This is a genomic window from Micromonospora sp. NPDC047707, from assembly GCF_040704235.1.
In the GTDB taxonomy this organism is placed as follows: Bacteria; Actinomycetota; Actinomycetes; order Mycobacteriales; family Micromonosporaceae; genus Micromonospora.
Genome location: NZ_JBEYSU010000007.1, coordinates 57,246 through 114,916 on the forward strand (window position 1 = coordinate 57,246; position 57,671 = coordinate 114,916).

General features: G+C 72.6%; 48 protein-coding genes and 1 pseudogene (2 of these 49 cut by a window edge). 20 read left to right on the forward strand and 29 right to left on the reverse strand.

From position 1 onward, the window contains the following. The 6 genes from trxA to murJ form a co-directional block, all read right to left on the reverse strand. Positions 1-207, reverse strand: partial view of a thioredoxin gene (gene trxA, locus AB0873_RS10225; RefSeq protein WP_155329613.1) — the 5' portion only. The gene continues 117 nt to the left of window position 1, outside the view; the window shows 207 of its 324 coding nt (coding positions 1-207); the start codon lies at positions 205-207; its stop codon lies off the left edge, out of view. 30 nt (positions 208-237) lie between these two features. Continuing rightward, positions 238-1,191 carry a thioredoxin-disulfide reductase gene (gene trxB, locus AB0873_RS10230; RefSeq protein WP_366599355.1) on the reverse strand — a complete coding sequence of 318 codons (954 nt, stop codon included), beginning with the start codon at positions 1,189-1,191 and terminating at the stop codon, positions 238-240. Between the two features lie 178 nt (positions 1,192-1,369). Then, on the reverse strand, positions 1,370-2,305 hold the full coding sequence (locus AB0873_RS10235; RefSeq protein WP_366599356.1) for a hypothetical protein: 936 nt from the start codon (positions 2,303-2,305) through the stop codon (positions 1,370-1,372). Further along, complete coding sequence (gene sigM / locus AB0873_RS10240) at positions 2,302-3,060, reverse strand: RNA polymerase sigma factor SigM (protein WP_366599357.1); 759 nt, start codon at positions 3,058-3,060, stop codon at positions 2,302-2,304. The genes AB0873_RS10235 and sigM overlap by 4 nt, the downstream gene beginning before the upstream one ends. Before the next feature lie 43 nt (positions 3,061-3,103). Then, positions 3,104-4,708, reverse strand: coding sequence for a protein kinase family protein (locus AB0873_RS10245; protein WP_366599359.1), 1,605 nt, complete (start codon positions 4,706-4,708; stop codon positions 3,104-3,106). A 465-nt stretch (positions 4,709-5,173) separates the two neighbouring features. Then, on the reverse strand, positions 5,174-6,913 hold the full coding sequence (murJ, locus tag AB0873_RS10250) for a murein biosynthesis integral membrane protein MurJ (protein WP_366599360.1): 1,740 nt from the start codon (positions 6,911-6,913) through the stop codon (positions 5,174-5,176). 123 nt (positions 6,914-7,036) lie between these two features. Between murJ and AB0873_RS10255 the strand changes: the two genes are divergently transcribed. Beyond that, positions 7,037-8,497, forward strand: coding sequence for a CCA tRNA nucleotidyltransferase (locus tag AB0873_RS10255; RefSeq protein WP_366599361.1), 1,461 nt, complete (start codon positions 7,037-7,039; stop codon positions 8,495-8,497). Positions 8,498-8,539: 42 nt separating this feature from the next. Here AB0873_RS10255 and AB0873_RS10260 read toward each other — a convergent pair whose 3' ends face one another. The 4 genes from AB0873_RS10260 to AB0873_RS10275 form a co-directional block, all read right to left on the reverse strand. Next, positions 8,540-10,051, reverse strand: coding sequence for an SPFH domain-containing protein (locus AB0873_RS10260; RefSeq protein ID WP_366599362.1), 1,512 nt, complete (start codon positions 10,049-10,051; stop codon positions 8,540-8,542). 74 nt (positions 10,052-10,125) lie between these two features. Further along, positions 10,126-10,647 (reverse strand): hypothetical protein, encoded by a 522-nt coding sequence (locus AB0873_RS10265; protein ID WP_366599531.1) that lies wholly within the window; start codon positions 10,645-10,647, stop codon positions 10,126-10,128. Between the two features lie 81 nt (positions 10,648-10,728). Next, on the reverse strand, positions 10,729-11,859 hold the full coding sequence (locus AB0873_RS10270) for a hypothetical protein (protein WP_366599363.1): 1,131 nt from the start codon (positions 11,857-11,859) through the stop codon (positions 10,729-10,731). Further along, positions 11,856-12,371, reverse strand: coding sequence for a SigE family RNA polymerase sigma factor (locus AB0873_RS10275; protein ID WP_366599364.1), 516 nt, complete (start codon positions 12,369-12,371; stop codon positions 11,856-11,858). The genes AB0873_RS10270 and AB0873_RS10275 overlap by 4 nt, the downstream gene beginning before the upstream one ends. A 120-nt stretch (positions 12,372-12,491) precedes the next feature. On the opposite strand from AB0873_RS10275, the gene AB0873_RS10280 reads away from it, so the two are divergent. Both AB0873_RS10280 and AB0873_RS10285 read left to right on the forward strand, forming a co-directional pair. Then, complete coding sequence (locus AB0873_RS10280) at positions 12,492-12,896, forward strand: hypothetical protein (protein WP_366599365.1); 405 nt, start codon at positions 12,492-12,494, stop codon at positions 12,894-12,896. 34 nt (positions 12,897-12,930) lie between these two features. Beyond that, a complete protein-coding gene (locus AB0873_RS10285) occupies positions 12,931-13,413 on the forward strand; it encodes a methylated-DNA--[protein]-cysteine S-methyltransferase (protein WP_155329624.1) in 483 nt (160 codons plus the stop codon). A gap of 112 nt (positions 13,414-13,525) precedes the next feature. Here AB0873_RS10285 and AB0873_RS10290 read toward each other — a convergent pair whose 3' ends face one another. Together AB0873_RS10290 and AB0873_RS10295 are read right to left on the reverse strand one after the other, a co-directional pair. Beyond that, positions 13,526-14,605, reverse strand: coding sequence for an inositol-3-phosphate synthase (locus tag AB0873_RS10290; protein WP_366599366.1), 1,080 nt, complete (start codon positions 14,603-14,605; stop codon positions 13,526-13,528). Positions 14,606-14,628: 23 nt separating this feature from the next. Next, positions 14,629-15,267, reverse strand: a complete 639-nt coding sequence (locus AB0873_RS10295) for a PadR family transcriptional regulator (protein ID WP_155329626.1) — start codon at positions 15,265-15,267, stop codon at positions 14,629-14,631. A 174-nt stretch (positions 15,268-15,441) separates the two neighbouring features. On the opposite strand from AB0873_RS10295, the gene AB0873_RS10300 reads away from it, so the two are divergent. From AB0873_RS10300 to AB0873_RS10310, 3 genes are all read left to right on the forward strand, one after another. Next, positions 15,442-15,888: a DUF5318 domain-containing protein gene (locus AB0873_RS10300; protein ID WP_155329627.1), complete on the forward strand. Its 447-nt coding sequence runs from the start codon at positions 15,442-15,444 to the stop codon at positions 15,886-15,888. A gap of 197 nt (positions 15,889-16,085) precedes the next feature. Next, the gene (locus AB0873_RS10305; protein WP_366599367.1) at positions 16,086-19,010 is read left to right on the forward strand and encodes a transglycosylase domain-containing protein; all 2,925 of its coding nucleotides are present in this window, start codon (positions 16,086-16,088) and stop codon (positions 19,008-19,010) included. A 132-nt stretch (positions 19,011-19,142) separates the two neighbouring features. Continuing rightward, complete coding sequence (locus AB0873_RS10310) at positions 19,143-20,642, forward strand: glycosyltransferase 87 family protein (protein WP_366599368.1); 1,500 nt, start codon at positions 19,143-19,145, stop codon at positions 20,640-20,642. A 19-nt stretch (positions 20,643-20,661) separates the two neighbouring features. On the opposite strand, the gene AB0873_RS10315 is transcribed toward AB0873_RS10310, so the two are convergent. After that, positions 20,662-22,911, reverse strand: coding sequence for a hypothetical protein (locus tag AB0873_RS10315; protein WP_366599369.1), 2,250 nt, complete (start codon positions 22,909-22,911; stop codon positions 20,662-20,664). Next, positions 22,908-23,699, reverse strand: a complete 792-nt coding sequence (locus AB0873_RS10320) for a deoxyribonuclease IV (protein WP_366599370.1) — start codon at positions 23,697-23,699, stop codon at positions 22,908-22,910. Before AB0873_RS10320 ends, AB0873_RS10315 begins: the two co-directional genes overlap by 4 nt. A 616-nt stretch (positions 23,700-24,315) precedes the next feature. On the opposite strand from AB0873_RS10320, the gene rpsF reads away from it, so the two are divergent. The 4 genes from rpsF (at position 24,316) to rplI (ending at position 25,956) form a co-directional block, all read left to right on the forward strand. Next, positions 24,316-24,606 carry a 30S ribosomal protein S6 gene (gene rpsF, locus AB0873_RS10325; protein ID WP_076468436.1) on the forward strand — a complete coding sequence of 97 codons (291 nt, stop codon included), beginning with the start codon at positions 24,316-24,318 and terminating at the stop codon, positions 24,604-24,606. An 80-nt stretch (positions 24,607-24,686) separates the two neighbouring features. After that, a complete protein-coding gene (locus tag AB0873_RS10330; RefSeq protein ID WP_196255805.1) occupies positions 24,687-25,214 on the forward strand; it encodes a single-stranded DNA-binding protein in 528 nt (175 codons plus the stop codon). A gap of 41 nt (positions 25,215-25,255) precedes the next feature. Beyond that, positions 25,256-25,495, forward strand: coding sequence for a 30S ribosomal protein S18 (gene rpsR, locus AB0873_RS10335; protein ID WP_007073789.1), 240 nt, complete (start codon positions 25,256-25,258; stop codon positions 25,493-25,495). A 14-nt stretch (positions 25,496-25,509) separates the two neighbouring features. Beyond that, positions 25,510-25,956 carry a 50S ribosomal protein L9 gene (gene rplI / locus AB0873_RS10340; protein ID WP_155329633.1) on the forward strand — a complete coding sequence of 149 codons (447 nt, stop codon included), beginning with the start codon at positions 25,510-25,512 and terminating at the stop codon, positions 25,954-25,956. A 121-nt stretch (positions 25,957-26,077) separates the two neighbouring features. On the opposite strand, the gene AB0873_RS10345 is transcribed toward rplI, so the two are convergent. Next, positions 26,078-27,625, reverse strand: a complete 1,548-nt coding sequence (locus tag AB0873_RS10345; RefSeq protein ID WP_366599371.1) for a hypothetical protein — start codon at positions 27,623-27,625, stop codon at positions 26,078-26,080. 397 nt (positions 27,626-28,022) lie between these two features. On the opposite strand from AB0873_RS10345, the gene dnaB reads away from it, so the two are divergent. Both dnaB and AB0873_RS10355 read left to right on the forward strand, forming a co-directional pair. Continuing rightward, a complete protein-coding gene (dnaB, locus tag AB0873_RS10350) occupies positions 28,023-30,599 on the forward strand; it encodes a replicative DNA helicase (protein WP_366599372.1) in 2,577 nt (858 codons plus the stop codon). A 140-nt stretch (positions 30,600-30,739) separates the two neighbouring features. Then, a pseudogene (locus AB0873_RS10355) lies at positions 30,740-30,868 on the forward strand (helix-turn-helix domain-containing protein); the annotation flags it as partial. 370 nt (positions 30,869-31,238) lie between these two features. Here the strand turns inward: AB0873_RS10355 and AB0873_RS10360 are convergent. From AB0873_RS10360 to AB0873_RS10375, 4 genes are read right to left on the reverse strand one after another with little or no spacing between them, the layout of a single operon-like run. Further along, positions 31,239-31,634 (reverse strand): zf-TFIIB domain-containing protein, encoded by a 396-nt coding sequence (locus tag AB0873_RS10360; RefSeq protein WP_366599373.1) that lies wholly within the window; start codon positions 31,632-31,634, stop codon positions 31,239-31,241. A gap of 19 nt (positions 31,635-31,653) precedes the next feature. Beyond that, the gene (locus AB0873_RS10365; protein ID WP_155329637.1) at positions 31,654-32,286 is read right to left on the reverse strand and encodes a phosphoribosyltransferase; all 633 of its coding nucleotides are present in this window, start codon (positions 32,284-32,286) and stop codon (positions 31,654-31,656) included. Positions 32,287-32,289: 3 nt separating this feature from the next. Beyond that, complete coding sequence (locus AB0873_RS10370) at positions 32,290-33,615, reverse strand: glycosyltransferase family 87 protein (protein WP_366599374.1); 1,326 nt, start codon at positions 33,613-33,615, stop codon at positions 32,290-32,292. 34 nt (positions 33,616-33,649) lie between these two features. Next, positions 33,650-36,163: a bifunctional diguanylate cyclase/phosphodiesterase gene (locus AB0873_RS10375; RefSeq protein WP_366599375.1), complete on the reverse strand. Its 2,514-nt coding sequence runs from the start codon at positions 36,161-36,163 to the stop codon at positions 33,650-33,652. A gap of 445 nt (positions 36,164-36,608) precedes the next feature. On the opposite strand from AB0873_RS10375, the gene AB0873_RS10380 reads away from it, so the two are divergent. The 5 genes from AB0873_RS10380 (at position 36,609) to AB0873_RS10400 (ending at position 42,703) form a co-directional block, all read left to right on the forward strand. Then, positions 36,609-39,689 carry a BTAD domain-containing putative transcriptional regulator gene (locus AB0873_RS10380; protein WP_366599376.1) on the forward strand — a complete coding sequence of 1,027 codons (3,081 nt, stop codon included), beginning with the start codon at positions 36,609-36,611 and terminating at the stop codon, positions 39,687-39,689. Positions 39,690-39,943: 254 nt separating this feature from the next. Further along, on the forward strand, positions 39,944-40,435 hold the full coding sequence (moaC, locus tag AB0873_RS10385; protein WP_155329640.1) for a cyclic pyranopterin monophosphate synthase MoaC: 492 nt from the start codon (positions 39,944-39,946) through the stop codon (positions 40,433-40,435). Further along, positions 40,432-40,902: a MogA/MoaB family molybdenum cofactor biosynthesis protein gene (locus AB0873_RS10390; protein ID WP_155329641.1), complete on the forward strand. Its 471-nt coding sequence runs from the start codon at positions 40,432-40,434 to the stop codon at positions 40,900-40,902. The genes moaC and AB0873_RS10390 overlap by 4 nt, the downstream gene beginning before the upstream one ends. 116 nt (positions 40,903-41,018) lie before the next feature. After that, complete coding sequence (locus AB0873_RS10395) at positions 41,019-42,278, forward strand: molybdopterin molybdotransferase MoeA (RefSeq protein ID WP_366599377.1); 1,260 nt, start codon at positions 41,019-41,021, stop codon at positions 42,276-42,278. Further along, on the forward strand, positions 42,275-42,703 hold the full coding sequence (locus AB0873_RS10400) for a molybdenum cofactor biosynthesis protein MoaE (RefSeq protein ID WP_366599378.1): 429 nt from the start codon (positions 42,275-42,277) through the stop codon (positions 42,701-42,703). The genes AB0873_RS10395 and AB0873_RS10400 overlap by 4 nt, the downstream gene beginning before the upstream one ends. Positions 42,704-42,790: 87 nt before the next feature. Here AB0873_RS10400 and AB0873_RS10405 read toward each other — a convergent pair whose 3' ends face one another. Together AB0873_RS10405 and AB0873_RS10410 are read right to left on the reverse strand one after the other, a co-directional pair. Then, entirely contained in the window at positions 42,791-44,224 is a 1,434-nt protein-coding gene (locus AB0873_RS10405; RefSeq protein ID WP_155329644.1) for a glycosyltransferase 87 family protein, read from the reverse strand. Between the two features lie 216 nt (positions 44,225-44,440). After that, a complete protein-coding gene (locus AB0873_RS10410; protein ID WP_366599379.1) occupies positions 44,441-44,986 on the reverse strand; it encodes a DoxX family protein in 546 nt (181 codons plus the stop codon). A 135-nt stretch (positions 44,987-45,121) separates the two neighbouring features. Here AB0873_RS10410 and AB0873_RS10415 point away from each other — a divergent pair, with 135 nt between their 5' ends. Further along, entirely contained in the window at positions 45,122-45,667 is a 546-nt protein-coding gene (locus tag AB0873_RS10415) for an N-acetyltransferase (protein ID WP_366599380.1), read from the forward strand. 55 nt (positions 45,668-45,722) lie between these two features. Here the strand turns inward: AB0873_RS10415 and AB0873_RS10420 are convergent, their stop codons facing one another. From AB0873_RS10420 to AB0873_RS10430, 3 genes are all read right to left on the reverse strand, one after another. Continuing rightward, positions 45,723-46,964: an ATP-binding protein gene (locus AB0873_RS10420; RefSeq protein WP_155329647.1), complete on the reverse strand. Its 1,242-nt coding sequence runs from the start codon at positions 46,962-46,964 to the stop codon at positions 45,723-45,725. Between the two features lie 149 nt (positions 46,965-47,113). Further along, positions 47,114-47,518 carry a hypothetical protein gene (locus AB0873_RS10425; protein WP_366599533.1) on the reverse strand — a complete coding sequence of 135 codons (405 nt, stop codon included), beginning with the start codon at positions 47,516-47,518 and terminating at the stop codon, positions 47,114-47,116. 560 nt (positions 47,519-48,078) lie between these two features. After that, positions 48,079-48,588 carry a hypothetical protein gene (locus tag AB0873_RS10430; protein ID WP_155333983.1) on the reverse strand — a complete coding sequence of 170 codons (510 nt, stop codon included), beginning with the start codon at positions 48,586-48,588 and terminating at the stop codon, positions 48,079-48,081. A 343-nt stretch (positions 48,589-48,931) separates the two neighbouring features. On the opposite strand from AB0873_RS10430, the gene AB0873_RS10435 reads away from it, so the two are divergent. Further along, on the forward strand, positions 48,932-49,906 hold the full coding sequence (locus AB0873_RS10435; RefSeq protein ID WP_366599381.1) for an EamA family transporter: 975 nt from the start codon (positions 48,932-48,934) through the stop codon (positions 49,904-49,906). Positions 49,907-49,967: 61 nt separating this feature from the next. Here the strand turns inward: AB0873_RS10435 and AB0873_RS10440 are convergent, their stop codons facing one another. The 5 genes from AB0873_RS10440 to AB0873_RS10460 all read right to left on the reverse strand — a co-directional run bounded on the left by AB0873_RS10440 (position 49,968) and on the right by AB0873_RS10460 (position 56,692). After that, positions 49,968-53,153, reverse strand: a complete 3,186-nt coding sequence (locus tag AB0873_RS10440; RefSeq protein ID WP_366599383.1) for a UvrD-helicase domain-containing protein — start codon at positions 53,151-53,153, stop codon at positions 49,968-49,970. A 61-nt stretch (positions 53,154-53,214) separates the two neighbouring features. Then, positions 53,215-54,459 carry a metallophosphoesterase gene (locus AB0873_RS10445; protein WP_366599384.1) on the reverse strand — a complete coding sequence of 415 codons (1,245 nt, stop codon included), beginning with the start codon at positions 54,457-54,459 and terminating at the stop codon, positions 53,215-53,217. Between the two features lie 13 nt (positions 54,460-54,472). After that, entirely contained in the window at positions 54,473-54,766 is a 294-nt protein-coding gene (locus tag AB0873_RS10450; RefSeq protein ID WP_155329650.1) for a MoaD/ThiS family protein, read from the reverse strand. A gap of 1 nt (position 54,767) precedes the next feature. Continuing rightward, the gene (gene moaA, locus AB0873_RS10455) at positions 54,768-55,781 is read right to left on the reverse strand and encodes a GTP 3',8-cyclase MoaA (RefSeq protein ID WP_155329651.1); all 1,014 of its coding nucleotides are present in this window, start codon (positions 55,779-55,781) and stop codon (positions 54,768-54,770) included. Beyond that, positions 55,778-56,692: a fructosamine kinase family protein gene (locus AB0873_RS10460; RefSeq protein ID WP_155329652.1), complete on the reverse strand. Its 915-nt coding sequence runs from the start codon at positions 56,690-56,692 to the stop codon at positions 55,778-55,780. The genes moaA and AB0873_RS10460 overlap by 4 nt, the downstream gene beginning before the upstream one ends. A 174-nt stretch (positions 56,693-56,866) precedes the next feature. On the opposite strand from AB0873_RS10460, the gene AB0873_RS10465 reads away from it, so the two are divergent. Further along, positions 56,867-57,671: the 5' portion of a DUF4192 domain-containing protein gene (locus tag AB0873_RS10465; protein WP_366599385.1), read on the forward strand. 281 nt of this gene lie beyond the right edge of the window; only the first 805 of its 1,086 coding nucleotides appear in the window; its start codon is at positions 56,867-56,869; its stop codon lies off the right edge, out of view.

Here is a 57,671-nt window from a genome sequence, read left to right on the forward strand (position 1 = left end):
GGTGCGGGCGGTCTCCGGGTTCTCGTCGATGTTGAGCTTGACGATGGTGACCTGGTCACCCATCTCGCCGGCGATCTCTTCGAGCAGCGGCGACACCTTCCGGCACGGGCCGCACCACTCGGCCCAGAAGTCCACCAGAACCGGCTTGTCGGACTTCAGCACGTCGGTGGCGAAACTGGCGTCGGTGACCGACTTGGTTGCTCCCACTACGACCCTCCTCGCGATTGTTTCGGTTGTTCAGCCCTGGATCGTGGCGATGAAGCGCTCGGCGTCCAGGGCGGCGGCGCAGCCCGTGCCGGCGGCGGTGATCGCCTGCCGGTAGGTGTGGTCGACCAGGTCACCGGCGGCGAACACGCCCGGGATGTTGGTCCGGGTGCTGGGTGCCTCGACCTTCACGTACCCCTCGCCGTCCAGGTCCACCTGCCCGCGGAAGAGTTCGCTGCGGGGGTCGTGGCCGATGGCCACGAAGACGCCGGTCACGTCGAGCACCTTGGTCTCACCGGTGTGCACGTTGCGGAGGCGGACACCGGAGACCTTGCCGTCGGCGCCCAGGATCTCCTCGACGACCGAGTTCCACTCGACCTTGATCTTGTCGTTGCCCAGCGCGCGCTGCGCCATGATCTTGCTGGCGCGGAACGTGTCGCGGCGGTGGATGATCGTCACCGACTCGGCGAACCGGGTCAGGAAGCTGGCCTCCTCCATCGCCGAGTCACCGCCGCCCACCACCACGATGTGCTGGTTGCGGAAGAAGAAGCCGTCACAGGTGGCGCAGGAGGAGACGCCGTGGCCGAGGTACTCCTGCTCGCCGGGCACGCCCAGCGGGCGCCAGGCGGAGCCGGTGGCGAGGATGATGGCTCGGGCCCGGTAGGCGGTCTCGCCCACCCACACGGTGCTGACCGCGTCCGAGCCGACCTCGCCGGTGTCCTTGAGCTCCACGCGGGTGACGTCGTCGGTCAGGAACTCCGCGCCGAACCGCTCGGCCTGCTTGCGCATGCTGTCCATCAGCTCGGGGCCCAGGATGCCGTCGGCGAAGCCGGGAAAGTTCTCCACCTCGGTGGTCGTCATCAGCGCACCACCGGACTGAACGCCCTCGATGACCAGCGGGTTGAGGTTGGCACGCGCGGCGTAGACCGCCGCCGTGTAGCCGGCCGGCCCGGAGCCGATGATGATCAGGTTGCGGACCTCGTCCACTGCCGTCTCCCGATTGTGTGTGTTCGCCCCGGCGCGCACCGATGCCGATCCGGTGCCGGCGACCTCAGCCGGTACCGGCAGCTGATGTGCAGAACGTCATCGTACGAACCGGGGATTCCCGAGCCGGTCATCCGGTGGGTCACGTCACGTCGCCGGACGAAACCCTACGACCGTGGTTTCACCCTACCCGCGCACGGTAGCGGGCGTCCGAGGCGGACCCGGGCACGCCACATTCCGGCCCGCTCACCCAGGCCCAGCGGGCTCCGGCCGCGTCGGTGAACCGGACCACCAGCGCGGGACGGCCCTGGAAACGCGCGTAGTCGACGAGGTCGACCACGAGCGGCCCGTTCCGGTGCTCGGTGCCGATCTCGATGAGGCAGGCGGTGAGCGCCGCAGGGTCCTCGAGTCGGTCGAGCCCGATGGGCCCGGCCACCCGGCCACCCTCCGAGTTCGTGGCCGGCTCCGACGCCGAACCCGGGCTCGAGAACTGTTGCGCCCGCACCGAGGCGGGCAGCGCGCCCAGCCCCTCCGGGGTGTAGTCCGCGCCGGTCCGCAGGGGCGGGCCCGCCGTACGGAACGGCTGGGCGGCGGCCGGTGCCGCCTCGTCGCGGGCCGTGCCGGTGACCGCGCTGTCGTCGCCGTTCCGGCTCCCGAGCTGGTCGAGGCCGAGCAGCCCGGCGGCGGTCACCGCCACCGCGGCGAGCGCGACCGGGGCGCCGACCCGCGCCCAGCGCCGGCGCCGCCGGCCCGGCCCGGTCGTGGCGGGCACCCCCGATCGGGGTACGCCGCCGGGGCGCCGCGAACCGCCGTGCGGCTGGCTCGGCACGACCGGAGCGGCGTGTCCGGCACCGGACGGCGCGGCCTCGGTCGCCAGCGCAGCGGCGATCCGGTCGGTGACGTCGGCGGGCATCGCCTCGGCCGCACCCCCCCAGGCCAGCAGGTCGGCACGCACCTCCGCGACCGCCGGGGCGAGCCGGGCGTACGCCTCGGCCCAGGCCGGATCTCCCTCGACCAGCCACGCCACGGTCACCTCGTCCGGGGTGCCGTCCAACGCCCCGCCGAGGTAGTCGGCGAGCAGGTCGTGGTCGACCTCCCGGAACCCCCCGGTCGTCACGTGTCCTCCTGGTTGGTGTCGCGCCGGGATCGCCCCGACCCAGATCGGACGCCCCCGGTCGCCTCCGGGTTCCCCCGGGTGACGGCCGGCACGTTCCCGCCGGACGGAACCGGGTCGCCGGCCGGCGCGGAACCGCTGCCCGGCGCGGGGCGGAGATGGCCGAGGATCGTCGCCAGGCGGGCCCGCCCACGGGCGCACCGGCTCTTCACCGTCCCCTCGGCCACCCCGAGGATGCGGGCGACCTCGGCGACCGGGTAGCCCTGAACGTCGACGAGGATCAGCGCCGCGCGCTGCTCGACCGGCAGGGTCGCCAGCGCCTGCCGTACCACCAGGGCGGTGTCGTGGTCCGGTGCGGGAGCGGCGGGCTCGACACCCCCGGTCGCCCCCTCGGTGTCGTGGACACCGTCGGGCAGCGGCACCGTCGGATGCGCCTGCCGACGCCGGATGCGGTCCAGGCAGGCGTTGACCACGATCCGGTGGAGCCAGGTGGTCACCGCCGAGTCGCCCCGGAACCGGGCGGCGGCGCGGTGGGCGGAGAGCAGCGCGTCCTGGAGGGCGTCGGCCGCCTCCTCCCGGTCGCCGAGCGTGCGCAACGCGACCGCCCAGAGGCGGTCCCGGTGCCGGTGGAACAGCTCGGCGAAGGCGTCCCGGTCGCCCGCGACGTGCGCGTGCAGCAGGTCGACGTCGGAGGGGGTCGGGGCGGGCGTCGTGCCTCCGTCGCCCGCCGGCCGTCCCGCCGTCCCGCGTGCCTCCATCACCACGTCCGGCGGAGGCGGTGCCCGATGCGCGCCCGCCGGCTCACGACCCCTGGACCGTGATCTCCTGGACACCGACCTTGTAACCGCCTTCGCTCGGCGGCAGCTCGGTGAGCCAGAACAGCAGGTAGCGGTACTTCGCGTTCGGGTCGAAGGCGTTGAAGGTCATGGTGGTGTCAGCGTTCTCCAACGGCGCGCCGATCGCCTTCTTGGCGTACTCCACGAAGAGCGCGTCGTCGCCCGACTTGGACGAGGGGTGGTTGTTGGTGCCGGCGAACAGTTGGGCGGACGCACCCCGGGCCGACAGCTGCACCTGCAACGACTTCACGTTGCGGGGCTCACCGAGGTCGAGCCAGACGCCCATGCCGCGCTTCAGGTTGCCGAAGTTGGGACGGCCCCGGTAGGTCTGGGTCTCCCAGCCCTCTTCCGGGTTGCCGTCGAAGACCTTCTCGGCCTCGCGGACCTCCGCGCGGTTCCCGTCCGGGTCGATGATCTTCGCGTCGCGGATGGTGAGCGGGCCGGCGGCCACGGGGGCCGGGCTCGCCTCCCCGCCCGGTGCGCCGGCGGTGGGGGCGCTGGCGGCGCCGGATCGCTGATCCCGGTTGTCACCGCCACCCAGCGCGCTGATGCCCACCAGCAGGCCCACCAGGGCGACGGCGAGCAGGCCGGCGATGCCGATGGCCACCTTGCGTCCGCCCGCCACGGCCAGCGGGGACGGCTCGTCCCCGGTCTCGGCGGCGAAGCGCAGCGGGCCGGTGTTGTCCAGGAAGTGCTCGTCGGCCGGGACGTCCAGCCGGGCCAGCTCCGCCGCGAGCACATCCGACGGCGGGGGCGCGATCTCGGCGTCCAGCAGGTCCATCGTGAGGTCGTCCAGGTACGCCGGGACGCCGGCCCGGACCTGGCGCGGTGCGGCGATGGCGTCACCGGCGTCGCGGACGGCATCCGGGATCGCGGCGCGACCGTGGCCGGCGGTGGCCCCGCGCAGCGGGACCTCGGTGTGCGGCCAGTGGCCGGTGAGGGCGAAGTAGAGGACACCGCCGACCGCCCGGACGTCGCTTCCCTGGCTGTCGTCCCCGTCCGTGCGCGCGTCGGCGAGGACCACCCGGTCGTCGTCACTGATCATGACGGTGCCGGGGTGGACGTTGCCGTGCACCATGCCGGTGGCGTGCACGGCGGCGAGGGCGCTGGCCACGGCGTTGCCGATGGCGGTGGCGCGGGCGGGATCCAGCGGCTCCTCGGTGACCATCTCGCGCAGCGACTGCCCGTCGACCCACTCGCGGACCACGTACGCCCGCTCGCCCTCGTCGATCGCGTCGTAGACGCCGACGAGGTTGGGGTGGATGACGCGGCTGGCCGCGACGGCGGCCTGGAGCATCTCGGTGGCGGAGTCGCCACCCGGGTAGCGCAGCACCACCGCGACGGGACGGCGCAGCACGACGTCGACCCCGCGCCAGACCAGACGGCCCGCGCTGTCGTTGTTGATGTGCTCGACGAGTTCGTACCGCTCGGCGAGGACCTCACCGGCCGTCGGAGCACCGAAGGTCATGACCGGCGGAGCGCTCTCGTCCGCCTCCTGACCCTCGCCGACCTGGGTCACCCGTCCTCCCTCGGTGATCGTGTCGATCGATGGACCCGTGCTGCTGGGCATTGTGGCTTCCGCTCTGCTTCCAGGAACCGGCCGACCGGTGTCGGCGTGATCGCCGGCGCCTGCCGTACCCGTCAAGAGCGACCTTACCCGTGATGGCCCGCTCCCCGACATGTCATCTTCCCGCCGCACCGTTCGAGACTGGCCGGTGGACGGGGACTCGTCCGGTTACGACCGATGTCAGCCACGTTGCTGGCACATGTACTAGCCAATCTAGAGGTTGACCGCAAGTAGTCGCCGAAGGGGCCGGACCTGGAGTGGCGGCCGTGTCGACGCTGATCGGAGTTCCCCCGTCACTCGCCGCCATGCTCAGCCGTCCGGCTGGTTATCCACAGGCTGATCCGGTCACTGAGCGGTGAATCACAGAGTTATCCACAGCCGCATCCCCAGGCTGGTGATCCTCGTTCACTCAGCGTGCGGTCCATCCGCTGACCGCCCGGGCCCCGGGAAACCGTCGGGCGGAGACGCTCAGCGACCGAGCCGGCGCCGGACCATGCCGACCACCTCGGTGATCTCGCCGATCCGGAGCAGCATCGCGAGCCCGAGGTAGGTGGCCCCGATGACCGCGCCGCCGACCACCAGTTGCACGATCGCCTCGAAGCGCGTGGGCGTGTCGTCGCCGGGGAGCAGGGCCACCACGAGCAGGCCGACGAGCGCCGCGCCGATGGCGGCGACCGACACGCGGCCCAGCGTGTTCAGGATGGCGCCGAGCCCGATCCGGCCGACGCGGGGACGGAGCAGCCAGGCCGAGGCGACGGCGGCGGCCAGGTAGGACACGGCGTTGCCGATCATCATCCCGGACGCGGCGAAACTGGCCGAGAAGGCTACGAAGAGGCCGATCTGCACCAGCGCCCGCAGCACGACGACCGGGATGTTGACCAGCGCCGGGGTACGCGTGTCCGGCAGGGCGTAGAACGCGAACGTGAACAACTGACTGACCGCGAACGGCACCAGCGCGACGGCGGCGTACACCAGGACCGGGGCGGTGGCCTTGGCGCTCTCGGCGTCGAAGGCGCCGTACCGGAAGAGGGTGAAGGCGATCGGCGTGGCCAGCACCGCGTAGCACACGGCGATCGGCGCGAGCACCGCCGACACGGTGCGGGTCCCGCGGGACAGGTCGGCGGCCAGGTCGCCGTGCCGGCCGTCGGCGGCGGCAGCGCTCATTCGCGGCATCAGGGCGGTGATGATCGAGACGGCGATGATCCCGTGCGCCATCATCAGCAGCAGGAACACGTTGTTGTAGATCAGTGGCCCGGCCGCGGTGCCGCTGGTGCGACTGAGCAGGTTGAACACGACGATCAACCCGACCTGGCTGACCGCGACGTAGCAGAACATCCAGCCGCCGAGGCGGGCGAGCTCACCCAGGCCGAGTGCGCCGAAGTCGAACCGGAACCGCCACCGGAAGCCCACCTTGCGCAGCGCGGGGAGCAGACCCGCCGCCTGCACCGCCACACCGAGCAGCGTGCCGCCGCCGATCAGCAGGATGCGGCCCGGGGTCATGTCGTCGGGTGCCAGGCTGTCCGTGGTGAAGATCGCGATGTAGAGGCCGGCGGTGACGATCACCACGATGTTGTTGAGGATCGGGGCCCACATCGGGGCCGCGAAGTGGCCACGAGTGTTGAGCACCGCGCTGATCAGCGCGCTGAGACCGGTGAAGAAGATCATCGGCAGCATCAGGCGGGCCCAGGTGGTGACCAGGTCGCGGTAGTCCTGGCTCGACTGGTCGCTCGCGTAAAGCCAGGTCAGGACCGGCGCGAGGGCGACTGCGAGCACGGCCGCCGCGCCGAGGGCCAGCACCGCGAGGGTCATCAGCCGCTGGGTGTACGCCTGACCACCGTCCGCGTCGAACTTCCTCCGCCGGACCAGCACCGGGATCAGGACGCTGGTGAGGATCCCCCCGAGCAGGAACTCGTAGACCATGCCGGGGAGGATCTGCGCGGTGGTGTACGCGTCACCGACCGCTGAGCCGAGCGCCGCGGTGATCGCCAGGGTGCGGAGGAAACCTGTACCCCGGCTCACCAGGCTGCCGATGGCCATCACCGCGCTGTTCGCCGCGGCGCTGGTCTCCGCGACCACCTCCTGCGGCGGCGCGGCGGCCTCGACGCCGGGCTGGTTCAGCGGTTCGGCGGAGATGAAGGTGGCGTCGTCGCCCGGCGGCCGGCCGCCGCCACCCTGCGCGTTCGCGCTGCGGTAGAGCCGGCCGCTCATCGTTGTCGCCTCCAGGGGTACGTCGGCTCACGCCGGGCTTCGCCACAGACCCTAGTCAACCGTCCGTCGTTACCCGCGCCCGGCGGACCGGATGCCGACCCGGCCCGATAGGCTGGCCATCCCATGTCCGACGCCGCCTCCGCACCGTACGCCGACCGCCGCGAACTCACCGCCGCGCAGCGCAACGCCGTCGCCGAACTTCTCCGGGTCTCCCCGGTCGCCGACGAGCTGGGCCGCCGGTTCGCGAAGGCCGGTCGCGAGCTGCACCTGGTGGGCGGCTCGGTCCGGGACGCCCTCCTCGGCCGGCTCGGCAACGACCTCGACTTCTGCACCGACGCGCTTCCGGACGAGACGCTGCGCATCGTGCGGGGCTGGGCCGAGTCCATCTGGGAGACCGGTCGGGAGTTCGGCACGATCGGCGTGCAGCGCGACGGCCTGCTGCTGGAGATCACCACCTACCGCGCCGAGGTGTACGACCAGGTCAGCCGGAACCCGGTGGTGCAGTACGGCACCAGCCTCACCGAGGATCTGAAGCGCCGGGACTTCACCATCAACGCGATGGCGGTGAGCCTGCCCGACCACCGGTTCACCGACCCGTACGGCGGGTTGGACGATCTCGCCGCGAAGATCGTCCGTACGCCGGCGTCGCCGGAGGAGTCGTTCCGCGACGATCCGCTGCGGATGCTGCGGGCGGCCCGGTTCGCCGCGCAGCTGCGGTTCGCCGTGCACCCGGACGTGCGTGGGGCGATGACCCGGATGGCCGCCGATCTGGACCGGATCACCGCCGAGCGGATCCGGGACGAGTTCACCAAGCTGCTCTGCGGCGTCGACCCGGTCACCGGCCTCCGGCTGCTGGTGGACACCGGCCTGGCCGAGCGCTTCCTGCCCGAGCTGACCGGGTTGAAGCTGGAGATCGACGAGCACGCCCAGCACAAGGACGTTTACGAGCACACGTTGACCGTGGTGAGCAACGCCGTCTCGCACGAGGACGACGGCTGCGACTTCATCCTGCGGATGGCCGCGCTTCTGCACGACATCGGCAAGCCGGCCACGAAGGCGGTCGGCCCGGACGGCCGGGTCAGCTTCCACCACCACGAGGTCGTGGGGGCCCGGCTGACGAAGGCCCGGATGAAGGCCATGCGCTACCCCAAGGACGTGACCGCCAAGGTCACCGCGCTGGTCGCGCTGCACCTGCGCTTCTACGGGTACGGGCGCGGCGAGTGGACCGACTCGGCGGTGCGCCGGTACGTCGCCGACGCCGGGGACCTGCTGCCCCGGCTGCACAAGTTGACCCGCTCCGACTGCACCACGCGTAACCGGCGTAAGGCCGCGCAGCTCGCCGCCGACTACGACGCGCTGGAGGAGCGGATCGCCCGGATCGCGGCCGAGGAGGACCTGGCCCGGGTCCGTCCGGACCTGGACGGGAACGCGATCATGGAGCTGCTCGGCGTGCCGCCCGGGCCGGTCGTCGGGCGGGCCTGGAAGCATCTCAAGGATCTGCGGCTGGAGCGCGGCCCGCTGGAGCGGGACGAGGCCGAGGCCGAGCTGTTGCGCTGGGCCCGCGAGCAGGGCGTCGTCGAGTAGGCCGGGGCGCCACCGGCAGGGCGGCACCCCGGCTCCCAGGGGTCAGCGGGTCTCGGTGCTCTCGACGGCCGGCTTGCCGTTCGGCTCCGAGCGGGTCGACGTGGCCAGCCGGGCCAGCAGACCGGGCAGGTCGATGCCGGTGAGGTCGCTGCCGAGCTGGAGGCCCTGCGCGACGTTCCCGGCGACCGACTTCGTGAGCGACGACGCGCCGTCGGTCGAGATGACGGTCATCTTGTCGATCGCGCCGATCGGCGCGCTGGCCGCCTCGACGACCTGCGGCAGCACCTTGACCAGCAGGTCCAGGACGGCTGCCTCCCCGTACGCGGCGAACGCCTCCGCCTTGCGGGCCATCGCGTCGGCGTCGGCCTGCCCACGGGCCAGGATGGCCGCGGCCTCGGCCTGCCCCTCCCGCTCGACCGCCTCGGCGATCGCGGAGCGCCGGCGCTGCTCGGCCTCACCTTCCTTGGCGCCCTCGATCGCGTTCGCCTCGGCGAGTGCGGCCCGCCGGGCCCGCTCGCCCTCACCGGTGAGCCGCGCCTGCTCGGCGGCGGCCTGGGCGGCGGCGATGACGGCCTGGCGCTGCGCGTCGGCGTGGAGCACGGCGGCGTTGCGGGCGGCCTCGGCCTCCTGCTCGACCTTGTACCGGGCGGCGTCGGCCGGCTTGCGTACCTCGGTGTCGAGCTGCCGCTGCTTGAGCTCGGCGTTGCGCTCGGCCACCTTCTGCTGTTCGGAGAGGATCGCCTGGTCCCGCTCGGCCTGCGCGAGCGGCCCGGCCGCCGCCGACTTCGCCTTCGCGGCGTCGATCTCGGCCTGGATGGCGGCCTGCTTGAGGGCCAGGTTCCGGTTGGCCTCGGCGATCGCCTCCTCGGCGAGCAGCCGCTCCTGCTCGGCCTGCTGCCGGGCCCGGGCCTCGGCGATCGCCGCGTCCTTGAGCACCCGGGCGGCCTCGGGCCGACCCAGGTCCTGCAGGTACGACCCCTCGGCCAGGATGTCCTGGAGTTGGAACGTGTCGAGCACGAGACCCTGGTTGGTCATCGAGTGCTCGGCCTCCTCCGCCACCGCGCTGGCGAACGCCGCCCGGTCCCGGATGACCTCCTCGATGGTGAGCCGGCCGACGATCGACCGCAGCGCGCCGGCCAGCACCTCCCGGGTGAAGTTGTCGATCTCGTCCTGCTGGTGCAGGAAGCGCTGGGCGGCGGCCCGGATCGAGTCCTCGGTGCCACCGACCTTGACGATCGCCACGCCGTGCAGGTCGGCGCGGATGCCCTGCTTGCTCACCGCGCCCCGGATGCCGACGTCGATCCGGCGGCTGGACAGGTCGAGCGACTGGAGCTTCTGCACCACCGGCAGGACGAAGACCGAGGCGCCGAGCACCACCTTCTGCCCGGACATGTCGGTCGACCGGCCGCCGTCGGCGGTCTGGGTGGTGCGGCCCTTGCGGCCGGTGACGATGAAGGCCTCGTTGGGCCCGGCGACCTTGATCCGGGAGAGCACGAAGAGCACGAGGACGAGGAGGAGGACCGCGGCGCCGGCTATGGCGATGACGAGAGGCATGGGTGGGCCTTTCTGGCGTGGGTGGATCGCGGCGCGTCGATCGGGCTCGAACGCGCCGGTGGGGCTTCGACGCGTCAGTAGGTCTCGACGTGCACGCTGGTGTCGCTGAGTGCCTCGACCACGAAGATCTGGACACCGGCCCGGATCGGCCGATCGGCACGGGCGTTGAACTTCACCGGCGTGCCGGCGACGCGGACGCGGACCTCGCCGTACCCGTCGGCGGGTACCGGCGTGACGACCAGGCCGAGCGCGCCGACCAGGTGGGCGCGGGTGGGCGTGGGATCGGTGGGCATGTCGCGGGCCGCCCGCCCCAGGCGGGACGCGACCCACGCGGTGGGCACGGCCGCGAGGACGCCGCCGGCCACCGCCAGCGCCACCGTGCCGGGGGTACGCGCGCCGAGCAGCTCGTTGACGATGGCGCCGCCGAAGCCGAACGCGCCGGCGAACCCGGCGACCGTCTCGGTCGACACCGGCCCGTCGAAGTCCGGCTGACCGAAGTGGAGCAGCTCGCCGCCGAGCAGCGCGAGCGCCAGCACCGCGACGCCGACGGCGCCGACGATGAGGAAGATCAATGTCCCCGTGGCCACGTCCCGCACGGTATCGACGCCCCGCAACGTCGACCTCCTTCCGGTGGCCGGCGGGCACCACCGGAAGGACCATGCCGAGCTGACCGCCGGTCAGCGGGGCGCCAGCACGAGGACCATGCCCAGTCCGATCGCCGCCGGCAGGGACTGCCGGGCGAGTTCCCGCCCGTCCAGGTCGGCCAGCACCATCTCCTCTGTCCGCCGGTCCCGGTACAGCAGGTGGTCGTCGGCGCCCCAGGCAGCGTCCGCGTCCGGCGCCGCTCCGATCACCCGTCCCGTGGCCACCTCGACGATCTGCGGCCCCTGCCGGCCCGTCACCACGACCTGCCGTCCGTCCGGCGACCACGACCAGGGGCCGGCGGGGTCACCCTTGACGGGCACGAGCCGGGTGGGCCGACCGTCGTCGGGGGAGAAGAACTGCACGCCCCGGCGGGCGTGCGGCTCCGACTCGGAGCGGGGTGCGGTGGGATCGGTCTGCTGGAGCGCGACCTCTTGGCCGTCCCGGGTCCAGGTGAAGAAGCACTGGTCGGTGCAGAGGAACTCGTCGGCGTCGACCGGAAAGGTCCGCCATGTGCCGGTGGAGCCGAGCACGCCGAGGGAGAGGGCTCCGGTGGCCTTGTCCATGACGGTCAGGGCCAGCCGACGCCCGTCGGGTGACCAGTGCGGCGTCCTGATGTGACCGCCGGTGCGCACCCAGCGGACCTCGCCGCTCGCCAGGTCGAGCAGCCCCAGCTCGGTCCGCCGGTCGTGGTCCACCACGGCGGCGACGCCACCGAGCGGTGCGGCCCAGACCTCGTCGTACCGTTCCGAACCGACGTACCGGCCTCGGGTGCGGTCCAGGGCGTAGCCTCGTTCGCCATGGTCACCGGTCGACTCGCCGGGCGAGGTTGCGCCGACCAGCAGCCAGCCGCCGGGAAGCGTGACGGGACTACCCGTCCAGTCGCCGGTGGGTGCCGGCACGACGGAGGCGGCGGACTCCGCCGGGACGGACGGTGGTCCCCAGGCGGCCGGCCCGGGCGGAGGGGTGGACGGGCGAAGCCACACGAAGGGAGCGGCCAGGGCGACCAGCGCCGCCAGCGCGCCGCCGGCCGCGGCCGCCTGCCGCCGGCGCCGCAGCCACCGGCCCCGGGCCCGAGCCCGCCCGGCAAGGTCGGGCACCGTACGGGCCTCGTCCGCGAGATCCCGGACAGCGGTACGCAGCGCCTGCTCGGCCGGTCCGTTCATCGCACCTCCTCGGTGAGGTGCCCGTCGAGGGCGGGCACGAGTTGCCGCAGCCGGGCCAGCGCCTTCGACGACTGGCTGGCCACCGTGCCGATTCGGCAGCCGAGCAGCTCGGCCGTCTGCTCGACGCTCAGGTCCTCCAGGTAGCGCAGGGTCAGCACCGCGCGCTGGCGGGGCGGCAGCGCCAGCAGCGCGTTCCGCAGGAGCAGCCGCAGGTCGACGTCGTGCCCGTGGTCACCGGCGCCGGCGCGCTCGGGCAGGACGGCGACCGGGACCTCGGGGCGGCGGGAGCGGTGCCGCCAGCCGGACACCTGGTCGTGGTAGAGGATCCGGCGCACGTACGGCTCGGCGTCGCCCCGGATCCGGGGCCAGCGGGCGTACGCCTTCGCGAGGGCGTTCTGCAGCAGGTCCTCCGCGCCGTGCTGGTTCCCGGCGAGGGCGTACGCGACCCGCAGCAGTACGTCGCCGCGCTCGTTGACGAACGCGGTGAACTCCCCGTCGATGCCTCCGGACACCCGCCACCTCCGATACTCCGACGCCGGTGGCCGGCCGAAGTTTGCCCACCGCCGCAATCTAGCTGTTGACAAGATTGGCGCCGAAGGCGCATCTTTACATTGACTAGATGGAGGTGTGCCATGTCCTCGGCGACCCTGACCACCGCCGGCATCCTGCTGCTCACCGTCGTGACCATCGCGTACGGCGGCCTGACCCTGCTCATGCATCTTGCCGGGCGCAAGGCCGGCTACCTGGACAACCCGGTGCGCCGGGGCCTCTGGACCGCCGGGCACGCGCACGCCGGGGTGCTGGTCCTCTTCGCGCTCGTCGCGTTGCCGTACATCGACCAGGCCGACGCCTCGGACGGCACCCGCACGCTGATCCGTACGCTCTTCGTCGCCGCGCCGATCCTCATGCCGCTCGGCTTCTTCCTCTCGGTGGTCCGGCCCGGCGACACGCGGCCCAACAGGCTGATCTGGCTCACCGTCGCCGGTGGGGCGAGCCTCGTCGCGGGCACCCTCCTGCTGGGCGTGAACCTCCTCTGAGGCCGGGTGTCGTACCGGCGGGGACAATGGGTGGATGCGCTGGACCGTCCTCGACTCGCCGATCGGGGAGTTCTCCGTGGCCACCGATGGGTCGGCCGTGTGCGGGACGCACTTCGGCCGGGTGGCCGCAGCCGGCACCGACCCGGGCGACGAGCCGGCCGGGCAGGCCCTCGCGGAGCTACGGGCCTACTTCGCCGGCGAGCTGACGGCGTTCACGGTGCCGGTGCGGATCCCTCGTGGCTCGGAGTTCGAGCGGGCGGTGTGGCGGGAGATGACCGGAATTCCGTACGGGGGGACGCTCACCTACGGCGAGGTGGCCCGGCGGCTCGGCGATCCGTCCGCGGCGCGGGCGGTCGGGGTGGCGTGCAACCGCAACCCGATCCCGGTCATCGTTCCCTGCCACCGGATCGTGGGGGCCGGCGGAAAGCTGGTCGGCTTCGGCGGCGGGCTCGACCGCAAGGTCAAGCTCCTCGAACTGGAGGCGGGCGTCGCGCTCCGCCACGCCTGGTCGGGGTGAGCTGGCGCCCGCACTCTCGCCGTACCTCCGGTAACGCGAAGCTGGGCGACAGACGGCGAGGGCCGGGTCCGCGCGGACCCGGCCCTCGCCGTTTGGTGCGTGTCTCAGCGCGTCAGCGCTCGACCTCGCCGGCGATGAACGCCTCGACGGCGGCGTGCGCGTCGTGGTCGGCGTACTGCACCGGCGGGGATTTCATGAAGTAGGAGGACGCCGACAGGATCGGGCCGCCGATCTTCCGGTCCAGCGCGATCTTCGCGGCGCGGACCGCGTCGATGATGACGCCGGCCGAGTTCGGCGAGTCCCACACCTCGAGCTTCAGCTCGGCGTTCAGCGGGGTGTCGCCGAAGGAGCGGCCCTCCAGGCGGATGTACGCCCACTTGCGGTCGTCCAGCCACGGCACGTGGTCCGACGGGCCGATGTGCACGTCGCTCTTGCTCATCTCGTGCGGGATCTGGGACGTCACCGACTGGGTCTTCGAGATCTTCTTCGAGACCAGGCGGTTGCGCTCCAGCATGTTCATGAAGTCCATGTTGCCGCCGAAGTTGAGCTGGTACGTGCGCAGCAGCTCGACACCACGGTCCTCGAAGAGCTTGGCCAGGGCGCGGTGCACGATCGTGGCGCCGACCTGGCTCTTGATGTCGTCGCCGACGATGGGCAGGCCCGCGTCCTCGAACTTCTTCGCCCACTCCGGGTCGGAGGCGATGAAGACCGGCAGGGCGTTGACGAACGCGCAACCGGCGTCGATCGCGGCCTGGGCGTAGAACTTGTCGGCCTGCTCGGAGCCCACCGGCAGGTAGGAGACGACCACGTCGACCTGGGCGTCGCGCAGCGCCTGGGCCACGTCGACCGGCTCGACGTCCGACTCCTCGATGATCTCGCGGTAGTACTGGCCGAGACCGTCGAAGGTCGGGCCGCGCTGCACGGTCACACCGGTCGGCGGCACGTCACACAGCTTGATGGTGTTGTTCTCGCTGGCGACGATCGCCTCGGCGAGGTCCATGCCCACCTTCTTGGCGTCCACGTCGAACGCCGCGACGAACTTCACGTCGGAGACGTGGTAGTCGCCGAAGGTGACGTGCATGAGACCCGGGACGCGGTCGTTCGGGTCGGCGTTCCGGTAGTACTCCACGCCCTGTACGAGGGACGAGGCGCAGTTCCCCACACCGACGATGGCGACGCGGACGGAGCCCATAGCGTCTGCCTCCTTCTTCTTCATCACGGCCGCTCTTTCCTGGACTCTCCAGGCGGAGGCGGGCTGTTGTCTTCTCGTCGGCCGCCGGCCGTCCCGGTGCCCGGGACCGTCGGGGCACGGCCGGAGCGCTCGTTGGCGATGAGCTCCTCCAGCCAGCGGACCTCACGCTCACAGGCCTCCAGGCCGTGGCGTTGCAGCTCCAGGGTGTACGCGTCGAGGCGCTCGGCGGCACGGCCGAGCACGTCGCGGAGCCCTTCGCGACGCTCCTCGATCTTGCGTCGGCGACCCTCCAGGATGCGCAGTCGGGTCGCCTGATCGGTCCGGGCAAAGAACGCGAAGTGCACGCCGAAGCCCGTGTCGTCGTACGTCTCGGGCCCGGCCTGTGCGATGAGTTGGGCGAAGCGTTCCTTGCCCTCCGCGGTGATTTTGTAGACCACCCGACCTCGTCGGCTGGTCAGCGCGGGAACCTCCTCGGCAGTCGCGGGTGTCTCGGCGGCTTCGGTGATCCAGCCCGCCGCCTGCAACCGGCGCAGGGTCGGGTAGAGCGAGCCGTAGCTGATCGCCGCCCGGATGGCACCGAGTTTCGCGGTCAGCTCCTTGCGCAGCTCGTAGCCGTGCATCGGAGCTTCCTGCAGCAGGCCGAGGATGGCGAATTCGAGCATCGGCCATCCTCCCTTTACCCTGTGCACGAAGTGCTAACCGCGGCGATGTATCGGACCGATACATCGCACGCTAGCGGATCACCATGGCCAGGGCAAACCCCCGTTCCGGGATGCTGTGGTCACGCATCGTCACGGCGGTCGCCCAGCCGCGCCGGACCGCGTACCCTTCTCCGCATGCGTTCGCAGCGCCAGGTCGTCGACTACTCGCTCCAGAAGCGGGCGGTGCTGCGTGAGCTCCTGGCCGGGCGGGTCGGCACGTACGACGTCTGCGACGCCTCGCCGTACCTGAAGAACGCGGCCCGGTTCCACGGTGAACCGACCGACGAACGGTGCCCGATCTGCCGGAGCGAGAATCTGACCCACGTCCACTACATTTACGGGGACGAACTCAAGCAGTCCGCCGGACAGGCCCGCACACTGGCGGAGTTGCCCGTGCTGGCGATGACGCTGCGTGAGTTCCAGGTCTTCGTGGTGGAGGTGTGCCTCGGCTGTGACTGGAACCATCTCGTCGAGCAGTACCTGCTCGGCCGGGACGGGTTGGCCGAGGGCGGGCCGGAGCAGGGCACGGTGGGCGGCGCGGCCGCCCCGACCGGGCGACGGAGGCGAGAGGCGCAACAGTGATACCAGCTCGATCGGCTGACTCGGGCCAGCGCGTGCACGCCCGGGACGACCGACGGCTCGTTGGTCTGATTGGCCCGAATGATTCACAAGTGACACCGGCCGCGGGGCGCGAGACAGCCCGGGTGGCGGGTGTCCCATCTCACGGCAAACCGGTGGTGGCGCAGCCGCGCTCCACCGCGACCGGCAGGGTGTGAGGAATGAACTCGTACGGCGATCCCAGTTCCCCGCACGGGCGGGCCCGGATTCCGGGCCAGCACGGCGACCACGGGCAGGCCGACGACGCGTACCGCCTCTCGGGCGGGGAGGCGCGCGGCAGGTCGGCCGCACCGGACGGTTCGACATCCGCGGGTCGCGCCTCGGTGTCCCCCCGCGGCGCCGCCTCCGGCGGCCGGGCCTCCGTCGGCGGGTCGGCGTCCGTGCCCCCGCGCGGTGCCTCCGGTTCGGCCTCGGTCGGCCGGGGCGGTCGTGCCTCGGTTCCCGTGTCGCCGGCACCCGGTCGCGTGCCGGTGTCGCCGGCTCCCGGTCGCGCGTCGGTGCCGGTCTCCCCGGCGCCGGGCGGGTCGGCCGGGCGGGCAACCGTCGGTGCCGCCGCGGTGGGTGCCGCGTCCGTCGGTGCCGGGTCCGCGGGGCGGGCCCGGGTCGGGTCGGCGGCGGTCGGTGGTCGCGCCTCGGTGGCGCGGGCCAGCGTCTCGCCGGTCTCCGGCGGGCCCGGTGGGCCGGGCGGTCCCGGCGGTCCGGGTGGCCCCGGTGGGCCGGGTGGCCCCGGTGGGCCGGGCGGGTTCGGGCGCGGCGGTCGCGATCCGGACGCCATCGCCCGGGCGAAGAAGCGGAAACGGGCGAACCTGCTGATCGCCGCGTTCGCGGTGTTCATCATGCTGGCCGGGCTGGGCGTGGTCGGCTTCACCTACTACTCCACCAACGTGGTGCTCCCCCAGGACACCACGCCGCCGCAGGCGACCGAGCTGTACGCGTTCGACAACAAGACGATGATCGCGAAGCTCGGCACCGAGAACCGCACGCTGGTCACCATCAAGGACATCCCGCAGCACGTGCAGGATGCCGTCGCCGCCGCCGAGGACCGCAACTTCTACAAGCACTCGGGCGTCGACTACAAGGGCATCGCCCGCGCCGCGTGGAACAACTTCACCGGCGGTGACAAGCAGGGCGCCTCGACGATCACCCAGCAGTACGCCCGCAACGCCTACGACCACCTCAAGGACGACACGTACGCCCGTAAGGTGAAGGAGGCGATCCTCGCCTCGAAGCTGACCGAGCGCTACGACAAGCCGACGATCATGCAGCACTACCTGAACGTGATCTACTTCGGCCGGGGCGCGTACGGCATCGAGGCCGCGGCGAAGACGTACTTCGGCAAGTCGGCCAACAAACTCACGGTGGCGGAGGGCGCGGTGCTCGCGGCCCTCATCAAGCAGCCGGTGGCCAGCGAGACGCACAAGGGGTACGACCCGGCGGTCAACCCGGTAGAGGCCAAGCAGCGCTGGAACTACGTCATTCAGGGCATGGTCGCGGAGGGCTGGCTGAATGCTGCCGGACGGCAGCCGGCACCCACCGAGGCGGAGTACCCCAAGAATTGCCCGGCGAAGGGAACCGCCCCAGCCGGATGCATCAGGGACCCGAAGAAGGTCGGCGCCGGGCTGGATTACGGCATCAACACGCCGTACGGCAACGTGATCAACTACGTCAAGACCGAGATGCGCGACAAGGGTGTCTGCGTCGACCGCGAGGAGGACGTCACCGCCAGCAAGCCGACCTGCTCCGACGCCCTGATGTCCGGCGGCTACCGGATCCGGACGACCATCGACACCAAGATCCAGACCGCGGCGGTGGAGACGGCGCAGCGCAAGAGCAAGGGCTCGGAGCTCGCTGACCAACCGGACAACCTGATGGCGGCGGTGGTCTCCATCGAGCCGAGCACCGGCCGGGTCCGCGCGTACTACGGCGGCGACAACGGCACGGGCACCGACTACGCCGGCAAGAACGTCGACAGCAAGGGGAACATCATCGGCGGTCACCCGCCGGGTTCCAGCTTCAAGATCTACACTCTGGCGGCGGCGCTGGAGAACCAGAAGTCCCTGGAGTCGCGCTGGAAGGGCCGGGCGTTCACCCCGGAGGGCACCAAGTTCAAGGTCAGCAACGCGGGCACCGACAACCCGACCTGCGGCAATTCCTGCACGCTGCGCGAGTCGACCCTGAAGTCGCTGAACGTGCCGTTCTACCACGTCAGCACGGACATCGGTCCGGACAAGATCGTCGACGTGGCCAAGCGGGCCGGCATCACCACCATGTGGAACACCAACCCGGCCGAGCCCATCGACCTGACCAAGAAGAAGGCGGAGGACGTCGCCCCGGCGCCGTTCTTCCACGTGGTCGCCTACGGCCAGTACCCGGTCACCGTGCTGGACCACGCCAACGGCGTGGCGACCTTCGCCAACGGTGGCCAGTACGTCAAGGCGCACTTCCTCCACTCCGTGTTCAAGCGGAACCAGCAGACCGGCAAGATGGAGAAGATCGCCGACGAGGGCAGCGTCAAGGGCAAGCAGGTCATTTCGAAGGACGTCGTGGCCGACGTCACCGACGTGCTGAAGGAATACCCGGGCCGGATCAACCACCGGCTGGAGGGCGGCCGGCAGGCGGCCGCCAAGACCGGCACCTGGGAGCTCAAGCCCGGCACCACGGCGAACGGCGACGCGTGGACGATCGGCTACACCCCGCAACTCGCCACCGCCGTCTGGGTCGGCAACGTCGGCAACCGCAAGGCCCTCAAGTTGCGGGGTGGCGGCAATGTGTCGGGTGCCAATCTCCCCGGTGAGATCTGGGAGAAGTTCATGGAGCGGGCGCTCGAGGGCAAGGAGAAGCTGGAGTTCCCGCCGGCGGCCAAGGTCGGTGACCCGGACTCCGGCAACGGTGAGGCGCCGCCTCCGCCGCCCCCGACGCAGCAGCCGAATTGCGGGCCGTTCGAACTGTTCTGCCCGCCGGGTGGCGACAACAACGGCGGAAACAACGGTGGCGGCAACAACGGCGGGCAGAACCCGAACGAGCCGCCGCCACCGGACGGTGACCGGGACGGCGTCCTGCCGACCCTGACACCACGGCGGGACTGACCGACGCAACGCCGCCGGTGACCGGAGCGACGCTCCGCTCACCGGCGGCTTCGTCGTCCGGGGGGGGGGGGGGCACGACATGTCGTCGCCGGGCGGGACGCGGACCCCCGGCGTACGGCAGGATGCACGGTCATGAGCAAGCAGTCGACGCGCGGAATCGACGACGCCGGTGCCCCGGACCACCCGTCCCGCTCCGACGGGTTCGTCCGCGGTGTCTCCGGCCTGATCGGCGGCCCCCTCGGCGACCACGCCGCCGCGCTGGACCGCCCGGTCGGCCGCGAGCGTCACTTCTGGACGGCCGCGCGGATCGTCCTGGCCCTGGTGTGCCTCACGCTCGCCCTGCACTGGGTGCAGAAGTCGCCCTGCCAGGACGGCGCCTGGACGAACAACGTCCAGTACACCCGCTTCTGCTACACCGACGTGCTGGCGCTCTACTACGCGGAGGGGCTCAACGAGGGCAAGGTGCCCTACCGCGACCACCCGGTCGAGTACCCGGTCCTGACCGGCTACTTCATGGGCGCGCTCGGCCTGCCGGTGCACGCCCTCGGCGTCGACGACCCCGGCCTCAACCAGGGCATGTGGTTCTACAACGCGAACGTCCTGGTGCTGGGCGCGCTGGCGGTGGCCACGGCGGCCGCGCTCCTCGCGTTGCGCCGCCGCCGTCCCTGGGACGTGGCGCTCTTCGCGCTCGCGCCCGCGCTGCTGCTCACCGCCACCGTCAACTGGGACTTCCTCGCCATCGGTCTCGCCGCCTTCGGCCTGCTCGCCTGGGCCCGCCGCCGGCCGGTCCTGGCGGGTCTGCTGCTCGGTCTGGGGGGTGCGGCGAAACTCTGGCCACTGTTCCTGTTCTGGCCCATCCTGTTGCTGGCGATCCGGGCCAGCCGGCTCCGGGCCGCCCTGGCCGCGATCGGGGCGGGCGCCGCCGCGCTGCTCGTGGTGAACCTGCCCACCGCCCTGCTCTACCCGACTAACTGGGCGCGGTTCCTCGAACTCAACACCGAACGGCCGATCGACTGGGGCACCCTCTGGTACATCGGCCGCTACCTCGACGGGAAGGTCGGCAGGGGCGGCGGGCTCGGGCCGTTCGAGTGGCTGAACGCCAACGTCCCCGTGCTCAACAACCTGTCGTACGCGCTGTTCATCCTGGCCTGCGTCGGGGTGGCCGTCCTGGTGCTGGTGGCGCCACGCCGGCCGCGCCTCGCCCAGCTCGCCTTCCTGGTGGTCGCCGCGTTCCTCATCTTCAGCAAGGTGTGGTCGCAGCAGTTCGTGCTCTGGCTGCTGCCGCTCGCGGTGCTCGCCCGGCCGAAGTGGGGCGCGTTCCTCGCCTGGCAGCTCGCCGAGGTCGCCTACTTCGCGGCCTTCTACGGGGAACTGCTCGGCACGTCGACCGGGCGGCCGGTCTTCCCCGAGGGTGTTTTCGTGCTGGCCGCGACGCTGCGCCTGACGACCGTGGTGATCCTGTGCGCGCTGATCGTTCGGGAGATCCTCCGGCCCGAGCTGGACGCGGTGCGCGGCACGTACGTCGACGACCCGGACGGCGGCGTCGTCGACGGCACACCCGACGCGCCCTGGCTGCGAAGACGACCCTCGCGGAAGACGCTCGACCCGGCCCCCGAGCCGGCCACGACCTGACCCGGGCGGCCGGACCGGCTCACAGCCGGTACACGACCACGTCCCCGATCTCGTCACGGGTGATACCGAGGCCGTCGACGGGGGCGTCGATGCTGACCTCCCACGGCGTGCCGGCGACCTGGTCGCGGACGATCAGCACGTTGCGGACGCCGAGCGTGCGCAGGTAGTCGACGCTGGTCTGGTCGGGGAACGAGATCGTCAGTCGGCGGACTTCGTCGAGGAGGGCCGGGGTGAACCCGCTCCCCCCGTTGACGATGTCCTGGAAGTGGGTGGTGGACCAGAGCATCACCGGCTGGTCGTGGTTCTGGCTGCTCGGCAGCACCAGTAGCGGGCCGTCGACCACCCGCATCGCCGCCGGCTGCACCGGCACGACCGGGTGCGGGGTGCGGTTCAACCCTTCGACGGTCACCAGCAGCAGCGGGAGCAGCGTGGCGATCCGCAGCCACGGGCTCGGCCAGGACGGGATCCGCTCGGCCGAGATCTCGCGGACGCGGGCGGCGAAGGCGCTCACCGCGCCGGCGGCGAGCAGGCCGAGCAGCAGCGTCGCCCAGAGCATCAGCCGACCGGGCGTCCGCAGCCCGTTCCACCCGGGCAGGTGCTCGAAGAGCGGCACGTACGTGAACCGGCCGCCGAAGAACTCCGTGCCCATCGCGAGCACCATGCTGACCAGCACACCCGCGAACAGCAGGACCCGGTGCCGGACGCGCCAGACCGAGAAGAAGAGACCGCCCAGGGCCAGCGCGTAGAGCACGTAGCCCGGCAGCAGCGTCATCTCCGGGTGCCACGGCAGCGTCGCCCGTGCCCCCTCGTGCAGGCCGCCCCAGATCCGGGACTCGCCCGGCGCGGTGAGGAAGCCGGTGGCGGGCGGCGAGAAGAGGGCGACGTCGCCGATGCTCCGCTCCGCCTGCGGGTGCAGGTCGGCCACCTGGAAGTACGGGATCGCCAGCAGCACGCCGACACCGGCGAAGACCAGCCCGCCGACGACGTCGGCGGTGAGCAGCCGGTTGCCGAAGGGGCGTTTCACCGGGCGGACCACCCAGCGCCGCAGGAACCAGGTCACGGCCGAGACCAGGACGATCCCGCCGAGCACGTACGCGAACGGCAACCCGATGCCGAAGCCCAGGCTCAGCTGCCACGCGGCGACCAGCCAGCCCGCGTACACCCAGCCCACCCGGCGCTTCTCCGGGCGGTAGCCGTGGCGCAGGGACCACCCGTGCCCCCGCGCCAGCATGGCCAGCGCCAGCGGGATCCCGCCGTTGGAGACGACGTGCAGGTGCCCGGCCTGGGCCAGCAGCCACGGCGCGTACGCGTAGCTCACACCGGCCACCGCCGAACCGATCCGACCGGCCCCCAACTGCCGCGCCAGCGCGTACGCCCCGAACGTCGCGAGCGCGTGCGCCAGCACGAACATGAGGTTGTAGCGGAGAACTGCGGCCTCCGGGCCGACGCCGATCATCCCGGCCGGCGCGTACCCCAGCAGCGTGTCGGAGAAGGCGAAGCTCCACCGCTCCGGGAAGAACGCGTTGGAGTGCCACAGCCGGCCCGGATCGGTCAGCAGCGCGTGGCCGGACCACGCCATCTGCCAGGACTGGAGGCTCGGGTCCCAGGTGTCCTGCGGCAGCGTGTAGCGCGGGTACCTCAGCGTGGGCCAGGTCATGAGCACGGCCAGGACGAGCGAGCCGAGGACGGCGAGCGTCCACTCGTGCACCAACACCCGGCCGGCGGTGCGGGTCGCGCGGCGAGCGCGGGTCGGCACCGGCTCGGGCGCAGGCGCGAACGAGGTGAACGGGTCGCGCTCCTCGGTGCTGGTCGCGGCGTCCTTGCCGGCCGCGGTGGCCACGGCGCCACCCCTGGCCGGCCCGTCGCTGCCGGCCGTCCCCGCGGCGGGCTCGTCCGCCGGCCTGTCCGTGCTCGCTGTGCCGGCTGCCGGCCTGTCCGTGGGCTCGTCCGCCGGCCGGTTCGTACTCGCTGTGCCGGCTGCCGGCTTGTCCGTGGGCTCGGATGTGCCGGTCTCGCCGGCTGCCGGCTTGTCCGCCGGCCGGTCCACGCCGGCCGTGCCGGTTCCGGGATCGTCCGTCGCCTTGCCCGCGCCGGCCGTGCCGGCTCCCGGCTCGTCGGTGGTTCTGTCCGCGTCAGCGGCCCGGCTCGCCGACGTGGTGGCGCCGGCCGGGTCGGTGGCGGGCATCCGGGTGTCGCTGCCCGACCGGGGGGCTCCGGTGGCCACGTCGGGGCGCGACGGGCGCGAGCCGCCGGACGTCTCGGGGGTCATGCGGCCGGAGCCCCCGTGCCGAGCCGGTCGCGCAGCAACGCGATGTCGGCGGTCTGGCCGTCGACCCCGCCCGGCGTCTCCACGACCACCGGGGCGCCGGCCGCCCGGATCACGGCCACCACCAGTTCCGGGTCGATCGTGCCGCCGTCGAGGTTGTCGTGCCGGTCCTGACCCGAGTTGAAGGCGCCCTTGGAGTTGTTGGCGTGCACCAGGTCGATCCGCCCGGTGATGGCCTTGACCCGGTCGACCAGGCCGAGCAGCTCCTCGCCGCCGGCGTGGGCGTGGCAGGTGTCCAGGCAGAAGCCCACCTCGTGGTCACCGATCGCGTCCCAGAGCCGGGCGAGCGCGTCGAGGCGTCGGGCGCAGGCGTTCTCGCCCCCGGCCGTGTTCTCGATCAGCACCGGCACACCGAAGCCGCCCGAGTCGGCCGCGTACGCGAAGGTCTTGCGCCAGTTGTCGAAGCCGACCGTGATGTCGTCGCCCGCGTTGACGTGGCCGCCGTGCACGATGAGCCCCCGCGCGCCGATGGCCGCCGCCGACCGGGCGTGCGCGAGCAGCAGCTTGCGGCTGGGGATGCGGATGCGGTTGTTCAGCGTCGCGACGTTGACGACGTACGGCGCGTGCACGTAGAGATCGACGTGGGCGCTCCGGAGCCGTTCCGCGTCCTCCCGGGGTTTCGGCGCCTTCCACCCCTGCGGGTCGGCGAGGAAGAACTGCACGGCCTCGGCCCCTCTGGCGGTCGCCTCCGCCAGTGGATCGGTCGAATCGACGTGGGCTCCGATACGCATGCAGGGGAGCCTACGTCGAGTCGCCGACACCTGGTGTGCCGGCGGTGGCGGGCTCGGGCGTCACCGGACGGGGTGGGCCGTCGTTGAGGGGAGTGGGACGGACGGTCCGTCGCGGGTCCGGCGAAGCGCCGAGCTGTGCGGGCCGTGCGGACACCTCGATGCAGGGGCTCCCCGCCGCGCGGCCCGGCGTGGCGGGGACAGCTCCGGAACCCGAATCGCCACAGAAGAAAAATTGTCTGTGATCTGCCGATATTTCCGACAAGGCGCGCGACTCGGTATAACGTCGGGTAACAACATGATGAAGCTCCGCGGGGCGTCTCCGGTCCAACCTCATCGGTGTGGTCGTTCCTCCCCAGGTCCCACCCAAGGAATGCGGACGGGACGCCCCGCGGCCTCCGTCACGGGGGCCGACCTCGACATCGACGTCCGGGTCGGCCCCCGTCGGCGTGTGCCCGGCGTACCGTTCCACCACCCCGCGCATGATCGTCCGGACCGGGTATCCTGGTCCGGTTGTCCGCGTCCGGCCGGGTTCCCCCGGGTCCGGCACGGGCCACGACGCACGACCTCCTGCCACGGAAGGACCGTGGCCGCTTAGCCCACAGGAGGTGAGCACGTCTTGCGTCATTACGAGATCATGGTGATCCTCGACCCCAGCCTCGAGGAGCGCACCGTCGCCCCGTCGCTCGACACGTACCTGAACGTGATCCGGACCGCGGGTGGCTCGGTGGAGAAGACCGACGTGTGGGGCCGCCGGCGCCTCGCGTACGAGATCAACAAGAAGGCCGAGGGCATCTACGCCGTCATCGACCTGCAGGCGACGCCTGCGGCCGTGGCCGAACTGGATCGTCAGCTGCGACTCAACGAGTCGGTGCTGCGCACCAAGGTCATCCGGCCGGAGATGCGCTAGTCGCATCCCGCCCCGGCACCCCGGATCAGCCTCGTCGGCATTGTCGGACGGCTCTGAGAGCCTGTACGGCGAGACGATGAGTGCGCGAGGAGATGGTCATGGCAGGAGACACCACCATCACGGTCATCGGCAACCTGACCGATGACCCCGAGTTGCGATTCACCCCCTCGGGTGCGGCGGTCGCCAAGTTCCGGGTCGCCTCGACGCCCCGGTTCATGGACAAGGCGTCCGGCGAGTGGAAGGACGGCGAGCCGTTGTTCCTCTCGTGCACCGTCTGGCGGCAGGCCGCCGAGCACGTCGCGGAGTCGCTGCAGCGCGGCACCCGCGTGATCGTGTCCGGCCGACTGCGTCAGCGGTCCTACGAGACCCGTGAGGGTGAGAAGCGCACCGTCATCGAGCTGGAGGTCGACGAGATCGGCCCGTCGCTGCGCTACGCCACGGCGAAGGTGCAGAAGATGTCCCGCTCCGGTGGCGGAGGCGGCGGCTTCGGTGGCGGTGGCGGCCAGGGCGGCGGAGGCAACTTCGACGACCCCTGGGCGTCCGCGGCTCCGGCCCCCTCGCGCGGTGGTTCGGGTGGCGGCAACTTCGACGAGGAGCCCCCGTTCTGATGGCGCCGAGCGCCCGCGATCGCAAACCAGGAGCAAGAGCAATGGCCAAGGCTGCGGCACTTCGCAAGCCGAAGAAGAAGGTGAACCCGCTCGACAAGGACGGGATCACGTACATCGACTACAAGGACACCGCGCTGCTGCGCAAGTTCATCTCCGACCGCGGCAAGATCCGCGCTCGGCGGGTGACCGGCGTGACCTCGCAGCAGCAGCGGCAGATCGCTCGTGCGGTCAAGAACGCCCGTGAGATGGCGCTTCTGCCGTACACGGCGACGGCCCGCTGAGAGGAGGCACGGACATGAAGATCATCCTCACTCAGGAAGTGTCCGGCCTCGGCACCCCGGGCGACATCGTGGAGGTCAAGGACGGCTACGGCCGCAACTACCTGCTGCCGCAGGGCTTCGCGATCGCCTGGACCAAGGGCGCGGAGAAGCAGGTCACGCTCATCAAGCGGGCCCGGTCGGCCCGTGAGATCCGCGACCTCGGCCACGCCAACGAGGTCAAGGGCCAGCTGGAGGGCCTGAAGGTCACCCTGAAGGCCCGCGCCGGCGACGGCGGCCGGCTCTTCGGCTCGGTCACCCCGACCGAGGTCGTCGACGCCGTCAAGGCCGCCGGTGGCCCGACGCTCGACCGCCGCCGGCTGGAGCTGCCCGGTCACATCAAGTCGACCGGCTCCTACCCGGTGAAGATCAAGCTGCACCCCGAGGTGACCGCCACGTTCAACCTCACGGTTGCCCAGGGCTGACGCCTCACCAGCACCACGACAGGGCCCGCGCCGACCGGCGCGGGCCCTGTCCCGTCCCGGGCACCAGCGGGCGACGGAACAGGAAAGCGGGTCCGGCACGGCGTGCGCCGGACGGCGTCCGTCAGCCGATCGGCTGGCCGGTGACCGCGCTGATCATCACCGTCGACAGACCCCCGCCGACGACCGCGGCCGCCAACGCCACGGTGGCCGCACGCCAGGTCGTCCCGACCCGACGCAGCAGCAACGCCACGACGAGACTGCTGGCCAACGCCAACCCGAACCGCGGCAGGCCCTCCACGAGCGAACCGAGCGCCCGCGACCGCGGCGAGTCGCACCCCCCGCCGCTGATGTCCGTCACACACCCCGGCGGGGCCGAGCCGTCCAGCGTCAGCAGCCACACGAAGATCACCATGGCCGGCAGGAGATAGCACGCCGCCGTGTAGAGCAGCGGCCGAAGTGGTCCACCCGGATCCGGATCGAGCAGGTCGTCCTCGAGACGGCGCGCCCACGGACCGGTACCCGCCGTCTCGATCCGGCGCCGTACCGCCGCCATCGCGGACGCGGAACCGGGCGGCGGATCGACCCGCCGCCGGGGTGCGGTACGCGGCCGGGGAGCCGTGTACGCCACGACCGGCGAGCGCGGAGCCGACGGCGGGGCGTCCATCCACCGGGGGTCGTCCCCGGCCAACCGGGTGCCCGACCAGAAACCCTCCTCCCGGTCGTCCCTCGCCCACGACCAACCACCGGTGCCGCCGTCCGAGCGGGGCACCTCCGTCTGGTCCCAGCGCGGCTCGGCGTACCGGTCCCACTGGCCCGTGCTGTCCGGCTGCTGCCACTGGGCCGTGTCGTCCGGCTGCCGCCACTGGGCCGTGTCGTCCGGCTGCCGCCACCGGCCCGGGGTGTCGGCGCGGCCCCAGCGGTCGACCTCGCCAGCCGGCTGCCACGCGTGCACACCGGACGCGTCCCACGGGTCGACGGCGGGCCGGTACGACGACTCCGGCTCCGCCGCGCGACGCGCCTCCCGATCCCAGGGATCCACCGGCGGCGTGGTGGCCGACCGGCGGCTCCGCCCGCCGGGTCGCTCCGTCGACCAGGTCGGCCCCGGCTCAGCCGGCTCCTCCGCCTCGTCGATCCCGGACCACACCACCTGCTGTCGGCGGGACGTGGCGCGCCTCGGCCGCGCCTGCGGGCCCACGTCGGACACCGGCTCGTCGTCCGCCCGCCGGCTCCCCACGTACCCCTGCTCCTGTGGGCGGTCGAAGGTCCACTCCCGGGTGTGGTCGGAGTCCGGCCCGGCGCCGATCGCGGGCGTCTCCCGCCAGCTCGTCTCGGCGACGCGGCGCCAACCGCTCGTCGGCTCGGTGTCCCGCCAACCCCCCGACGGCCGGGGAGGGTCCACCTCGTACCCGTCATCGTCGTCGTCCGGGGCCGCGTGCCGCCCGCCACCGTCGGCCCGCCGGACGCCGGATTCCAGGGCCCAGCGCGGCAGGTACGTGTCGACCGGCTCCTGCTGGCCACGCTCGATCGCACGGCGACGGCTCGGGGTGCGGTAGTCGCCGGAGCCGGAGGCGTAGGGGGCGGCCGGCGGGTCGGCGGGATCGTCCCACCGGGCGATGGAGCGTCGCCCGCGCGGACCGTCCTCTCCGCGTCCCCAGTCCCGGTAACTCACGGCCGGAGCGTGACCCTTCTCAACCGAAAGCGCAATATCCGCTGTCCAGGTGTAGCCGATGGTGGAGATAGTACGGGACAAATGAGGCCGGAGTCTGGCCGAGATTTTGTCGTCCACAGGGTGGGGACGACGTCGCCGCAGCTCACGGCCGTATCGGGGCGAATTCCCCAACAGTTGTCCACAGCCTGTGCACACGCTGCGCACATGCTCGTCCACCGGCGTCCACAGGTTGTCCCGAGACTCGTCCACCGGTGCTGTTGAGCGGCTCACCGCGGGTTCCGTATGGTGACCACCCGGCCCACCGCACGATGACCCCCGATCGGCACGGCAGGTCGGAGTTGTTGTCACACCCCGGCGGTAGAGCTGGGACGAGGATCCGACGGCGTGAGGGGGGACCGTGTCGGTCACCGACGACATGCGGGCGGACCCGCGCTCCGGAGGGCAGCCGCCCGCGCCGGCGCAGCGCGACGGCCAGTTCGAGAAGACACCACCGCAGGACATCGCCGCGGAGCAGTGCGTGCTGGGCGGCATGCTGCTCTCCAAGGACGCCATCGCCGACGTCGTCGAGATCCTCAAGAGCAACGACTTCTACCGGCCGATCCACGCCACCATCTTCGACACCATCCTGGAGATCTACGGCCGGGGCGAGCCCGCCGACTCGATCACCGTGGCGGCGGCACTCGCCGACTCCGGCGACCTGGTCCGGATCGGCGGCGCGCCGTACCTGCACACCCTGATCGCCAGCGTGCCCACCGCGGCCAACGCCGCGTACTACGCGCGCATCGTCAGCGAGCGCGCCGTCCTCCGCCGGCTCGTCGAGGCCGGCACCCGCATCGTCCAGCTCGGCTACGGCACCGCCGCCGGTGGCAGCCGCGACGTCGACGACATCGTCGACCTCGCCCAGCAGGCCGTGTACGACGTCACCGAGCGACGGGTCAGCGAGGACTTCGCCGTCCTCGCCGACATGCTCCAGCCCACCCTCGACGAGATCGAGGCGGTCGGCGCCCAGGGCGGCGTCATGACCGGCGTGCCCACCGGCTTCACCGACCTGGACCGCCTGCTCAACGGCCTGCACGCCGGGCAATTGATCATCGTGGCCGGCCGGCCGGGTCTCGGAAAGGCGCTCGCCCTCGACACCCCCCTGCCGACACCGGACGGCTGGACCACCATGGGCGAGGTCAAGGTCGGCGACCACCTGCTGGACGCCGAGGGGCGACCGACGAGGGTGACGGCCGCGTTCGAGGTTCGGCATGACCGCCTGTGCTACGAGGTGGAGTTCTCCGACGGCAGCGTCATCGTCGCCGACGCCGAGCACCTCTGGAAGACGACCACCCGGGATGGTCGACGCTCTGCCACCGCTCCCCGCCAGTCCCACTGGTCGGCGCGCGCCATCGACGGCCTGCGCGAGGCGCATCACGCCTCCACCGATGGCCAGACTCGCACGGTCGCCGAGCTCGTCGACCCGGTCGGTGCGGAGTTCGTGCACACCGCACAGCGCGTGGCGAGGAACCTTCGGCACAGCACGCGGCGCGGCGGAGGTGGTGCCGGGCGAGGACGGTCCGCTCGCGCCTACCCAGCCCGGGAGTTGTACGGCGCGCTGCTGCATCGCGTCGATCGTTGGCGGGAGGCGATGACCGCCGTCGAGCGGACCGACGTGGTGACCACCGCGCAGATCCGCGACACCTTGCGCACCCCGACCGCCGACCGGCGGCTGAACCACGCCGTGAAGAATGCGAAGCCCCTCCAGCTTCCCGGCCGCGACCTGCCCGTCCCGCCGTACACCCTCGGCGCCTGGCTCGGCGACGGCCACAGCGCCGGAAGCCACGCGTTGGGGGCACTGAACAACAAGCACATCCCGCAGGAGTACCTGCGCGCCAGCGAGCAGCAGCGCCGCGCGCTGCTCGCAGGGCTGCTCGACACCCACGGCACGGTCACCCCGACGGGCGACGTCCAGTACACGACGACGTCTCAGGTGTTGGCCGAGGACGTCCATGAGCTGGTGGTCAGCCTCGGGTACCGGTGTTCGATCTCGCGAAAGCCCGTGCGTGGGCGTACTGCCGAGACGTCGACGGCCTACCACCTGAACTTCACCCCGCACGAGGAGGTCTTCCGGCTCACCCGGAAGCGCGACCTGCACACGAGCCGCCGCCGCGCCAGCAGTACGGCGCGCACCGACAGCCGGTTCATCGTCGATGTTCGGCCAGTGCCCAGCGTGCCGGTTCGCTGCGTGACGGTCGACAACCCGGACCACCTTTACCTGGCTGGCCGTGCCATGATCCCCACGCACAACAGCACTGCGAGCATGGACTTCGCCCGCAACGCGGCGATCCGCGCCAACCAGGCGTCGGCGATCTTCTCGCTGGAAATGAGCAAGGTCGAGATCGTCATGCGGCTGCTCTCGGCCGAGGCCCGGGTGCCGCTGCACGTGCTGCGCAGCGGCCAACTCTCCGACGACGACTGGACGAAGCTCGCCCGGTGCATGGGCGAGATCAGCGAGGCACCGCTCTTCGTCGACGACACGCCGAGCATGAACCTGATGGAGATCCGGGCCAAGGCGCGCCGGCTCAAGCAGAAGCACGACCTGAAGCTCATCGTCGTCGACTATCTCCAGCTGATGACGTCGCCGAAGCGCACCGAGAGCCGGCAGCAGGAGGTGGCCGACCTGTCGCGTGGCCTCAAGCTGCTGGCCAAGGAGGTCGAGTGCCCGGTCATCGCGGTCAGCCAGCTGAACCGTGGCCCGGAGCAACGCACCGACAAGCGCCCGCAATTGTCCGATTTGCGCGAATCGGGATCAATTGAGCAGGATGCGGACGTTGTCATCCTTCTCCACCGCGACGACTACTACGACAAGGAGTCGCCACGAGCTGGGGAGGCGGACTTCATAATCGCCAAGCATCGGAATGGTCCGACTGACACGGTGACGGTCGCGGCGCAACTCCACCTGTCGCGCTTCGTCGACATGGCGATCGTATGAGGCAGACCGGCGCGCGGTTGTCGGCGGCAGAGCGAACTGCGGCCGTCGATCGGGCGCTGGCTGGCGAAAGCCTCACCAACGTTGCGCAGTCCTAAGGCATCTCCCGGCAAGCGGTTCGGGGCCTGCTACGACGTCGTGGGATACCGGCACGCGTCAGCGGGAAGCTCACGGAGGCGGAGCGGGCTGAGGTCGTCCAGCGCTACCAGGAGGGAGCGACACCGGGTCAACTTGCCCGGGCGTACGGCATCAGCGAGCCCTCTGTGAGGGGACTTGTCCCCCGGCGGGGTGTCGCCCTTCGGCGTATCGTCCACACCCTGCGCCACGATGCCTTCGATGAGTTGACGTCCGACGCCTGCTACTGGATCGGCTTCCTGTTCGCCGATGGGTCGATCAGCTACCGTCCGAACCACATCCCCCAGATCGCAGTGGGTCTCGCGGAGCGGGACCGATCCCACCTTGCCGAACTCCGCGCCTTTCTCGGTTCGACGAGCGCCATCTCGGCGCCAAACCCGACCCATCACTCGTGCCAGTTCTCGTTCCGCTCGGAACGGTTGGCGGATCGGCTCGTCACTCTGGGCCGGTATCGAGGGCCTAGCGGGAAGGGCCCCTGGGCCCCTCCCGCGTCGGCGTCCGGTCGGCTCAGCCGAACATCTCGTCGAGGAAGCTCTTGTGCTTCTTCCGCCGGTAGTGGCCGTGGTAGCCGTGGTGCTGCTGCCCGTGCCCGTACGCGGGGGCCGGCGGGTAGCCGTGGGCGGGCGGTGGCGGTGGCGGCACCGCGCCGTAGCCGGGCTGGTGGGGAGCCGGGGCGGGCGGCGGCGGGGGCGGCGGCGGGTAGCCGCCCTGCTGGTGGGCGGGCTGGGCCGGGGCGGGCGCGGCGTGCTGGCGGTTCCAGTTCGCCTCCGCCTCGAACAGCTTCTCCAGCTCACCGCGGTCGAGGAAGATTCCCCGGCACTCGCCGCACTGGTCGATGACGACGCCGCTGCGCTCGTACTGGCGCATTTCTCCGTGACACTTGGGACAGGTGAGGCTCATCACCCGACCGTACCTGGTCGGCTCACGCGGTCGCCTTCAGCGCGTCGATGACCTCGTCGTCGGGGACCTCGTGGAAGTCGTCGTAGTAGGCGCTGACCGCCATGAACTCCGGGGGATGCTGCGGGCAGACGACCTGGTCGGCCTCGGCGGAGAGCATCTCGTACGCCTCCTGCGAGCCGACCGGAACGGCCACGATGACCCGGCGGGCGCCGAGGTGACGGGCGACCTGGACGGCGGCGCGGGCGGTGGCCCCGGTGGCGAGGCCGTCGTCGACGATCACGGCGGTGCGGTCGGTGAGGTCCAGCGGTGGACGGCCGGAGCGGTAGAGGCGTTCGCGCCGCTCCAGCTCGGCCTGCTCGCGCTGGCGGACCTCGGCGATGTCCTCGGGGCCGAGCCGGCTCGCGACCACGTCGTTGAGCACCTGCACACCGCCGGGTCCGAGGGCGCCGAAGGCGACCTCCCGGGCCCAGGGCATGCCGAGCTTGCGGACGACGAGGACATCGAGGGGGGCGCCGAGCCGCTGGGCGATCACCTCGGCCACGGGTACGCCGCCGCGTACCAGGCCGAGAACGATGACGCCCGGGTCGCCGACGAGGGCGGTGAGCCGGTCGGCGAGCATCCGACCCGCCTCGGCCCGGTCTCGGTAGGTGGTCATTCCTCAGGTGTACGCCGTGTCGGCGCCCTCCGCCCGGTGGTTGGCCGATCCCACCGAACCCACCGGGCGGGCCAGCGCGGGCGCCCAGACCAGGAAGGCCAGCGGGTAGAGCAGGTACCCGAACCGGGTGGAGGGCATGAGCAGGATCGCGGCGAGCAGCCCGTACCCGCAGACGAGCGCCGCGTCGGCGGCGGTGCGGGGCGGGCGGCGGGCGAGCCGGACGGCGATCGCCAGCCCGGCGGCGAGCAGGAGCACGACGGCGAACGCGCGGCCGGCCGGCAGTGCGGTGGCGACGAGGTGGCCGGGGAAGGGTGACTGGGCGGGGCTGGTGACCAGACCGTGGCCGAGTGGGAAGCGGAGCACGTTCTCCACCAGCGCGTCGCGGTCGACGAGCAGCACGGGCAGGAGCGCGGCGACCGGCAGGCCGACGGCGCCGGCGGCCACCCGCCCCCCGGCGCGCCGGGTCGTTCCCCAGATGATCAGGACCAGGGCGACGGGCCACGCGAAGAGTTTGAGCGCGCCGGCCAGGCCGACGGCCACGCCGGCTCGGCCCGGCCGGCCGGCGGCGGCGAACGCGAGCGCGAGCAGGCAGAGCGCGAGGACGGGAAGGTCGTCACCGCCGGTGGCGAGGGTGAGCGCGCAGACGGGCAGCACGGTGGCGGCCTGGACGGCACGCAGTACCGCCGCGTCCCGTCCGCCCGGCGCACCGGGGACGCCGCTCCGCCGGAGGGTACGCACGGCGAGCGCGAGCGCCGCGGCGGTGGCGAGCGCGAACCACACCCGGGCGTCGGTCCAGGCGGCGTCGACGGCGGCCCGTGGCAGGCCGAAGAGGGCCATGCCCGGCTGGTACGGGGTGTAGCCGAGCAGCTGTTCACCGGGGGGTAGTGCGGCGATCGCGTCGTGCCCGAGGTAGGGGGTGCCGGTGTCGACCAGGCGGTGCCCGGATTCCTCGACGACGATCACCTCCTCCTGTGCCCGGTCGGTACGTCCACCGGCCCGTTCGGTGCTCTGCAGGATCACCGGGAGCAGGGCGGTGGTGGCCCAGGCGAACGCGGTGACCGCCCAGCGGGCGGAGAGGCCGGTCAGCGGCGAGGCGGGGTGGCGGCGGCGGATCAGGAGCTGAGCGGTGACGGCGAGGCCGGCGAGCAGGTACCCGGCGGCGGCGACCGCGCCCCAGGCCCGGTGCGGGAGCAGCGTGGAGGTCAGTGCGGTGACCGCGGCGAACGCCGCCGAAGCGGCGTACAGGGTCAGGTCGAGGGCGAGGCCGCCGCTGGCGGTGTCGAGGACGCGCCAGCCGCGGCGGCGGACGGTCGGGGCGGCGACGGTCACGCGGGCCAGTCTGGCAGACCCGGCGGCCGGTGGGTCAGGCCGGCTGGTTGCGGCCGCGGGCCGTGGATCGGCGGCTGGCGGGCAGGCGTACGACCGCACCGGCGTCGTGGAGCGGCGGCGCCAGCAGGCCGGGGCGGCCGCCGGAGCCGCGCCGCAGGGCGGCCAGCAGCGTGCCGGCGGGCATCGGCCGGGCGAAGAGGTGGCCCTGGCCACCCGTGCAGCCCAGCTCCCACAGGGCGCGGCGCTGCGGTTCGTTCTCCACGCCCTCGGCGATCACGGTGAGGTCGAGGCTGCGCCCCAGATCCAGAGTGGAGCGGATGACGGCGGCGGCTTCGACGGAGCTCTCCATCTCGGTGACGAAGCTGCGGTCGATCTTCAGCTCGTGTACCGGGATGCGGGAGAGCAGCGAGAGGGACGAGTACCCGGTGCCGAAGTCGTCGAGGGCCAGCCGGACGCCTTCGTCGCGGAGCCGGCTGAGCACCCGGTCGACGACGTCGAGCTGGCTGAGGGTGAGCGTCTCGGTGAGTTCCAGAACCAGGCGGTCGGGGGGCAGGTCGTGGGCGCGTAGGCGGGCCAGCACCGAGCCGGGGAAGCGGGCGTCGAGGAGGCTGCGGGGTGACACGTTGACCGCGACCGGCACGTCGAACCCGGCGTCCCGCCAGGTGCTTGCGGCGACGAGCGCCTGGTCGAGGATCGCCTCGGCGAACGCGGGCAGCAGGCCGGAGCGCTCCACGGCCTCGAGGAAACGCAGCGGGTCGATCATGCCGTGGGTCGGGTGGTGCCACCGGGCCAGCGCCTCCGCGCCGGTCACCGCGCCGGTGCCGAGGTCGACGATCGGCTGGAAGTTGACGGTGAACTCCTGGTCCGCCACGGCGCGCGGCAGGTCCCCGCCGAGGGTGAGCCGGGCGACGTCGGCGGTGTCCCGGTTCGGGGCGTACGTGGAGATGCGCTGGCCGGCCCGTTTCGCCTGGTACATCGCGACGTCCGCGCGGCGCAGCAGCTCGGCCATGCCGCCGGTGGCGGGAGCGGCGGCGATGCCGCCGCTCGCCTCGACGCTGATCCGCATGCCGTCGAGGTCGAACGGCTCGTGCAACGTGGTGAGCAGGGCCTCGGCGCGGTGCGCGGCCACCGCCGGGGCCGGCAGCCCGCGCAGGAGTACGGCGAACTCGTCGCCGCCCAGCCTCGCCACCAGGTCGGTGGGCTGGGCGGCACCGCTCAGGCGTTCGGCGACCTGCACGAGCACCTGGTCCCCGGCGGCGTGCCCGAGGGTGTCGTTGACCTCCTTGAAGTGGTTCAGGTCGATCAGGACGAGGGCGGTCACCCCTTCGGCGTGCCGGCTGCTGAGGTGCTCGGTGCCCTGGTCGAGCAGGTGCCGGCGGTTCGCCAGCCCGGTCAGCGCGTCGTGCGTGGCCGCGTACGCGTGCTCGTCGGCGACCCGGGCCAGCTCGGCGTACGCCTGCGCGTTGCGCACCGCCGTGCACAGCGCGGACGCGAAGGTGCGCAGCGTGTACTGCTCGCGTTCGGAGAGCTGCACCGGCCCGCGGAACCGGAGCCGCAGCAGCCCGACGCCGGTGGCCCGGTCGTGGCCCTCCAGCGGGGTGGTCAGCACCGTGCCGTCGACCGTCGTCGGCTCGGCGGCCGGCCCGTCGTAGGTGATCGTGCCGGCCGCGCCGCGTACCGTGCGGTCGCCCTCGCGCAGCTCGATCTCGACCTCGTCGGCGCTGAACAGCTCGGTGGCCTGGGTGACGGCGGTGGTGAGGACCTGGTCGAGGTTGACGACGTTGAGCGCGTCGGTGGTGCGGGCGAGCCGCTGCCACGCCTGCTGCTCGGTGCGGGTGTTGATCCGGGTGGAGTAGGCGAGGTGCAGGCTGAGCACGAGGGGCGGCACGGCGAGCAGAAGGCGGCTGTCCACCTGGAGGATGACGAGCGTGCAGACCGTCACCACGAAGCGGATGAGGGAGCCGCCGAGCCGCAGATCCAGGTTGCTGCGGAAGTGATCACGGATCCGGATGCCGGAGGCGAGTGCGATCACCGGTATGACGCTGCACTCGTCGATCAGCGTGACGACGAGATAGGCGACGGCCACCGTGCCGATGAGCGACGCCGCGTCCTCCGGCGGCCAGCGCCAGTCCGTCAGGCTGAAGACCATCCCGGCGCCCGCCGCGAGGAGGACGTTCTTCGAGACGCTGAAAGTCGCCTTCATCGGTCCGAGGCGCTTCGGAATGAGGGTCAGGGACATGCCCACGGCCGTGCACAACACCACCCAGGATGGGGGCGCGACGGCCATTCCGATGATGATCGCGGATTCGTTCCACGTCATGGAGTGTGTCGTCGATCGGATCCGTACCCGGGCCTTGACTCGGCTGCCGACTATGATCATGAGGATCAGCGTGACGGCGGTCGCCGCCTCCGCTCTGTTCGCGGGTAGGTCCGATCGGGCCTCGGCGATCGACAGGACGAGAACGACGGACGCCAGCACGCCAATGAGGCCGACCAGCATCATCAGTCTGCTGACGGCCTCGAGGCGAGTTCGTTCCTGCGAAGGCATACCGCTCCCGAGGAGTGGGGAACCCTGCTCGCACCGTAACGTACGACCGGCTCTCCTCGGCAGGTCCGGACGTGCCTACTCCCACTCGTTGCTACGCATGACTTTCCTCCCCCAGCTCGGGAGCCTCATTCGCGGTTGTGGCTCCGGCGATGCGATGGCGGAATCGTAAGCACGATATGGGCGCCTCGGTGCGGATAGATGTCCTTATGCGCAACATAAGCCAATGCTGGGCTGGTTTGTGACGCTCTGTCCATGCATTCTGCGCGTACCGCACTCAGTGGCCGTGCCTGGTCGAGAGTTCAACCGGTTCCCACATCGTCCTTCCAGTGTCGCCACGCGCGAAGAGATGTCATCGCCGGTTCGGTCGTCTGGTGCACAACGCCGATTCGTGGGCGGCCGGGTGAATGCGTAGAGTCGTGGCACGGAGTCACTTGCGCGAGCAGGAGTGGAGCGGCTCTTGGAAGTGCGGGTTCTCGGCGGTCTGGTGGCACAGGTTGCAGGCCACAATGTGCACCTCGGGACGCCCAAACAGCGGGCGGTCTTCGCAATGCTCGCGCTGAACCCCGGTCACCTGGTGACCGTCGAGCAACTTGTGGACGAGTTGTGGTCGAATGCTCCGCCCGCGTCGGCCACCGCCAACGTCCGGACGTATGCGGCGCGGCTCCGCCGTGCGATCCACGCTTCCACCCGCCGGGAAATCCTCCGTCGGCTGCCCGGCGGGTACCGGCTCGAGTTGAGCCCGGACCAGGTCGACGTCCTGCGCTTCGGCGCGGAGGTGGACCGCGCACAGAAGCTGGCCGCCGACGGCGCGCATCATCCGGCCCAGGAACTGTTACGGCAGGCCAACGCCCGGTGGCTCGGGCCCATGCTGCCCGGCGTTCCCCTCGGCCCGGTCCTGGCCGCCCGCTCGGCCGCCGCCGAGGAGCGACGCCTGCTCGCTCTCGAACTGGCCGCGGAGCTGAGCCTGAACCTGGATCAGGCCGGAGACGCGATCCCGTTGCTCCGCGAACTGACCGCGGTGCAACCCTTCCGGGAGTCGGCCCAAATTCTCCGGATGCGAGCGCTGCGTCGTCACGGTGACCTCCTGGGCGCCTTGAAGGTGTACCAGGACGTTCGTCAGGCGCTCCGCGAGGAACTCGGTTTGGAGCCGGGCCCGGAGCTGCAGGCGCTCCACCGGGACACGCTCGCTGAGCTCAGCGGTGTCGATGGCCCGCGGACGCCCTCGGCGGAGGACGCGACGGTTCGGAGCGATGCCGTGCCGGGGAAGGGGGCATCCACACGTCCGCCGTCGGTCGACTGGCTACCCCGGCCCGTCACCGACTTCGTGGGGCGTCGTCACCTGGTGGAGCGGCTGCTCGCCGAGACGCACCGGACCGGGGACCGCGCGTCGCCCGTGCATCTGATCGATGGGATGGCCGGCAGCGGAAAGACGACGATCGCTGTGCAGGTGGCCCGCCTTCTCGCCGAGCGCTACCCCGATGCCGCGCTCCTCATCGACCTCGCAGGGCACGGTCGGGACGATCCGGTGGAACCCGCCGCAGCGCTGGTAACGCTGCTTCGACAACTCGGCGTGCCGAGCGGACGCATTCCCGCGGAACTCGACTACCGGATCGAACTGTGGCGCCGCGAGCTGAGCCTCCGGCGTGCCGTCGTCGTTCTGGACAACGCCGCGAGTGCCGAGCAGGTCCTGCCCCTCCTGCCAACGGCTCCGGGTGCGGTGGTCATCATCACCTCCCGCCGGCGACTCTCCGGCCTCGACCTCGGACCGCCGTACTCGCTGCCGGTTCTGGAGCCGGCAGAAGGACTGGCTCTCCTGGCCGCGGCGGTGGGAGCGGATCGAGTTGCCGCCGAGCCCGAGGCGGCCGACGCCGTGGTGCGGCACTGCGGGTATCTGCCACTGGCGATCAGGCTCGCCGGTGCACGGCTCGCGCACCGGCCGAGTTGGCGCGTCGCGGACCTCGCCGACCTGCTCGCCCGCGATCCCACGGGCATCGGTCATCCGGCCCTTCAGGACCGTACCGTTGTCGGCGCCTTCGCCACGTCCTACTCGGCGCTGCGGGCCGGGACTCAACGTCTGTTCCGGTTGCTCAGCGTCTTCCCGGGCAACCGGTTGTCGGTTCACATGGCCGCGGCGATCGCCGCCCTGCCGCTGTCCGTGACGGACGAGGCCCTCGACGAATTGATGGACTGGCATCTCATCGAGGAGGTGGAGAGCGGCCGGTATCGCATGCACGATCTGATTCGTCAGTACTCGGCCGAACTGTCGGCCAAGGACGACACGCTGGAGGAACGACAATCCGCTCTGGCCGAGCTTCTCGATTTCATCCTCAATGCGACGGTACGTGCGGCGCAGTTGGTCGAACCCGATGTCGTCAACGAGAAGCTGCTGGTCGGTCCCGTTCGCCGACCAGACCTACTCGACGCGCTCGATGCACCCACGGTTGACTGGCTCGAACAGGAACGAAACGAACTCGTCGCCTTGGTGAAGTGTGCGCGTCAGGCCGCACAACATGGCTACGCGTGGCGCCTGGCCAGGGCTCTCTGGCGGTTCTACTACGTCCGCGCCTACTTCGATGACATCGTCACCACTCACCGGGACGGCCTGGTCGCGGCGGAGTCGGCGGCCGATCCTCAAGGCGTCGGCGTCATGCACAACTACCTCGCGTCGGCCTACGTCCGCACCGGCAACTACCACGCCGCTCTGCAGCACATGGCTGCCGCGGCGGCGATCGCCGAGCGGGCCGGCGACCGCAAGAGCCTCTACCGGTACCGGGGGAACATCGCGGTCGTGCACTGGTTCCGGGGTGAATTGGAAGAAGCGGTCCGCGTGGGCATGGAGAACCTGAAGGATCCACAGTCGTACCGCCCTCAGGGGGTGCCGCTCGACATCATCAACCTCGCGCTGGCACTGGTCTCCCTCGGACGGTACGAGGAAGCGCTGCACTTCCACCGACTGCATCTGTTCCTCGGGCGGGCCAGTCAAAACTCCTTCCACGTCCTGAACGCGCTTGCGCACATCGGTCAGGCGAAGGCTCGGATGGGTCGGCACGCAAGCGCTGTCCGGCTGTTGAAGGCGTCCCTGGCGCTCCGCGACCGTACCGGTCACCGCTACGGCGAACCGGAGACACGCAACGATCTCGGGGTGGCCCTGCGGGGCCTCGGATTGCTGGACCAGGCTGTCGAGCAGCATGAGATGGCGAATCGACTCGCGACCGATGTCGGAGAGCGCCACATTCAGGCGGCTGCGCTGAACGACCTTGGTCTCACCCTCATGCGCGCCGGAATGCCCCGACGCTCGCTGGACGCGCACCGGCGCGCGCTCGATGTCGCCACCCGCATCTCCCATCCGTACGAACAGGGGCGGGCACTCGCAGGCCTGGCCGGGTGCGCGGTGGAGTCGGACGTGGCCCAGGCGCGGCGGTACTGGGAGCGGGCGTTGGCGGTCTTCCGGCGGATGGGCGTGCCGGAGCGGTTCGAGGTCGAACGCCGTCTGGCCGAGCTCACCGAGCCGGCGCAACCCCGCTGACCTGCTGATATCGGCTTATCGATTTCCTATCGCCGCGTTCGCTAGCCTCTGTCGGGTCGGCGAACGGGGGAGGTTCTGACTGTTGGCAGAACCTGGATCGCCGGAGCGCCCGCCGTCGGGGTCATCCCCCAGCGACCTCGACGGCGGGTCGACCCGACGCCCGGCCCCCCGGCCTCCACGGCCGGGCGTCCCTGCGGCACACGCACCGGACACACCGGCGGGTCTGGTCGTCCCCAGCCGATAGGCTCGCCGGCGTGACGGATTCCGGGCAGCTCACCCACGTCGACGCCGCCGGCGCGGCCCGCATGGTCGACGTCTCCGCCAAGCCGGTCACCGGGCGGCTCGCCGTCGCCGCCGGCCGGCTCCGCACCACGACCGAGGTCGTCGACCTGCTGCGCCGGGACGGGCTGCCGAAGGGCGACGCGCTCGCCGTCGGCCGGCTGGCCGGCATCATGGGCGCGAAGCGCACCCCCGACCTGATTCCGCTCTGCCACCCCATCGCCCTGCACGGCGTCACCGTCGACCTGACCCTCACCGAGGACACGGTCGAGATCACCGCGACGGCCCGCACCGCGGACCGTACCGGCGTCGAGATGGAGGCGCTCACCGCCGTCGCGGTCGCTGGCCTGGCCCTGGTGGACATGGTGAAGGCGGTCGACCCGGCGGCCTCCGTGGACGCCGTGCGCGTGCTCCGCAAGGAGGGCGGCAAGACCGGCGAGTGGGTCCGTCCGGAGGACCGGCCGTGATCCGGGCCCGGGTGGTCGTGGCCTCCAACCGCGCCTCCGCCGGGGTGTACGCGGACACCAGCGGCCCCCTGCTCGCCGCCGGCCTCCGCGAACTGGGCTGCCAGGTGGACGAGCCGGTCGTGGTGCCGGACGGCGATCCGGTCGGTGCGGCGCTGCGCGCCGCCGCCGCCGACGGGGTGGACGTCGTCGTGACCAGCGGCGGCACCGGCATCAACCCGTCGGACCGCACTCCCGAGGTGACCCGGGCCCTGCTCGACCACGAGATCCCGGGCATCGCGGAGGCGATCCGCGCGTACAGCCGGGACCGGGTGCCCACCGCGGTGCTGTCGCGGGGTGTGGCGGGCGTGCTGGGCCGCATGCTGGTGGTCAACCTGCCGGGCTCGACCGGCGGCGCCCGCGACGGGCTCGCCGTGCTCGGCCCGATCCTCGCCCACGCCGTCGACCAGATCCGCGGCGGCGACCACTGACCCGGCCACCGGCGCCCCGGCCGGCCGTGACCGCCGCATAGTCTCCCGGCGACCGCTGGGTGGGCGCTCGACCCACTGGACCGGCGGTGGCGGGCACGCCCCGATACGCTCGTCCGGTGAGCACGGATACCGCATCGGCCGCCGACCGGGTCGCCGCGCCCCCACCGGCGGGCTGGGAGGAGGCGCGCTCCCGGGTGTACGCCGTGGGCCTGGCCGCCGCGCTGCCCACGGTCAGCCGGCCGCTCGCCGAGATCGACGGGCACACCCTGGCCGAGCCGCTGACCACCCGCACGGCGCTGCCGGCGTTCCCCACCTCCAGCGTGGACGGCTGGGCGGTGCGCGGTGCCGGCCCGTGGCGGGTGGTCGGGCGGGTCCTGGCCGGCAGCACCCCGGCGCCGCTGGCCGAGGACGGGACGACCGTCGAGATCGCGACCGGGGCGATGGTCCCGGAGGGCACCACGGCCGTGCTGCGGGTCGAGGAGTCGAGCCGTACGCCGGACGGGCGGGTGGCCGGCACCCCGCGGCCGGCGCCGGAGTGGCGCGAGCCCGGCGAGGAGGCGTACGACGGGGAGGAACTCCTCCCCGCCGGCACCCCCGCGGACCCGGCGGTGATCGGTCTGGCCGCCTCCTGCGGACACGACACCCTGCGGGTCCGTCGGCAGCCCCGCGCGGCGCTGCTGGTCTTCGGTGACGAGCTGCTGACGGCGGGTCCGCCCGGGGCCGGCCGGGTCCGGGACGCGCTGGGGCCGTCGGTGCCGGCGTGGCTGCGCCGCTACGGCTGCGTCGTGCGCCCGTCCGACGTGGTGGGGCCGGTCGCGGACACGCTGCCGGCACACGTGGGCGCGCTGCGGGGCGCGCTGGCCAACGCCGACCTGGTCTGCACCACGGGTGGCACGATGCACGGCCCGGTCGACCACCTGCACCCCGCGCTGGAGGCGCTGGGCGCCGACTACGTCGTCAACACCGTCGCGGTGCGTCCCGGTTTCCCGATGCTGGTGGCCCGGCTCGTCGGCGCCGACGGTCGGGTGCGGTTCGTCGCCGGGCTGCCCGGCAACCCGCAGTCCGCGATCGTCGCGCTGGTGTCGCTGGTCGCCCCGCTGCTCGCCGGCCTCGCCGGCCGTCCGATGCCGGTGCTGCCGTCCGCGACGCTCGCCGAGCCCATCCCGGGTCGGGGCGGCTACACCCACCTCGCGCTGGTGCGGCTGGACCGCACCGCCGGCACCGCCCACCCGGTCCGGCACGTCGGGTCGGCGATGTTGCGGGGGCTGGCCGGTGCCGACGGGTTCGCAGTGATCCGTCCGGGGACGTCCGGGGAGCCGGGGGACCGGGTACCCGTCGTGCCACTGCCGCTGCTGCCCGGGGAGCGTGCGTGGTGACCGCGCCCACCGCCGCGTTCGGCGAGGTGACCGAACGCCCGCTCGATCTCGCCGCGCACGAGGCGGCGGTCGCCGACCGCCGGGCCGGTGCGGTCGTGTCGTTCCAGGGCGTGGTCCGCGACCACGACCACGGGCGCGCCGTGACCAGCCTCGAGTACGAGGGTCACCCCAGTGCCGAGCGGGTGCTGCGGGAGGTCGCCGCCGAGATCGCCGCCGACCCCGACGTGTACGCGGTGGCGGTGTCGCACCGGATCGGCCCGCTGGAGATCGGTGACGTGGCGCTGGTGGCGGCGGTCAGCACGGCACACCGGGCCGCCGCGTTCGCCGCCTGCGCCCGTCTCGTCGACGAGGTGAAGGCGCGCCTGCCGATCTGGAAGCGGCAGGTGTTCGCCGACGGCACCGAGGAGTGGGTGAACTGCCCCTGAGGCCGACCGGCCTGCTCGTCCCGGCACGGTGTGCCCGGACCGCGCCTCCCGTCCCGGGCGACCGGTGACGCGCGGTAGGCGCGGCCGTCAGCGGCGGTTGGTCACCGCGCCGGGGCGGCCGGCCCGATCGCCGTAGAAGGCCGGCTCCGCGCCGGGCCGCCACGGCAGCGCGGCCACCAGCACGATCAGCGCCAACGCCAGCGAGTTCTCCATCAGGGCGCCGAAGAGACCGTCCTGGTAGTGGGAGACCTCGGGGAGCTGGTGCTCGTACGGCCAGATCGGCGAGACCAGGAAGAGCAGGTAGAGGACCACGGCGGCGACTCCGTGCCGGAACCCGGTCAACGTCGGGTACCAGATCGGGGAGCGGAGGCCGTTCACCCCGGGTAGCCCGCCCAGCCCGGCCCGGGCGGCGAGACCCCGGCTCGCGTCGCGGCGGCGGAGCGCGGCGTCGGCCAGCACGATGACCGCCGGGATCACCCAGACCAGGTGGTGCGTCCAGGAGATCGGGCTGATCACGTTGGTGGTGAGCCCGACCAGCGTGAACGCCGTCAGCTCGTCGCCGTCCGCGCGCGCGTTGACCGCCCGGGACAGGCCGAGGGCCAGCATCAGGATCGCGAACGCGAACCAGAGCAGGCCCGGCGTCTCGATCGAGTCGTACAGCCGGGCGAGCAGGCCGGCCAGCGACTGGTTGGGCGTCATGTCGGCGGCGCCGACCCGCTCGGTCTGCCAGAGCACCCCGCCGAAGTAGGCCCGCGACTCCGGACCGACGACGGCGAACGAGCCCACCGTCACGGCCGCCACCGTGGCGACGGCCGTCGTCGCCGCGCGCCACTGGCGCGTGATCATCAGGTAGCCGATGAAGAGGGCCGGGGTCAGCTTCACCGCGGTGGCGAGACCGATGCCGACGCCGGCCCAGGCGCCGCTGTAGACGAAGCGCAGCAGCAGGCCGTCCGTGGGGGCGACGTGCGTGCCCCGGCGGGCGCGCCAGCGCAGACCGATCAGGTCGGCCATGACCAGCGCGAAGAGGAGCAGGTTGACCTGGCCGTAGCCGAGGGTCTCACGGGCCGGTTCGAGGGCCACGGCGCACGGCGTGGCGATCGCCACCGTGTACCACAGCGGCCAGCCCAGCCGGTCGACGATCGGGCGCAGCAGCCCGGCCAGGACCACGGCCAGCGCGGCGATGCTCGCCGCGGCGTTGACCAGACCGGCCAGTTCCACCGGAAGGTGTGCCATCGGAAGCATGACGAGCCCCGCGAACGGCGGGTACGTGAACCCGAGGGTCGTGCCGGGCGAGATGAACCCGTACAGCTCGTGGCCGCTCGCCCACCACACCACCGCGCCGTGGTAGATCTTCATGTCGAAGAAGTTGTACGGCCGCCCGAACGCGCCGATGGCAAGCCATGCGGCGTAGGCGACGGCGGCCACGATGCCGGTCCGTACGACTGTCCTGCGATCGATCCCACGCGTAACGCGACGGACTGGGGCGAGGCGGTCCACACGTCCACCGACGGTCGTCGGCATGGCGTGGCCACCCCCGTACCAAGGTCGTCCTAACCGTCCAGGTCCGGTACGGAGCCTAGAACGACCCCTCACGTCAGTGCCTCCCGCGTTATCCGACCGTGTCCGATCCCACACAAGTTTTTGACATTTCCACCGCGTTAACGCCTACCGGGTGGTTCGCCAGACTTCTGGCGTTGACCCGGGGTGGAGGTCGACGGAGGGGAGGATCGACGCAGGTCAGCCGGGGAGGCGTCGAGCCGTCGCTGCTGATCGTACGGCGATTCGGGCCTCTCGGCGGGCGGTACGGACAGCTCGCTGCACCGAACGTCGCGAGTGGCCGAACCGGTGGCCGGTGCGCCACCGCAGACCGGGCTTCCCTTCGGTGTCGGCGGCGGCGAGCAGAAGGCCGCCGAAGAGACCGAGGTTCTTGAGGAAGTGGATCTGGTTGTTGACCTTCGCCGCCGGGTCGTCGTTGTTCCAGAAGGGATGACCGGCGATCGTGACCGGGACGAGGGTACCCGCCAGTACGAGCGCCGCCGGTCGGGTGAACTTCCCCGTGGCGAGCATCAGGCCGGCGCCGAGCTGCACCACCGCGTTGGCCCGGACCAGCGTCTCGGTGTCGGTGGGAATGCGGGGGTGGGCCCGCTCCAGCAGCGGGGTCACCCGTTCGGTCACCGGCTGGGCGGCGGCGACGAGCCGGCCCGGGTTGGCGAAGTTGCGGGCCCCACTGACCACGAAGATGCCGCTCAGCATGGCACGGGCGAGGGAGCGTACGGGTTTCATGGGTCAGTCATACCCCGTCACGCCCACCCCTACCCCGGCAACGGCCGATCCGGATCGGTCGACATTGACGTGTCCGCCACGCCGATTCCAGCGACCGTCGCGGATGGACCCCTGGCGACGGGTAACCTCCCCCGCGTGACGACACTGCGGCTCCGCCCGGAGGACCCGGCCGACACCGGCGCGGTCCGGCGCGTGCTGGCCACCGCCTTCGCCCGTCCGGACGTGAGCACGCCGCCCGAGGTGGGTCTCGTCGACGAGCTGCGTGCCAGCGACGCCTGGCAGCCGGAGCTGGCCATGGTCGCCGAGTACGGGGGCGAGATCGTCGGCTACGCCCTGCTCACCCGGGTCCGGGTGCGCTCCGATCAGGGCGACGCGCCGGCGCTGGCCCTCGGCCCGGTGGCGGTCGCCCCGCACCGGCAGCGCATCGGGCTGGGCACGGCGGTGGTGCAGGCCGCCCTCGACGCGGCCACCGAGCTGGGCGAGCGCCTGGTGGTGGTGCTCGGCGACCCCGCGTACTACCGGCGGTTCGGCTTCGACCGTGCCGACCAGATGGGCCTCACCAGCCCCTGGTCCGGCCTCGGCGAGCCGTGGCAGGCGCTGGAGCTGCCGCCCGCCGCCAGCGGGGAGGGCCCGCCACCGCGGGGCGAGGTGCTCTTCCCGCCCCCGTGGGCCAAGGTGTAAACGATCCCGCCCGCTGCCGGCGGGGACCCGCCCCGGCGCGGCCCGCCTGCCGCGCTCACGCCGGTTGGGTACGCAGGTAGCGGCCGAAGTGGGGGACGGTGAAGGCGACCGTGCCGCGCTCGCCGGAGTAGATCAGGCCCTTCTTGATCAGGGCGTCCCGGGCCGGGGAGAGACTCGCGGGCTTGCGGCCCAGGGCCCGGGCGATCTCGGCCGTCGGCACGGCGGCGTCCATGTCGTCCCGACCGCCGCCGTCGGTCTCGCCCTCGACCAGGGACAGGGTCGCCATGGCGCGCATGTACTCGCGCTCGGCGGGGGTGGCCCGCTCGAACCGGGAGCCGAAGAAGCCGACCGCCAGCTCCGCCTCCGCCTCGGGGGCCGCCACCCGCACGTCGGCGGCGGTGATCGGTGAGCGGGGCGCGTGGTCCCAGGTCGCCTTCCCGTACGCCTGGACGAAGTACGGGTAGCCGCCGGACTTCTCGTAGAGCAGGTCGAGTGCCTTCTGCTCGTACTCGACCTCCTCGCGCTCGGCCGGCGCGCACAGTGCCTGATCGGCGGCGATCCGGTCCAGCCGGTCGATGCGCTGGTAGCGGAAGAGCCGCTCCGAGTACGACTTGGCGGCGCTGAGCACGGCCGGCAGGTGCGGCAGGCCCGCGCCGACGACGATCAGCGGTGAGCCGAGCTGGGACAGCTCGTGGCACGCGGCGCAGAGCGCGGACACGTCCTCGGGGCCGAGGTCCTGCATCTCGTCGATGAAGATCGCGATGCCGGTGCCGACGTCCTCGGCGATCGCGGCGGCGTCGGAGAGCAGCTCGACCAGGTCGATCTCGATGTCGCCGGAGTCGGCCCGGCCGGTGGCGGCGGGCACGTCGATGCCGGGCTGCCAGCGGTCGCGTAGCTTCGGGCCCGCGCCACCGCGCCCGGTCGGGGCCGAGCGCTGCGCGAATGCCTTGAGGACGCCCAGGAACGCGTCGATCCGGTCCGGGGCGCGGTGCCGGGGTGCCAGCTCCCGGACCGCCATGTGCAGCGCGGCGGCGATCGGGCGGCGCAACGACTGGTCGGGCCGCGCCTCGATCTTGCCGCTGCCCCAGAGCCCGTTGATCGCCTGCGAGCGCAGTGTGTTGAGCAGTACCGTCTTGCCCACTCCGCGCAGCCCGGTGAGCATCAGGCTGCGTTCGGGCCGGCCACGGGCGATGCGCTCCAGCACGATGTCGAAGACGTCCAGCTCGCGCCCCCGCCCAGCCAGCTCGGGCGGGCGCTGGCCGGCGCCCGGGGCGTACGGGTTGCGGACCGGATCCACGCATCGGAGAGTATCGGGCCGTCTAGCGGCGAGGCTAGACATCCGTAGATGGGACTACCGGCGTGTCGGCGGTCAGTGCCGTCGCTGCGGGTCTCGACACAAAACTAGGGCTGTCTAGCGTCCACGCTAGACAGCCCTAGTTTTGGCGATCAGCGCTGCTTCAGGCAGAGCACGTAGTCGAGCAGGTTCACCGAGTTGTCGTGGACGTAGTTGGCGGTGGCCTGCGGCGCCAGGATCTCGCAGCGGTCCCCGTCGGTCGTGGCGGGGATGCGCAGCAGCACCTCGTACGTGTTCGGGCCGCACGGCACCTTGCGCAGCTCGGCGTCGTCGTCGGTGCCGTCGTTGACCACGCAGTCGCCCTTGGCGAAGTCGTCGCCCTCGTCGTCGGTGGGCGTCGGCGCGCTGGTCGGCAGCGGATCCCGCGTCGGGTCGACCGGAGCGGTCGGCGCGGGGGGCGCGACAGAGGTCTCGTTGTCGGCCACCTGCCAGACCGCCCAGCCGGCGAGGCCGAGACAGGGGCAGAGCAGGAACAGCACGACCAGCCCGATGATCAGCGCGATCCGACCGCCGCGCTGCTTCGCGGGTGCCGGGGGCATCGGATACCCACCGGGCGCGCCCCACGGCCCGCCCGCGGCGGGCACGGTGCCCGGCGGGACCGGGCCGGTCGGGGAACCGGCGGAGGGGAACGCACCAGGCGTCGGACCGGCCGGCGGGTACGGCCCGGGCGGCGGGAACCCGGAGGCCGTCGGCGGCGGGTAGCCCGAGCCGGAGGTTGGCGGCGGCGGGTAGCCCGAGCCGGACGCGGGCGGCGGCGGGTAGCCGGCACCGGACGGCGGCGGCGGGAATCCCGAGCCGGACGTCGGCGGCTGGTGGACCGTCGGGTCGTCGCCGGTCTGCCGGACGGTGGGCTCGTCGCCGGCTGGCGGCCTGGCCCATTGCGTAACGGTCGGGTCGGCGTCGGACGGGGGTGCGTCCCACCCGGGAACGGTCGGTGGTTCCGGCGTGCCGGCGGGCTGCGGCGCCCCCTCCGGCGGGCCGGGCTGGCGCTGGGTCTCGTCGTCCGGCGGGCCGGCTGATCCGTACGTGGTCATCACTACCCCAGGGGTGCGGTGGCTCAGCGCTGCTTCAAGCAGAGCACGAAGTCGAGGGTGTCCAGTTCGCTGTCGAAGAAGTACCAGTTGGTGTAGTTGTCGACCTTCGCGCACTTCGCCGCGGCGTCCTTCTCACCGGTGGTGGGGCCGTCGACGCGGTGCAGCACCTCGTACGTCTTCGCGGCGCACTCGCTGATCAGCAGCTTGGGCTTCCCGCCGGCCGGTCCGTCGTTGCGGACGCACTGACCGACCTTCACGAAACGCGGGTCGGCCGAGGACTCGGGGGCCGCGACGCTCGGCGCCGGGCTCGCCTGGTCGCTCGGCCCGGCCGATCCGGGGGCGGCCGCAGCCGTCGGAGACGCCGCCGGTGGCGTGGGCTCGCCCTGGCCGAGCAGGTAGAGGACGGTCGCCCCGCCGCCGAGCACCAGCAGCAGGACGGCGGCGAGCACCGCGATCAGCGGGCCCTTGCGGCGGGACGGCCGGGAGGGGGGTGCCGGATCACCGCCGTGGCCGCCGGGGTCGCCCGAGTGCACGGGCCGCCCGTCCGCGGGCGCGGACCAGGGCGAGTACGCCGGCCGGTACGGCTCGGTGCCGTACCCCTGCGGTGAGCCGTACCCGGCGTGCGGTGGGTCGTCGGGGCGCGGCGGGCGGTCGTACCCCGGGGGGTAGCTGCCGGGGTTCGGGCCCGGCGGGTACGCGTCCCGCCACCCGCGCTCCGGCGGCCCGTACGCGTCCCCGGCGCGTCGGCCCCGCCACGGCTCCCCGGCGGTGCCGTCCGGTGGTCCGTAGTTCGCCATGCGCCCCTCCTGCACGAGTGGTGAGGCCGGCCACCTCGCTGGGACGCCGACATCCCCGCCACCGTAGCGTGGCGGTGCGATGAGCTCACCTCCACCAAGTGCGACACCGACCACCGGCCCGGCCGCCGTCTCCGGCGGGCCCGGCACCGCCCCCGCGCTCGTCTGGACGGCACTGCTGCTGGTGTACGTCCTCTGGGGCTCGACCTACCTGGGCATCCGGATCGCCGTGGAGTCGCTGCCACCCCTGGCCTCGGCGGCGCTCCGGTTCGCGGCCGCCGGCCTGGTCCTCGCGGTCGTGCTGCGGCTGCGCCGCGGCCCCGGCGCCCTGCGGGTCGACCGGCGTCAGCTCCGCTCCGCCGCGCTGGTCGGCGTGCTCCTGCTGGCCGGCGGCAACGGGCTCGTGGTGCTCGCCGAGTCCGGGCCGCCGGGCGTGGCGGTGCCGTCCGGGATCGCCGCGCTGCTCGTGGCCACCGTGCCGCTGCTGGTGGTGCTGCTGCGCTCCGCCACCGGCGACCGGCCGGGACTCGCCACGCTCGGTGGGGTGACGCTGGGCTTCGCCGGCCTCGTCCTGCTGGTGCTGCCGACCGGCGGAGTGGGGGCGGTGCCGCTGGTCGGCGCGTTGACCGTGGTCGCGGGGGCGACGAGCTGGTCCGTCGGCTCGTTCCTGTCCGGCCGGCTGCCGATGCCGGCCGACCCGTTCGTCGCCACGGTGTACGAGATGTTCGCCGGGGCGGCGGTGCTCGCACTTCTCGCGGTGGGGCGCGGAGAGCTGCGCGGCTTCGATGCGGGCGCGGTCACCGCCCGGTCGTGGTGGGCGCTGGCGTACCTGATGGTGTTCGGCTCGCTGGTGGCCTTCACCGCGTACGTGTGGCTGCTTCACCACGCCCCGATCTCGCTGGTCAGCACGTACGCGTACGTCAACCCGGTGGTCGCGGTGGCGCTCGGCGCGCTGCTCGTGGCGGAACCGGTCACGCCGCAGGTACTGCTGGGCGGCGCCGTGATCGTCGCGGGCGTCGCGTTGGTGGTCACCACGGAACGCCCGGCCCGCCGCTGAGCGATCGGTGTTAGGAAGGGACCCTTGTACAACGCCAGGCGTTAACAGGGGGCCCTTCCTTTCAGATCAGGCGGAGCTGGCGGTCCTTGGGGCGGCGGGGTTCCGTTTCGCCGAGGCGTTCGAACAGGCCGGGGTCGATGGTGTCCAGGAACGGGGACGGGCGACAGTCGCGCTCGGTGCCCTGCCGGGTCCGGCGGGCGGCGTGGCTGACGTAGAGGCGGTCCTGCGCCCGGGTCAGGCCGACGAAGAAGAGCCGCCGCTCCTCGGCCACCGCGTCGTCGTCCGGCTCCGATCCGGGCCAGCGCAGCGGCAGCAGCCCGTCCTCGGCGCCGACCAGGAAGACCACCGGGAACTCCAGCCCCTTGGCGGCGTGCAGAGTGAGCAGCGTGACCGCCTCGGCGCGCGGGTCGAGGGCGTCCACCTCCGCGCCGGTGGCGAGCTGGGACAGGAACAGCTCCAGGTCGTCGCCGCAGCGCCGGGCCAGCGGGGTGAGCAGGTCGACCGCCACCCGCACGTCGTCCGGCCGGACCGTACCCGACCCGTCGAGGGTGGGCGTGGCGAAGCGCTCGGCGACCAGCTGGCCGGCGAGGCGCACCCGGGCCGGCAGGCCACCGCCGAGGCCGTTGGCGTGCCGCAGCTCGCGGGCGATGGCGGCCACCCCGGGCCGGTCGCGCAGCCGGTCGTGCGAGCGCTTCTGCACCGGGATGTTCGCCCGGGTCAGCGCGTCCACGATCGGCGCCGCCTGCGAGTCGGTGCGGTAGAGCACGGCGATGTCGGAGAACGACAGCGTGGTCGTCCGCCCGTCGATCCGTCCCGAGTCGAGCGAGCGGTGCGAGAGACCGCCGACCAGCTCGTCGACCGTACGGACGACGAAGTCGGCCTCGTCGGCGACGGACGTGGCGGCGTACCGGCCGACCAGCGGGGCCTCCGGGTCGAGCCGCGCCGGGTCCAGCCGGCGGCCCCGGACCAGCGACGACGGTGCGATCGCCTGCACCGCGGCGGCCAGGATCGGGGCCGACGAGCGGTAGTTGCGGTTGAGCCGCACCAGCCGGGCGTCGGTGAAGTCCTGCGAGAACCGCAGGAAGTACCCGACGTCGGCGCCCCGGAAGGAGTAGATCGCCTGGTCCGGGTCGCCGATCGCGCAGAGGTTGCCGTCGGCCGGGCTGAGCAGCCGCAGCAGCTCGTACTGCACCTCGTCGACGTCCTGGTACTCGTCGACGAAGATCCACCGCCACCGGTCCCGGTACGCCTGCACCAGCTTCCGGTCGGCCCGCAGCAGCGCCAGCGGGAGCGTGAGCAGCTCGTCCAGGTCGACCAGGTCCTGCTTGCGCAGCAGTGCGAGGTAGCTGTCCCGGTCGTCGCCGGCCTCCACCCGGGCCGCCGCCCGGTCCGCGTCGTCGGCGATCCGGAAGTCCGCCGGCAGCCCGGCGGCCCCGGCGTTCTCCCGCAGGATCTGGAGGCCCACCGAGTGGAACGTGCCGACGGTGACGTCCTCGGCGACCGGGCCGAGCAGCCCGTCCAGGCGGTGCCGCAGCTCCTCGGCGGCCCGCCGGGTGAACGTGATCGCCAGGCAGTGCTCCGGGAAGACGTTCAGCTCCGCGCACAGGTACGCGATCCGGTGGGTCAGGGTGCGGGTCTTGCCGGTGCCCGGGCCGGCGACGATCAGCAGCGGCCCGCCCGGCGCGGAGGCGGCGACCCGCTGCATCGCGTCCAGCCGGTCGAGCAGGCCCGTACCGACCTCCTCCATCCCGGACAGCATCGGCTCGAACGGCTCGTGCGGTGAGGGCGGCGGCGCGATCGGAGGCGGGGGCGGCGCCGCCCGCTTCGGCTCCGGCTTCGGCGCCGGGCGCTTGGCCTTCGGCTTCGGCGCCGGCTCCACCGGCCGGCGCTGCGCCGGCACGGGTACGTCGAACAGCGTCTCCTGGGTGGCCGGCCCACCGCCGCCGCCCAGCTCGGCCGGGTCGAAGAGGGTGATGACGCCGTACTCGCCGTCGTAGCCCGGCACCCGGCGGACCTCGCCGCGGCGCAGCCGGCCGATCCCCTCGGCGAGCAGGTCGCCGCCGACCCGGCCGATCTCGTCCAGCGGCGTACGGGTGAGGATCTCCAGCTCCGGGCCGAGCGCGGCGACCAGCTCGTTGAGCTTGCCCTCGACCCTCTTCGACCGGGGGCCCACCTTGTTGATCTCGCCGAGGATCTCGGCCAGCGGCACCAGGTGGGTGACGTCGCGGGCGTGGGCCGGCCGGTGCCCCTCGGGCCGGTCGGCCAGCTCCTCGACCCGGCTGAGGACGCCGACGGTCAGCGGCTTGCCGCACTCCGGGCAGCGCCCGCCGGCCGCCCGGGTCCGCTCCGGCGCCCAGTTGACGCCGCAGAGCCGGTGACCGTCCGCGTGGTACTTCCCCTCTTCCGGGAAGAACTCGATCGTCCCGGCCAGCCCGTCGCCGGTCCGCAGCGCCTCGCGGATGGCGAAGTAGTCCCGGTCGGAGGTGAACACCGTGGCCTCCCGGGCCAGCGCCGGCGGGGAGTGCGCGTCGGAGTTCGACACCAGCTGGTAGCGGTCGAGGCTGCCGACCCGCCAGTTCATCCCCGGGTCGGAGGAGAGACCGGTTTCCACCGCGAAGATGTGCTCGGCCAGGTCGGCGTAGCAGTCGGCGATGGCGTCGAAGCCGGACTTGGAGCCGAGCGCGGAGAACCACGGCGTCCAGATGTGCGCCGGCACCAGGTACCCGTCCGGGCTCGCCTCCAGGGTGATCTCCAGCAGGTCTCGGGAGTCGAGACCGAGGATCGGACGGCCGTCCGACCCGAGGTTCCCGATCCGCCCGAGCGCGGTGTTGAAGCGGGCCACCGCGTCCAGGTCGGGCAGGTAGATCAGGTGGTGCACCTTGCGCGTCCGGTCGTCGCGCTTGTAGATCGTGGAGATCTCCACGCTGAGCATGAACCGGACCGGGTCGGTCTCCGCCTCGCTGGCGAGCCGCGGCGGCAGCCGGCGCGCGATGTCCCGCTCGGCCTCCGGGCTCAGCCGGTGCAGGCCCGGCTCGGCCGGGTGCAGGGTCTCGCGGAGGTGGTCGTACCAGGCGGGGTGCGTAAAGTCACCGGTGCCGAGCACGGCGACGCCCTTGCGCCGGGCCCACCAGCCGAGGTTCGGCAGGGTGAGGTCACGGCTGCACGCGCGCGAGTACTTCGAGTGGATGTGCAGGTCCGCGACGAAGGGCGGGAGGCCACCGGGGGGTGCGGCGCTGATCGGAGGCACGCCGCATCCTGCCACGCCGCCCACACCGTACGCCCGCCGCCACGCTCGGGGGTGAGCTGCGCTATGCCGAGCGCAGCTCGACGAGGGTGATCTGCGGTTCGGCGCCGACGCGGACCGGGGGACCCCAGAACCCGGCGCCGTTGGTGACGTAGACCTTCGTGCCGTCGACCTCGCCGAGGCCGGAGACCACCGGCTGCTGGAGCTTGACGAGGTAGTTGAAGGGCACGATCTGGCCGCCGTGCGTGTGGCCGGACAGTTGCAGGTCGACGCCGTACTTCGCGGCCTCGAACGCCGCCACCGGCTGGTGCGCGAGGAGCACCACCGGCCGGCTCGGGTCGCGGTCGCCGAGCGCGGCGGCGTAGTCCGGCGGCCCGGCGAGCCCGGTGCCCTCGGCCTCGGCGTCGTTGACCCCGGCCAGGTCGAGCGCGCCGCCCCGGGCCGCGATCTCCACCCGGCGGTTCTGCAGGACCCGCAGGCCGAGGCGGTCCACCTCCCGCACCCACTCCTCGACTCCGGAGTAGTACTCGTGGTTGCCGGTGACGAAGTAGCTGCCGTACCGGGAGCGCAGGCCGCGCAGCGGCGCCGCCGCCTCACCCAGCTCGGCGACCGTGCCGTCGACCAGGTCGCCGACTACCGCGACGATGTCGGCGTCCAGCCGGTTGATGGCGGCGACGATCCGCTCGGTGTGCGCACGCCCGCGCAGCGGGCCGAGGTGGATGTCGGAGACCGTGGCGATGCGCAGGCCGTCCATGCTCCGGGGGAGCTTCGCCAGGGGGATCCGCACCCGGTCCAGCTGCGGCGGGCCGAGGGCGGTGCGGACGCCGTACCCGGTCAGACCGGTGGCGGTGAGCCCGGCGAAGATGGCCGCCCCACGCGCGAGCAGCAGCCGTCGGGTGGGGTCGTGGTCCGGCTGCCCGACCGCTGCGGCGGCCGGCGGTTCGGCCGGGCCGGCGGCCCCCACCAGGGCGGGCTCGGGGGCGGCGGCCGTGGGTTCCGCGGTCGCGACCCGGCGGCGCAGCACCAGCCGGGCCACCAGCATCGGGATCTCCAGCGCCGCCAGCAGGACCAGCAGGTAGAACATGACCGCGAGCCAGACGTAACCGGGCCAAGCGAGCCAGTACGCGCCGGCGCGGGTGCCCACCATGGTGGCGGGTACGAGCAGCGCGAGCACCAGCACCGTGATCGAGCCGATCCGCCGCCAGCGACCCGCCGTGGTGGTGTCGCGCACCAGCCGCTTCCACAGGTAGAGGTGGATCAGACCGGTGATCAGCGCCAGGGTGGCGACGAACCCGAGAACCGCCAACAAGGTTGAGCCTCCCTCAGCCGCCCGCGAAGGGCGGTAGGACGTCGATCGTGGCCCCCGCCGGCAGCGGTGCCCGACGATCATGACAGGTCACGCCGTCGACCAGGAAACTCGCCGCGCGCAGCACGGTGGCGAGCCGTTCGCCGTGCCGGTCCGCGAGCTCGCTGAGGAGATCATCGAGCGAGCCACCGGCGGAGGCGGTCTCCTCGGCCCGGCCGGCGGCGGCCCGCGCCCCGGCGAAGAAACGGACGGTGAGCGTGCTGGCGGCAGCCCGGTCGGGCGCGTCGTGTGCGGGACGGGGGTCGGGCACGTCAACCTCCGATCGCCGACATCGGCCGGGTCGGTTGCAGGAAGGTCGGGTCGTCGATGCCGTGACCGGCCCGCTTCCCCCACATGGCGGCGCGCCAGCGCCGGGCCAGCTCGTCGTCGTCCGCGCCGGCGCGCAGCGCGCCGCGCAGGTCGGACTCCTCGGTGGCGAAGAGGCAGTTGCGGACCTGCCCGTCGGCGGTGAGGCGGGTGCGGTCGCAGTCGCCGCAGAAGGGCCGGGTGACGCTGGCGATCACCCCGACGCGCGCCGGGCCGCCGTCGACCAGCCAGGTCTCGGCCGGCGCCGCGCCGCGCGCGGCCGGGTCAGCGCTCAGGGCGTACGCGGACCGCAGCCCGGCCAGGATCTCGTCGGCGGTGACCATGCTCGCCCGGTCCCAGCCGTGCTGGGCGTCGAGTGGCATCTGCTCGATGAACCGCAGCTCGTAGCCGTGGTCGAGGGCGAACCGGAGCAGCGCCGGAGCCTCGTCGTCGTTGACGCCCCGCATCAGCACCGCGTTGACCTTGACCGGGGTGAGCCCGGCCGCCGCCGCGCCGGCCAGCCCGGCCAGCACCGCGTCGAGCCGGTCCCGTCGGGTCAGCCGGGTGAAGCGTTCCCGGTCCAGCGTGTCCAGCGAGACATTCACCCGGTCCAGGCCGGCGGCGCGCAGGGTCGGCGCCAGCCGGTCGAGCCCGATCCCGTTGGTGGTGAGCGAGATGCGCGGGCGGGGGGCCATCGCCGCCACCGCCGTGACGATGCCCACCAGCCCCGGGCGGATCAGCGGCTCGCCGCCGGTGAACCGCACCTCGGTCACCCCGAGGCGGGTCACCGCGACCCGGATCAGCCGGATCACCTCGTCGTCGTCGAGCAACTGCGGCCCGGCGAGCCAGGGCAGCCCCTCGGCCGGCATGCAGTACGTGCAGCGCAGGTTGCACTTGTCGGTCAGGGAGACCCGCAGGTCCCGGGCGACGCGGCCGTACCGGTCGACGAGGACGCCGACGGTCGGCGGGGCGACGCTCACCCGTCGACGGTAGCGCGGTCGGACCCGTTCAGGGCGGACCGGGCGGTGTGGGCGACCGCATCCCGGTACGCCGAGCCGAACAGCGCTGCGTGCACCAGCATCAGATGGAGCTGGTGCACCGGGACGCGCTCCCGCCAGCCGTCGGCCAGCGGCCACGCCTCCTGGTATGCGGCGAGGATCCGGTCCAGGTGGGGTGCGCCGCCGAAGAGCGCCAGCTGGGCGAGGTCGGTCTCCCGGTGGCCGCCGTGCGCCGCGGGATCGACCAGCCACGCCCGGTCGTCCGCGCCCCAGAGCACGTTGCCCGGCCACAGGTCGCCGTGCACGCGGGCCGGCGGCTCGTCCCCGCCCAGCTGTGCGATCCGGGCCGCGACCTGCTCCACCAGGGCCTGCTCCGCCGGGCCGAGCGCGCCGTTGTCGATCGACATCCGCAGGTACGGCACCAGCCGGCGCTCGGCGAACCAGCGCGACCAGGGGCCCGCGTCGGGGCTGTTGTCCGCCGGCAGCGCACCGATGAAGCCCGGCCACCCGGCGCCGAAGGCGGGCGCGCCGGCCCGGTGCAGCTCGGCCAGCTCCCGGCCGAACCGCTCCGCCGCCTCCGGGGTCGGCTCGCCCGGGTCGACCCACTCCAGTGCCAACAGGTCGGGCAGCGCCACGATCACCTCGGGTACGGCGACCGTGCCCGTCTCCCGCAGCCAGCGCAGCCCGGCCGCCTCGGTGGCGAAGAAGTGGTCCGGCCGTGGCCGGGCGGCGTGCTCCGGCCAGGTCTTGGCGAACACCGAGTGCCCGTCGTCGAGGGTGAGGCGGGAGGCGGCACAGCTGTCGCCCCCGGAGACCGGCGTCTCCCGGATCCGCTGGTGGGTCAGGAAGGTCGGCAGGTGCTCCGGGTGCGCCCGCAGGTACGCCAGATCCATGCCTCGGAACGGTAGCGGGTGACGGCCCTGGACGGCCGGTTCCTCGCGTGGCTCCCCGCACGGCTCGCGCGGGAACCGGTCTGAGCTGGGTTGTTACGGTGCGTAGTTGTGGATAACCCGTGTGTCGTCCACAGGGGCGGACGCGGGGCCGTCGGGTGGCGCAGGCTGCCGTGCATGAACTCGACCGATGTCCCTCGGCTCTCCGTCCGGTCTCCCGGCGACCTGATCGCCGCCGTGCCCTACCTGCTCGGGTTCCATCCGGCCGACAGCGTGGTCGTGGTGGCCATGCACGGCAAGCGGGTCACCTTCGCCGCCCGCTCGGACCTGCCGGATCCGCGGGAACCCGTCGAGGCCGCCGAGCGCATGGCCGAGCCGGCCCGACCAGTCGACGAGGCGGCCCGGCATCTGGCCGCGGTGGTGGCCCGGCAGGTCGCCGACCGCGCCACGGTCCTCGGCTACGGCCCGGCATCCCGGGTCACCCCCGCCGTCGACGCGGTCCGCGCGGCGCTCGCCGATGCCGGAATCCCCGTCCTCGACGCGCTGCGGGTCACCGACGGCCGGTACTGGTCGTACCTCTGCGACGAGCCGGAGTGCTGCCCGCCCGACGGCACCCCCTACGACACCGGGTCGAGCAAGGTCACCGCCGCCGCCGTCTTCGCCGGTCAGGTCGCCCTGCCCGACCGCGCCGCCCTCGCAGCGCAGGTGGCACCCGTCGACGGTCCGGAGCGTGTCGCCCTGCGGCAAGCCACCGAACGGGCCGGGCGGCGGCTCGCCGACCTGCTCGACTCGGCACCCGAAGCCGACGTGCTCGGCGGCCGTACGGTGCGCGCGGCCGGGCGGGCGGCGATCCGTGTCGCCGGTCGAAGGCACCGCAACGGTGAGCGGCTGGACGACGACGAGGTGGCCTGGCTGAGCGTGCTCCTGACCGACGTGGCCGTCCGCGACCACGCCTGGGAACGCACCGACGGGCGGGACGCCG

Coding starts and splice junctions, on each gene's coding strand:
- sigM (WP_366599357.1), bottom strand. CDS start 3,060: ATGGAGGCACGCGGGACGGCGGGACGGCCGGCGGGCGACGGAGGCACG.
- AB0873_RS10245 (WP_366599359.1), bottom strand. CDS start 4,708: ATGCCCAGCAGCACGGGTCCATCGATCGACACGATCACCGAGGGAGGA.
- murJ (WP_366599360.1), bottom strand. CDS start 6,913: ATGAGCGGCCGGCTCTACCGCAGCGCGAACGCGCAGGGTGGCGGCGGC.
- AB0873_RS10255 (WP_366599361.1), top strand. CDS start 7,037: ATGTCCGACGCCGCCTCCGCACCGTACGCCGACCGCCGCGAACTCACC.
- AB0873_RS10260 (WP_366599362.1), bottom strand. CDS start 10,051: ATGCCTCTCGTCATCGCCATAGCCGGCGCCGCGGTCCTCCTCCTCGTC.
- AB0873_RS10270 (WP_366599363.1), bottom strand. CDS start 11,859: ATGAACGGACCGGCCGAGCAGGCGCTGCGTACCGCTGTCCGGGATCTC.
- AB0873_RS10280 (WP_366599365.1), top strand. CDS start 12,492: ATGTCCTCGGCGACCCTGACCACCGCCGGCATCCTGCTGCTCACCGTC.
- AB0873_RS10285 (WP_155329624.1), top strand. CDS start 12,931: ATGCGCTGGACCGTCCTCGACTCGCCGATCGGGGAGTTCTCCGTGGCC.
- AB0873_RS10290 (WP_366599366.1), bottom strand. CDS start 14,605: ATGGGCTCCGTCCGCGTCGCCATCGTCGGTGTGGGGAACTGCGCCTCG.
- AB0873_RS10295 (WP_155329626.1), bottom strand. CDS start 15,267: ATGCTCGAATTCGCCATCCTCGGCCTGCTGCAGGAAGCTCCGATGCAC.
- AB0873_RS10300 (WP_155329627.1), top strand. CDS start 15,442: ATGCGTTCGCAGCGCCAGGTCGTCGACTACTCGCTCCAGAAGCGGGCG.
- AB0873_RS10305 (WP_366599367.1), top strand. CDS start 16,086: ATGAACTCGTACGGCGATCCCAGTTCCCCGCACGGGCGGGCCCGGATT.
- AB0873_RS10310 (WP_366599368.1), top strand. CDS start 19,143: ATGAGCAAGCAGTCGACGCGCGGAATCGACGACGCCGGTGCCCCGGAC.
- AB0873_RS10315 (WP_366599369.1), bottom strand. CDS start 22,911: ATGACCCCCGAGACGTCCGGCGGCTCGCGCCCGTCGCGCCCCGACGTG.
- AB0873_RS10320 (WP_366599370.1), bottom strand. CDS start 23,699: ATGCGTATCGGAGCCCACGTCGATTCGACCGATCCACTGGCGGAGGCG.
- rpsR (WP_007073789.1), top strand. CDS start 25,256: ATGGCCAAGGCTGCGGCACTTCGCAAGCCGAAGAAGAAGGTGAACCCG.
- rplI (WP_155329633.1), top strand. CDS start 25,510: ATGAAGATCATCCTCACTCAGGAAGTGTCCGGCCTCGGCACCCCGGGC.
- AB0873_RS10365 (WP_155329637.1), bottom strand. CDS start 32,286: ATGACCACCTACCGAGACCGGGCCGAGGCGGGTCGGATGCTCGCCGAC.
- AB0873_RS10375 (WP_366599375.1), bottom strand. CDS start 36,163: ATGCCTTCGCAGGAACGAACTCGCCTCGAGGCCGTCAGCAGACTGATG.
- AB0873_RS10405 (WP_155329644.1), bottom strand. CDS start 44,224: ATGCCGACGACCGTCGGTGGACGTGTGGACCGCCTCGCCCCAGTCCGT.
- AB0873_RS10410 (WP_366599379.1), bottom strand. CDS start 44,986: ATGAAACCCGTACGCTCCCTCGCCCGTGCCATGCTGAGCGGCATCTTC.
- AB0873_RS10435 (WP_366599381.1), top strand. CDS start 48,932: ATGAGCTCACCTCCACCAAGTGCGACACCGACCACCGGCCCGGCCGCC.
- AB0873_RS10460 (WP_155329652.1), bottom strand. CDS start 56,692: ATGGATCTGGCGTACCTGCGGGCGCACCCGGAGCACCTGCCGACCTTC.